Source organism: Streptomyces sp. NPDC046727, assembly GCF_040645635.1.
Classification (GTDB): Bacteria; Actinomycetota; Actinomycetes; order Streptomycetales; family Streptomycetaceae; genus Streptomyces.
Map to the genome: position 1 here is coordinate 1 of NZ_JBEYYR010000012.1, position 57,671 is coordinate 57,671.

Genomic DNA, 57,671 nt, shown 5'->3' on the forward strand with positions numbered 1-57,671 from the left:
CGTCGGCGACCCGGCCCTCGCGGGAGACGTCCTTGATGGCCCGACCGTACGGTCGGGGCCTCGCTGCGTATCGATATTCAGTGTCCGAGGGGGGACTTGAACCCCCACGCCCGATAAAGGGCACTAGCACCTCAAGCTAGCGCGTCTGCCATTCCGCCACCCGGACAAGGTGTCTGTCGTGCGAGCTCTGCCTTTCGGCGGGGTTTCCCTCGCGGCGACGAAGGAAACATTACCAGGCTTTCGGGGGTGGCTGATCACCCCGGCCCCGGGCCGCCGCACGTGAACGGCGTGTGACGGGCCAGGACCGGTCTTGGGCCCCGGGCGGGGCCGGAGAGAGGATGAGGGGGACCACCAGCAGTGACAGCGGGAGGAAGCAGCGTGAGCGAGACGGACACGGCCAGGAGCGTCACCGGTGAGGACGAGGTCGTGGACCTCTGCCGCGAGCTGATCCGGTTCGACACCAGCAACTACGGCGACCACTCCGGCCCGGGCGAGCGCAGGGCCGCCGAGTGGGTCGCCGAGAAGCTCGCCGAGGTCGGACTGGAGCCGAAGATCTACGAGTCGCACCCCGGCCGCGCCTCCACGGTGGCCCGCATCGAGGGCGAGGACCCGTCCCGGCCCGCGCTGCTCATCCACGGCCACCTGGACGTCGTACCGGCCAACGCGGTCGACTGGACCCACGACCCGTTCTCCGGCGAGATCGCCGACGGGTGCGTGTGGGGCCGCGGTGCCGTCGACATGAAGGACATGGACGCGATGACCCTCGCGGTGATCCGCGACCGGCTGCGCAGCGGACGCCGGCCCCCGCGGGACATCGTGGTCGCCTTCCTCGCCGACGAGGAGGCGGGCGGCACGTACGGCGCCCGCCACCTGGTCGACCGCCACCCCGAGCTGTTCGAGGGCGTCACCGAGGCGATCAGCGAGGTCGGCGGCTTCTCCTTCACCGTGAACGAGCAGCGGCGGCTCTATCTGATCCAGACGGCCGAGAAGGGCATGCACTGGATGAAGCTCACCGTGGCCGGGACCGCCGGGCACGGGTCGATGATCCACCGCGACAACGCGATCACCGAGCTGTCCGAGGCCGTCGCCCGGGTCGGCCGCCACAAGTTCCCCGTGCGGGTCACCAAGACCACCCGGGCCTTCCTCGACGAACTGGGCGACGCGCTCGGCACCGAGCTGGACCCGGAGGACATGGAGTCCACCCTCGCCAAGCTCGGCGGCATCGCCAAGCTGATCGGCGCGACCCTGAGCAACACCGCCAACCCCACACAGCTGAACGCCGGCTACAAGGTCAACGTCATCCCGGGCGAGGCCACCGCCCACATCGACGGACGCTTCCTGCCGGGGCACGAGGAGGAGTTCCTCGGCGACCTCGACCGCCTGCTCGGGCCGAACGTCCGGCGCGAGGACGTGCACGCCGACAAGGCGGTCGAGACCACCTTCGACGGCGCGCTGGTCGAGGCCATGCAGTCCGCGCTGCTCGCCGAGGACCCGACCGCCAAGGCCATCCCCTACATGCTCTCCGGCGGCACCGACGCCAAGTCCTTCGACGACCTCGGCATCCGCGGCTTCGGCTTCGCCCCGCTGAAGCTGCCGCCGGAGCTGGACTTCGCCGGCATGTTCCACGGCGTGGACGAGCGAGTCCCGGTGGACGGGCTGCAGTTCGGTGTCCGCGTGCTCGACCGGTTCATCGACGCGTCGTGAGACCGCGGCCCGACCGGGGGCGCGCACCGCGGCAATCGGGCAGTCGTACGAGAACCGACTGAGAAGGGTGAATGCGACGATAGGTTCGTAGCTTCATTAGTTCCTCCTCGTTGCAGCTGATGTGATCCCGCACCTTGGGGTCGCATTGCCAACAAGGAGGAATAATGATCAAGAAGGTCGTCGCCGCTGCGGCTGCCACCGGCGGTCTCGTTCTCGCGGGCGCGGGCCTCGCTGTCGCCGACTCCGGCGCCCAGGGTGCCGCCGTGCACTCCCCGGGCGTCCTGTCCGGCAACGTCGTCCAGGTGCCCGTGCACGTTCCGGTGAACGTGTGCGGCAACACGATCAACGTGATCGGGCTCCTGAACCCCGCCTTCGGCAACACCTGCATCAACAAGTGACGCCGACTCCCTGAGAGGCGTCCTTTCACGAGCCGTCGGCCTCGGTGCGCGCGCCACGCGCTCCGGGGCCGACCGCTCTTTCGAGAACGAAGGCATGGAAGGCAGGGGGGAATTCAGCATGCGACACAGCACACGCAAGGGTCTGATGACCATGGCCGCCGCGACCGGCGTGATCGCCGCCGCGGGCGGCTACGCACACGCCGACTCGGCCGCGGCCGGCTCCGCCGGGGGCTCACCCGGCGTACTGTCCGGCAACACCGTGCAGGCGCCGGTGCACGTGCCGGTGAACGTCTGCGGCAACACCGTGGACGTCGTCGGGCTCCTCAACCCGGCGGCGGGCAACACATGCGCCAACCACGGCGGCTCGGGGGGTCACCACGGCGGCTCCGGCGGCTCGCACGCGGGCGGCCACACCGGCGGCTCGCCGGGCGTCGGCTCCGGCAACACCGTGCAGGCGCCGGTGCACGTGCCGGTGAACGTCTGCGGCAACAGCGTCGACGTCGTCGGGGTCCTCAACCCGGCGGCGGGCAACACCTGCGTCAACCACGGCGGCTCGGGGGGGCACCACGGCGGCTCCGGCGGCTCGCACGCGGGCGGCCACACCGGCGGCTCGCCGGGCGTCGGCTCCGGCAACACCGTTCAGGTGCCGGTCGACGTGCCGGTGAACGTCTGCGGCAACAGCGTCGACGTCGTCGGGGTCGGCAACCCCGCCACGGGCAACGACTGCGCCAACGACGGCGGGTACGGCAACCGGCCGCCGGGTGACGGCGGCGACCACGGCAACCCGCCCGGGAAGCCGGGGCACCCCGGCAAGCCCGGACATCCGGGGAAGCCCGGACACCCGGGCAAGCCGGGCGAACCCGGGAAGCCGGGCCACCCCGGGACGCCTGGTCACCCCGGTAACCCCGGCCACCCGGGCAACCCCGGCCACCCGGGCCACTCCGGTACGGGCGACCAGGGCGGCTCCGCCGGCCACGGCGCCTCCCAGGCCGGGACGCAGACGGGCCGCTCCGACCAGTCCCTGAGCACGGCCCAGCTCGCGCACACGGGCAGTGACCTGCCGCTCGGCATCACGCTGCCGGCCGGCGCGGGTGCGCTGCTCGCGGGCGCGGTGCTGTACCGCAAGGCCCGGGCCACGGCGTAACGACAGCGCCGGTACGACGGCGTACGGCCCGGCAACACGGCCGTACGCCCCGGAAGAAGGCCGTACGCCCCGGGGGCGGAGCGGGCCCCGCCATGCCGGCGGGGCCCGCTCCGCTCATCTGTCCGGACTCACCATGTGGCACGCACCTGGCGGATGATCCGCCGTCGCAACCGCACCCTGCGGCTGCCGTCGCGCAGCAGGCTCAGTCGGTCCAACTCCCAGTGTCCGTACTCGGCATGGTCCGTCAGCAGACGTGTGGCCTCCTTGCGGGAGACCCCGCGAGGTACGTACACGTCGACAAATTCGTATTCCGGCATCGCATCTATTGTGCGGGCTGGTGCCCGGTACGGATAGCGTCTGCACTATGTCTGATGCTGCGCAGCCCACCGCTGCCGAGGTACGCGCCGCCGCCGAGGCGGTCAAGACCGCGCTCGACCGTCATCTGGCTGCGATCGAACGCAGGTCCGGAGAGGACGACCCGGCCGTCTCCGAGGCGTTCAACCAGCTGGCCGCTGCCGCCGAGGTGTACGACGAACTGCTCTACGACCGCTTCGACGAGGTCACCCCCTTCGAGATCCCCGGTGCGGAGGAGGCGCTGCCGCCGTACGCGGGCCCCGAGGAGCCGAACGCGATCAGCGTGCTGATCCGCCGCGACTACATCGTGGCGGAACCCCAGCGGCTGCTGGCGCAGGCCCAGCGGGTCGAGGCGGCGGAGTACGACGACGGCGCGGACGACGACGATGCCGCCGGGACCGTCCCGGGGGCGCTGGGCATTCTCTTCGGCGAGTTCGAACCGGACGAGATCGCCTCCCGGCACAAGGAGTTCGGCCTGGAGGAGGGCGACTCCACGCTCTGGGTCACCGCGGCCGAGGAGCCGCCCGAGGCCGGGGAGTGGCTGGAGGCGCCGTTCGAGCACGTCGATCCGCAGCAGGTGGTGTGCCGGTTCGATGTCAGCGCGGTGTTCGACGAAGAGTCCGACGGCGAGGAGGACGACGAGCTGGACTTCGTCGACGAGGACGACGAGGAGCTGGAGCCGCTCGACGCCGAGAAGTGACGCGGGCGGCGGTGCCGTAGGGCCAGAGGCCGGTACGGCACCGCCGGATTCCGCCGCCGTGGCTGTCGCCGGCACGGCGGGAAGAGCCGGAGATCAGCTCGTCGGCGCCTGCGTGCGCAGCAGCGTCTGCAGACGGGTCGTGCGCGGCTTGGCCGGGATCTCGGCGACCGCCTTCGGCAGGGCCTGCTCCACGCCGTGCACCACGGACAGATGCCGCTGCGCCCGGCCGAACGCCGTGTACACCCAGGGTCGGCTGAGCGCCTGCGCGGCGTCTCCGGGCAGGACCACGACCGCCGCCGGCCAGCGGGCGCCCACCGCCTGGTGCGCGGTCAGCGCCCAGCCGTGCCGGACACTGCCCTCCACCCGCTCACGCGGTACGACGACGGGGGCGCCGGCGCAGGTCAGGTGCAGCCCGTCGGCGTCGGCCTTCACCACCACACCCGGCACCGTGCGCCCCGGCGCGGGGGAGTGGACGATCCGGTCACCGGGGTCGAAGCCGCCGAACCGGCCGGGGCCGGGGTTGAGACGCTCCTTCAGAGCGGAGTTGAGGGCGCGGGTGCCGGCGGCGCCGCCGTGGCCCGGGGTGATCACCACCGTCTGGTCGGCCGGGACGCCGATCGCCCGCGGCACCGAGTCCGCGACCAGCTGCACCGTCCGGTGCACGGCCTCGCCCGCGTCCCGCACCGGCACGATCACGACCTCCTTGCCGGGGGCGGCGACCTGGTTCAGCTCGCCGATGCCGATGCCGGAGACCAGCTCGCCGAGGGGACCGGGATCCGGGACCCGGGAGGCGGTCGCCGGGCAGACCCGGGCCGCGAGCAGGTCGGCGAAGACCCGGCCCGGACCGGCCGACCACAGCACCCCCGGGTCGCCGCTGAGGACCAGCCGGGCCCCGTCGGGCAGCGACTCCACCAGCATCGCGGCGTTCTCCACGTCGAGCTGGGGGGCGTCCAGCACGATCAGCAGGTCGAGTGCGAGGGCGCCGTCCGCGTCGCGGCCCGGGCCCTCGGCACCGGACAGCAGCCCGGCGACCGTGCCCACGCCCTGCTCCGCGGGCTCCCCGCCCAGCCGCTCCGCCAGGCGACGGCGCCCGTCCGGCGTGTGGCAGGCGGCGCAGGCCCGCAGGCCCGCGGCGCGGGCGGCACCGAGCAGCGCGGCCGGTTCGGCGCGGGCCGCCTCCCCGCCGGTGTGCAGCACCAGGCCGTGCCCGGCGACCGCGCGGGCCAGCTCGGCCGCACCGCCGGACAGCTCGGCGGCGGCCGCCTCCCAGCTCCGGTCGGCCTCCTTGGACAGCGAGTTGACCAGCCGGGCCAGGCCGTCGGCGAGACTCTCCTCGGCCAGCGCGTACCGCTCCAGGCCCACGAGGACCCGGACCGGGCGCTCCTGCTCCTCGTCCTCCTCGTCGGTGCCCTGGGGCGCGGGCGCGCCGGGCTCCTCCAGGGCGTCCTGGAACACCAGCGCCTCGCCCTCGGCGAGCGTGCCCTGCACCGCCGCGTCCGGGTCCGGCACGCCCTGCCGGCCCAGCGCCGCGGTGAGCGTGGGCAGCTCCAGGGCGGTGTGCCCGGCCACGGCGGCCTGCTCCAGCAGCCAGACGGTCAGCGCGCGGCCCCGCCGCTCGTCGTCCGGGCCGCAGTCGGCGCCGAGCAGCGCCCGCGCGAAGCCGTCGGCCTGCTCCGGCCGTACACCGCCGACCCGGAGCAGCTGCCAGGGGTCCTCCCGGAGCGCGCTGTCGGCGCCCTCGCCGAGGGCCGCGGCGGCCTGCGGGGCCAGGCTGTCGGGCGCGCCGCCCTCGGCCAGCACCCGGCGCACGGCATCGACGGTCTCCGGGGCGGGACCGCTCGGCGCGACCGGGGCGGCGGGCGCGGGCTGGGGCCTGCGCACCGGCTCCGGAGCGGGGCGGCGCGGCGCCGGTGCGGGCTCGGCGAACACCGTGGCCGCCGGCTTCTCGCCGCTCTCCACGGCCCGGACCGCGGCGAGCAGGTCGGCCGCCTTGCCGCTGAGCTTGGCGCCGCTGTCGATCGGGCCCTGCCGTTCGGCCTTGCGCCGCTCGATGCGCTCCCGCTCGATCCGCTGCGCGGCCAGCTCGGCCTCCGCCTCGGACATCTCGCCGGCGCCGGCACCCTCTTCGGAAGCGGCAGCCTCTTCGGAGGCTGCACCCTCCGCGGCTTCCGTGCCGTCGGTCTTCTCCGTGCCCTCGGCCGCGACGCCCTCGTCGGGGCCCCGGTCCGGGGCCTCACGGGTGTCCGGCGTCCCCGGCCCGGCTTCCTCCGTGGTCTCCGGCTCCGTGCTCACAGCGTGCTCCAGTCGTGATCGGGATAGCGGTGCACGGGCGCCGACACATCGTCCAGCGCCCGGCAGATCTCGTCAGGAAGACTAAGGGCCTCCACTGACAATGCCGCCGTGAGCTGCTGCGCGTTGCGTGCGCCGACGATCGGCGCGGCCACCCCGGGCCGGTCCCGCACCCAGGCGAGGGCCACCTGGAGCGGGGTGACCGCGAGCCCGTCGGCGGCGGTCGTCACCGCGTCCACGATGCGGCTCGCCGTGTCGTCCAGGTACGGCTCGACGAACGGCGCGAGATGCTCGGAGGCGCCACGCGAGTCCGGGGGAGTGGCATGCCGGTACTTGCCGGTCAGCACGCCCCGGCCGAGCGGGGACGAGGGCAGCAGGCCCACGCCGAGGTCGAGCGCGGCCGGCAGCACCTCGCGCTCCACGCCCCGCTGCAACAGCGAGTACTCCATCTGCGTGCTGGCCAGCCGGGTGCGCGCGCCCGGCGCGGCGAGCTGCCAGGTGGCCGCCTTGGCCAGCTGCCAGCCGCAGAAGTTGGAGACGCCCGCGTACCGCGCCCGGCCGCTGCTCACCGCGAGGTCCAGGGCCTGGAGCGTCTCCTCCAGCGGGGTTTCGGGGTCGTAGGCGTGGATGTGCCACAGGTCGACGTACTCCGTGCCCAGGCGGGCCAGCGAGGCGTCGAGGGCGGCGAGCAGATGGCCGCGGGAGCCGTCGAAGCGGCGGTCGGGGTCCGGGACGCTGCCCGCCTTGGTGGAGACGACCAGGTCCCGGCGCGGCACCAGGCCGTCCATGAGCTGCCCGAGCAGATACTCCGCCTCCCCGTCGCCGTACACGTCCGCCGTGTCGACGAGGGTGCCGCCGGCCTCCCAGAACGCCTTCAGCATGTCCGCGGCGTCGTGCTGGTCGGTGTCCCGGCCCCAGGTCAGGGTGCCGAGTCCGATCCGGGACACGCGCAGGCCGGTCCGGCCGAGATGCCTCTGCTCCATGCCCGCGAGATTACTGGCCAGAACCGGTGCGGTGGGTTGCCTGTGGATAACTTGATCGGGCCCCACCAGGCCCACGCCCTGCCCCGGCGCCCGCCCCCGCGCTAAGGTCTGCGCCACAGGGACGTTACTCATGGGTAAGGGGATTCGCCATGCAGCTCGGGATCAACCTCGGCTACTGGGGTGCCGGAATGGACGGCGACAACCTGGCCGTGGCACAGGAGGCCGACAGGCTGGGCTACGCGGTGTGCTGGGCCGCCGAGGCGTACGGCTCCGACGCGGCCACCGTGCTCAGCTGGGTCGCCGCGCAGACCGAGCGCATCGACGTCGGCTCGGCCATCTTCCAGATCCCGGCCCGGCAGCCCGCGATGACCGCGATGACCGCGGCCACGCTCGACTCGCTCTCCGGCGGCCGGTTCCGGCTCGGCCTCGGCGTCTCGGGCCCGCAGGTCTCCGAGGGCTGGTACGGAGTCAAGTTCGACAAGCCGCTGGCCCGCACCCGCGAGTACGTGGAGATCGTCCGCAGGGCGATGACCCGCGAGCGGCTGACGTACGAGGGCGAGCACTGGACGCTGCCGCTGCCCGGCGGCCCCGGCAAGCCGATCAGGCTGACCGTGCACCCCGAGCGCGAGCACATCCCGCTCTACATCGCCGCGATCGGCCCGAAGAACCTGGAGCAGACCGGCGAGATCGCCGACGGCGCGCTGCTCATCTTCCCCTCCGCCGAGCACCTGGAGGAGACCACGGTCAAGTACCTGCGCGCGGGCCGGGAGAAGGCGGGCCTGACGCTCGACGGGTTCGACGTGTGCCCGACCCTGCCGATCGCCCTCGGCGACGACAAGGACGTGGCCCGGCTCGCCGACACCTTCCGCCCCTACACCGCGCTGTACGTCGGCGGCATGGGCAGCGCCAAGCAGAACTTCTACAACCAGCTCGCCCAGCGCATGGGGTACGAGAAGGAGGCCGCCGAGATCCAGCGGATGTACCTGTCCGGGGACAAGCAGGGCGCCGCCGCCGCGATCCCGCAGGACCTCATCGACCGGACGACCCTGCTGGGCTCCGTCGACCGGATCGCCGACCGGATGAAGGCCTACGCCGCCGCCGGGGTCACCACCCTCAGCCTGGCCCCCGCCGGCTTCACGCTGGAGGAGCGGCTCGCCTCCCTGCGGGCCGGCACCGAGGCGCTGGAGCGCGCCGGGCTCGCGTAAGGGGGTTTCAGCGGCCGTGGTGGGGGCTCGGGGGTCTTCCCCGCCACGGCCGTCACGGGGAACAACGCGCCCGGCGCCGCACGGTTACGACCCCCGTGGCGCTTCTTTCGCGGCCTCCGCGGTCCTTCGTTCGGCCGAGTCGCCCCGCACCCCTGTTGCGGCTCCCCTCTGTCCGCATTTGACTCGTTTTTTAACTCCTTCTTTGCGGACCGCGGAGCTGGGGAGAGGTGGCTGCCATGCTTTCGGCCAGGAGTCTGTTCCAGGAGATCCTCGACAACGACGAGTCGTTCCGGCTGTTCTGCTCCATCGCCGCCAGCGGGGAGTCCCAGGGCGGCTGGGAGAACGGCCGGATCGCCGCGCTGGTACCGCGGAGCGAACGCGCGCTGGCCCGGAAGATCACCCGGCACGGCGCCGACGAGGACAAGCACGGGCGCATCTTCCACGCCCTGCTGAAGAAGCGCGGCCTCACCCCCGTCCCCGTCCCGCCCGAGACCGACTACACGATGCTCCTGGAACGGCACGGCATCGGCCTCGCCCACGACAAGCTCCGCCGGGACGAGCCGCTCACCGTGCGGGACATCATCGTCTACCTCGTGCACAGCCGGGTCACCGAACAGCGCGCCGCGGACCAGATGGTGATGCTCCGCAGGCACTTCGGCGACCACCCGGAGGTGGGCAGGGCCGTCCGCATGATCTCCGGCGACGAGGACAACCACCTCGCCTACACCCACGAGGAACTGCTGCGCTTCGCCGCCGCCGGGCACGGCCGGCTGATCCAGCGCATCCTGCGCGAGTGCGCGCTCGCCGAGATCCGCGTCTACCGGGACGTCAGCCTCGCCGTCATGGCCCACATGGGCCGCATCCTCGGCTGGCCGAAGGCCAAGTCGGCCCTGCTCGCGGCCGGCATCCACGCCCTGTACGGCTACGAGCGCCTCGCCGGCTGGCACCGCATGGTCAGCCTCCGCATGCCCGAGCGCCGCGACGCCCTCGGCGGACCGGCGACACCCGCCCCCGAGCCGGCCTGAGCCCCGCTCACAGCCAGCCGCGCCCCTTGAACAGCCGGTACAGCAGCATCTCCAGCGCGGCCATCAGCAGGATCACCGCCGGGTACCCCCACACCCAGTGCAGCTCGGGCATGTGCTGGAAGTTCATCCCGTAGATCCCCGCGATCATCGTCGGGACCGCGGCCATCGCCGCCCACGAGGAGATCTTCCGCATGTCGTCGTTCTGCCGCACGCTCATCTGCGCCAGGTGGGCCGACAGGATGTCCGACACCAGCCGGTCCAGGCCCTCCACGGACTCGTTCACGCGCGTGAGGTGGTCGCCCACGTCCCGGAAGAACGGCCGGGCCTTGTCGTGCACGAACGGGACCGTGGCGCCCAGCGGCCCGGTGCCGGCCAGCCGGGTCAGCGGCAGCGTCAGCGGCCCGGTGGCCCGGCGGAACTCCATGACCTGCCGCTTGAAGGTGTAGATCCGGGCCGCGGTGTTGCGGGAGCCGCCGCTCTCCGGCTGGAACACCTCGGCCTCCAGCTCGTCCAGGTCGGTCTGCAGCTCCGTCGCCACCTCCAGGTAGTGGTCGACGATGGCGTCGGAGATCGCGTACAGCACGGCGGTCGGGCCCTTGTCGAGCATCTCCGGCTCCTCCTCCAGCCGGTGCCGCACGGCCGCCAGCGGCGAGGCCACCCCGTGGCGGACGGTCACCACGAAACAGTCGCCGACGAAGACCATCACCTCGCCGGCCGAGACGGCGTCGCTCGCGGGCTCGTACACGACCGGTTTCAGCACCATGAAGAGCGAGTCGTCGTACACCTCCAGCTTGGGCCGCTGATGCGCCTTGAGCGCGTCCTCCACGGCCAGCGGATGCAGCCCGAACTCCTCCGTGACCAGGTCGAACTCCCGCTCGGAGGGCTCGTACAGGCCGATCCACACGAAGCCGCCCGCCGCCCGCGCCTCGTCGAGCGCGTCGGACAGGTCCTCCGGCCCCTCGGTGCGGTGCCCGTGCCGGTAGATGGCGCAGTCCACGATCACCTTGCGCATTCTCCCTTCGCCTGCCCGCCGCCGCACGGTGATGTACGCCTACCCTTGCGGCATGCCCACGCTGATCCTCGTAAGGCACGGACGTTCCACCGCCAACACCGCGGGTGTGCTCGCCGGCCGGACGCCCGGCGTCGCCCTGGACGAGCGCGGCGCCGCGCAGGCCGCCGCGCTGCCCGCCAGGCTCGCCGGACTGCCGATCTCGGAGGTCGTCACCAGCCCGCTCCAGCGCTGCCAGGAGACCGTACGGCCGCTGCTGGAGGCCCGCCCCGGCCTGCGCTCGCGCACCGAGGACCGGATCGGGGAGTGCGACTACGGCGACTGGTCCGGCCGCAAGCTCGCCGAGCTGACGGACGAGCCGCTGATGCAGGTCGTGCAGGCCCACCCGTCCGCCGCCGCCTTCCCGGGCGGCGAGTCCATGCGGGCCATGCAGACCCGCGCCGCCGAGGCCGTACGCGAGTGGAACGAGCGCGTGGAGCGTGAGCACGGCTCCGACGCCGTCTACCTGATGTGCTCGCACGGCGACATCATCAAGTCCCTCGTCGCCGACGCCCTCGGACTCCATCTCGACCTCTTCCAGCGGATCTCCGTGGAGCCGTGTTCCATCACCGCGATCCGCTACACCCGGCTCAGGCCGTTCCTCGTCCGCCTCGGCGACACCGGGGATTTCGCTTCGCTCGCCCCGCGCGAGGAACCTGGTGAGAGCGACGCACCGGTCGGAGGTGGTGCGGGCGCACCGTGATCGTCGGCCGCAGTAGGGTGAAGCGACCACTCGGTCGCTCGTCCGTGTGGCCAGCACCGCTGAAACCCTCGAAATCACGACATCAATGGAGACAGGACGTGTCCCGTCAGGTGTTCCTCTACGACCAGCCGGACCGCTTCGTGGCCGGCACGGTCGGACTGCCCGGGCGCCGTACGTTCTTCCTCCAGGCCATCGCAGGCCCCCGGGTGACCAGCGTGATCCTGGAGAAGACCCAGGTCGCCGCGCTCGCCGAGCGCATGGACGAACTGCTGGACGAGGTCGTACGGCGTAGTGGCGGCAGCGCCGCCGTCCCCGCCGTGGCGCCCACCGAGATCGCCGACACCGCTCCGCTCGACACCCCCATCGAGGAGGAGTTCCGGGTCGGCACCATGGCTCTGGCCTGGGACGGCGAGGACCAGCGCATGATCGTGGAGGCGCAGGCGCTGGTCGAGCTGGACGCCGACACCGAGGAGGACCTCGCCGAGGCCGAGGAGCGGTTGCTCCAGGACGAGGAGAACGGACCCCCGATGCTGCGGGTCCGGCTGACCGGCGCGCAGGCCCGGGCCTTCGCCAAGCGCGCTCTCGACGTCGTCAACGCCGGGCGGCCACCGTGTCCGCTGTGCAGCCTCCCGCTCGATCCGGAAGGACATGTATGTCCGCGCCAGAACGGATACCGCCGCGGGGCGTGACCGCCACCGACACGGACCTCGTGGACCTGGTCGCGCGGGGTGAGCTGACCGTGCGCGGCCGGATCCGCGAGGCGTCCAACGCGGCGCTGTTCTGCACGGTCTCCCTCGACGGCCGCACGGCGTCCTGTGTGTACAAGCCGGTGGCCGGGGAGCGCCCCCTGTGGGACTTCCCCGACGGCACCCTCGCAGGCCGCGAGGTGGCCGCCTACGAGGTCTCCGAGGCCACCGGCTGGGGGCTCGTGCCGCCCACCGTGCTGCGCGACGGCCCGTACGGCGAGGGCATGTGCCAGCTGTGGATCGACGTCCACGCCGAGGCCGAGCTGCTCGCCCTGGTCGACGGCGAGGAGCCCGAGCCGGGCTGGAAGGCGATCGGGTTCGCCGAGGTCGGCGAGGGCCGCACCGCGCTGCTCGTGCACGCCGACGACGAGCGGCTGCGCCGGCTCGCCGTCCTGGACGCGGTGATCAACAACGCCGACCGCAAGGGCGGCCATCTGCTGCCCACCGCCGACGGCCGGCTCTACGGCATCGACCACGGCGTCACCTTCAACGTCGAGAACAAACTGCGCACCCTGCTGTGGGGCTGGGCCGGGGAACCGCTCACCCCGGAGGCCGTCGACGTCCTCAAGGGGCTGCGGGACGGGCTGGCCGGGCCGCTGGGCGAGCGGCTGGCCGCGCTGATCACGGCGGCCGAGATAGACGCCACACGCGCGCGTGTCGACGCGCTGCTCAGCTCCGGAAGCCACCCGGAGCCGAGCGGGGAGTGGCCCGCCATCCCCTGGCCACCGGTGTAGCCGCATCCGGCGACAAGCACATCCGGCGCCGAGGTACAAGAGCGCGTATCCGGTCATCCGGCCTGATCCCGTTCGTATCCGCAGCTCGGCGCCGGTTAGGCTCATGTACATGCATGCCTGGCCCGCTTCCGAGGTCCCCGCCCTGCCTGGTCAGGGCCGCGACCTGAGGATCCACGACACCGCGACCGGCGGTCTGGTCACCCTCCAGCCCGGTCCCGTCGCCCGCATCTACGTCTGCGGCATCACCCCGTACGACGCGACCCACCTGGGTCATGCGGCGACCTACAACGCGTTCGACCTGGTCCAGCGCGTGTGGCTCGACACCAAGCGGCAGGTCCACTACGTCCAGAACGTCACCGACGTCGACGATCCGCTGCTGGAGCGCGCGGACCGGGACGGCGTCGACTGGGTCGCCCTCGCCGAGAAGGAGACGGCCCTCTTCCGCGAGGACATGACCGCCCTGCGGATGCTTCCCCCGCAGCACTACATAGGCGCCGTCGAGGCCATACCCGGCATCGTCCCGCTCGTCGAGCGGCTGCGCGAACTCGGCGCGGCCTACGAGCTGGAAGGCGACATCTACTTCTCCGTCGAGTCCGACCCGAACTTCGGCAAGGTGTCGAACCTGGACGCCGCCGCCATGCGGCTGCTGTCCGCCGAGCGCGGCGGCGACCCGGACCGCCCGGGCAAGAAGAACCCGCTGGACCCGATGCTGTGGATGGCGGCCCGCCCGGGCGAGCCCAGCTGGGACGGCGCCTCGCTCGGCCGGGGCCGCCCCGGCTGGCACATCGAGTGCGTGGCCATCGCCCTCGACCACCTCGGTATGGGCTTCGACGTCCAGGGCGGCGGCTCCGACCTCGCCTTCCCGCACCACGAGATGGGCGCCTCGCACGCCCAGGTGCTCACCGGCGAGTTCCCCATGGCCACGGCGTACGTGCACGCCGGCATGGTCGCCCTGCACGGCGAGAAGATGTCCAAGTCCAAGGGCAACCTCGTCTTCGTCTCGACGCTGCGCCGCGACGGCGTCGACCCCGCCGCCATCCGCCTGGCCCTGCTCGCCCACCACTACCGGGCCGACTGGGAGTGGACCGACGAGGTCCTCCAGGAGGCCGTGGCCCGCCTCGGCCGCTGGCGCGCGGCCGTCTCGCGCCCCGACGGCCCGTCCGCCGACGCGCTGGTGGACGAGATCCGCGAGGCCCTGTCCAACGACCTGGACGCCCCCGCCGCGCTCGCCGCGGTCGACCGCTGGGCGGCCCGCCAGGAGACGGAGGGCGGCACGGACACGAGCGCCCCCGGCGTGGTGAGCCGGGCGGTGGACGCACTGCTGGGCGTGGCGCTCTGACCCAAGCCGAAGGGGCGGTTCCCACCGGGGAACCGCCCCTTCCGTGTGCCGTGCGCGCTCAGTCCTCCGAGCTGTCCTCGTCCTCGCCCTCGGCCGCATCCGGCTTCTGGGGCTTCGACGGCCTGCTCTTCCCGCCCGGGTTGTCCCGCAGGTACGAGCCGCCCTCCCCGCCGTCCGCCGTGGCGTGCCCGCCCGGCGGGCTCACGTCCCGACGCCGCAGGTACCGCTCGAACTCGCGGGCGATCGCCTCCCCGGACGCCTCCGGCAGCTCGGCGGTGTCCCGGGCCTCCTCCAGCGTCTGGACGTACTCGGCGACCTCGCTGTCCTCGGCGGCCAGCTGGTCCACGCCCACCTGCCAGGCACGCGCGTCCTCGGGCAGCTCGCCCTGCGGGATCCGCAGGTCCAGCAGGTCCTCCAGACGGTTCAGCAGCGCCAGCGTGGCCTTCGGGTTGGGCGGCTGGGAGACGTAGTGCGGTACGGCCGCCCACAGCGACACCGCCGGGACGCCCGCGTGCGTGCACGCCTCCTGCAGGACGCCGACGATGCCCGTCGGGCCCTCGTACTTGGTCTCCTCCAGGTCCATCCGCTGGGCCAGGTCCGGGTCGGACGTGACCCCGCTGACCGGGACCGGACGCGTGTGCGGGGTGTCCCCGAGCAGGGCGCCCAGGATGACCACCAGCTCCACGCCCAGCTCGTGCGCGAAGCCGAGCAGCTCGTTGCAGAACGAGCGCCAGCGCATGGACGGTTCGATGCCGCGGACCAGCACCAGGTCACGCGGCTTCTCGCCGCCGACGCGGACCACCGACAGCCGGGTCGTCGGCCAGGTGATCTTGCGCACACCGCCGTCCATGAACACCGTGGGCCGGTTCACCTGGAAGTCGTAGTAGTCCTCGGCGTCCAGCGCCGCGAAGACCTCGCCCTTCCACTCGCGTTCCAGATGCGCGACCGCCGTGGAGGCGGCGTCGCCGGCATCGTTCCAGCCCTCGAACGCGGCCACCATGACTGGGTCGATCAGCTCGGGAACCCCCTCCAGCTCGATCACCCAGTGCCTCCTTCCGACGTGCCCTCGCTTGACTCACCAACCTTACGGCGTCCGGCGGGGGCGCCCGCAGCCCCCTTGCGTGGGGGAGTGAACGGATCACTGCCCCGTTCCCGGGTCCGGAACACCCGCGGCCGTCGGGGAGGCCCGGCGGCCCGGCCTGGGGTCCTCACAGCGTGCTGCGCAACCACTGCTCCACGCTCGCCACATGCACGGTCGCCCAGGACCGCGCCGCCTCCGCGTCCCGGTCGCGCAGCGCGGCGAGGATCGCCCGGTGCTCGCGCAGGGTGCGGCCGACCGCGTCCTCCTGGGTGAGCCCCCGCCAGATCCGCGCCCGGGTGGTGGGTCCTGACAGCCCGTCCAGAAGAGAGCACAGCACCGAGTTGCCGGCGCTCTGTACGATGCTCCGGTGGAACTCCAGGTCGGCCGCGACCAGTTGCTCCACCGACGGCTCCGCGCCCAGCGCGTCCAACTGGGCGTCCAGCAAGTCCAGTTGCTCCGCCCCGATCCGCGAGGCCGCCAGCGCGGTCGCGGCCGGCTCCAGGATCCGGCGCACCGCCAGGAACTCCAGCACCGTGTCGTCGCGGTGGAAGTCCACGACGAAGCTCATCGCCTCCAGCAGCAGCTGCGGATCGAGGCTGGTGACATAGGTGCCGTCGCCCTGCCGTACGTCGAGGATCCGGATCAGCGACAGCGCCCGTACGGCCTCCCGCAGGGAGTTGCGGGACAGGCCGAGGCCGGCGGCCAGCTCGCTCTCCTTGGGGAGCCGGTCGCCGGGGCGCAGCGCACCGGAGACGATCATGCCCTTGATCTTCTCGATCGCCTCGTCGGTGACTGCCATGACCGGCCTCCTGTCGCCCGCCCCACACCTCGGACCTCGGATGTCTCAGCGCACATTATGCGGCGTGGGCCCGGGCCGCGCGGGATCCACGGGGACGGCGCCCCGAAGGGCACTCGGCCCCACCGGAGACGAACCGGTGGGGCCGAGTGCGGGTTCCCGCGCCGCCGGCCCGGTCGGGGAGGGCCGGCCGCGGGACTACTTCTTGTCCAGCAGGTCCTGGACCTTCGCGCGGACCTCGTCCGTGGCCAGGCCGCGGATGGTCAGCGTGGTGCGGCGGCGCAGCACGTCGTCCGGCGTCTCGGCCCACTCGTGGTCACGGGCCCAGGCGACCTGCGCCCAGATCTCGGGCGCGTCGGGGTGGACGCGCTCGGCCAGCTCCGGGTTCTCGTTCGCCAGGCGGGCGATGTCGAAGGCCAGCGAGCCGTAGTGGGTGGCCAGGTGCTTGGCGGTGTCGGCGGCCATGCGCGGGCCGGGCGCCGGACCGTCCACCAGGAGGCGGTGGGCGACCGCGCGCGGGTTGGCGACGCCGGGCAGCGGGAGCTTCTTCGGCAGCGAGGAGATCGGCTCGAAGTCGTCGCCGAGCGGGTGGCCCGGCAGCGCCTCCAGCTTCTGCATCACCGTGCGGCCGATGTGCCGGAAGGTGGTCCACTTGCCGCCCGCGACGGACAGCATGCCGCCCTTGCCCTCGGTCACCACGGTCTCGCGCTTGGCCTTGGCGGTGTCGCCGGGGCCGCCCGGCAGCACCCGCAGGCCGGCGAAGGCGTAGGTGATCAGGTCGCGCTGGAGCTGCTGGTCCCGGACGGAGAACGCGGCCTCGTCCAGGATCTGGGCTATGTCCTTCTCGGTGACGGCGACGTCCGCCGGGTCGCCCTCGAACTCCTCGTCGGTGGTGCCCAGCAGCAGCATGTCCTCCCAGGGGAGGGCGAAGGTGATGCGGTACTTGTCGATGGGGGTGGCGAGCGCGGCCTTCCAGGGGGAGGTGCGCTTCAGGACCAGGTGCGCGCCCTTGGACAGGCGGATGGACGGCGCCGCGTTCGGGTCCTCCATCTTGCGCAGGTGGTCGACCCAGGGGCCGGTCGCGTTCAGCACGAGACGGGCGTTCACGCCGAACTCGTCGCCGGACGTGCGGTCCTTCAGCTCGGCACCCGTCACCCGGCCCTTGGTGAAGCGCAGCCCGGTGACCTCGGCGTGGTTGAGGACCACCGCGCCCGCCTCGACGGCCGCGCGGACCGTCATCAGCGCCATGCGCGCGTCGTTCATCTGGTCGTCGCCGTACACGGCCACGGCCTTGAGGTTCTCGGTGCGCAGCTCGGGCACGTCCTGCGCCGCCTTGGCGGGGGAGAGCAGGTGGCCGACGCCGTCGCCGAACGCGGAGAGCGCGGAGTAGGCGAAGACGCCCGCGCCGAGCTTCGCCGCGCCGTGCGGCCCGCCCTTGTACACGGGGAGGTAGAAGGTGAGCGGGTTCGCCAGGTGGGGGGCCACCTGGCGGGAGACCGCACGGCGCTCGAAGTGGTTCTCCGCCACCAGCTTCACCGCGCCGGTCTGCAGGTAGCGCAGACCGCCGTGGAGCAGCTTGGAGGAGGCGGAGGAGGTGGCGCCGGCGAAGTCGCCGGCGTCGACCAGCGCCACCCTGAGCCCGGACTGCGCGGCGTGCCAGGCGGTGGAGATGCCCAGGATGCCGCCGCCGATCACAAGAAGGTCGTACGACGCCTTGGCGAGCTGCTCCCTGGTCTCGGCCCGGCTCGGGTTGGAGCCGGAGGCCGGGTGCGTCCCCAGGGCAGGTACGGACTGCAGGGTGGACTGACTGGTCATGTCGGGTACTTACTCCTCGTCAGAGATGTCTGAGCCGTCTGGGGGCGCTCAGCTCTCGTCCTCGATCCAGCCCATGGTCCGGTCGACGGCCTTGAGCCAGTTCTTGTACTCACGGTCGCGGGTGTCCGCGTCCATCCGGGGGGTCCACTCGGCGGCCCGGCGCCAGTTGGCGCGCAGTTCGTCCGTGCTGGACCAGAAGCCGACGGCGAGGCCGGCGGCGTAAGCGGCGCCGAGGCAGGTGGTCTCGGCGACCATCGGGCGCACCACCGGCGCGTCGAGGACGTCGGCGAGCGTCTGCATCAGCAGGTTGTTGGCCGTCATGCCACCGTCGACCTTCAGGGCCACCAGCTCGTCGCCGGAGTCCTTGACCATGGCGTCGGCGATCTCCCGCGTCTGCCAGGCGGTGGCTTCGAGGACGGCGCGCGCGAGGTGCGCCTTCGTGACGTACCGGGTCAGACCGGCGATCACACCGCGGGCGTCGGAGCGCCAGTGCGGGGCGAACAGGCCCGAGAAGGCCGGCACGAAGTAGGCGCCGCCGTTGTCCTCGACCGAGAGCGCGAGCGTCTCGATCTCGGCGGCGGTGGAGATCAGGCCCATCTGGTCGCGCATCCACTGCACCAGCGAGCCGGTGACGGCGATCGAGCCCTCCAGCGCGTAGACCGTCGGCTGCTCGCCGATCTTGTAGCCGACCGTGGTCAGCAGGCCCGCGTAGGAGTTGATGATCTTGTCACCGGTGTTCATCACCATGAAGGTGCCGGTGCCGTAGGTCGACTTGGTCTCGCCCTCGGCGAAGCAGCACTGGCCGAACAGGGCCGCCTGCTGGTCGCCGAGCGCGGAGGCGACCGGGATGCCGCCGAGCAGCTCGCCGAGCTTGCCGCCGGTGATCTCGCCGTAGACCTCGGCGGAGGAGCGGATCTCCGGCAGGATCGCCAGCGGGACGCCGATGGACTCGGCGATCTTCTCGTCCCACTGCATGGTGTGCAGGTTCATGAGAAGGGTGCGGGAGGCGTTGGTGACGTCGGTGACGTGCTTGCCGCCGTTGACACCGCCGGTCAGGTTCCAGATGACCCAGGTGTCCATGGTGCCGAAGAGGATGTCGCCCGCCTCGGCGCGCTCGCGCAGGCCGTCGACGTGGTCGAGCAGCCAGCGGGCCTTCGGACCGGAGAAGTACGAGGCCAGCGGGAGGCCGGTCTCGCGGCGGAAGCGGTCCTGGCCGACGTTGCGGCCCAGCTCCTTGCAGAGGGAGTCGGTGCGGGTGTCCTGCCAGACGATGGCGTTGTGGACGGGCTCACCGGTGTTCTTGTCCCACAGCACGGTGGTCTCGCGCTGGTTGGTGATACCGATGGCCTTGATGTCGTCACGGGTGATGCCGGCCTTGGCGACGGCGCCGGCGACGACCTCCTGGACGTTGGTCCAGATCTCGTTGGCGTTGTGCTCGACCCAGCCCGGCTTCGGGAAGATCTGCTCGTGCTCCTTCTGGTCGACGGAGACGATACGGCCGTCCCGGTCGAAGACGATGCAGCGCGAGGAGGTCGTGCCCTGGTCGATCGCCGCGATGAAGGGGCCTGCGGTGTGGGCGTCGGTCACTGTGTGCTCCTGAAAGGTCCGTGGTGATGGGGCTGTACGGCGCGTGCTTGAAGATTCGGTGCCTGAGCGCGGCTTCTTTAAGCGAAGGCGACGTTGTAGATGCCTGCCGCGATGGCGCCGCCGATCAGCGGACCGACCACCGGGATCCAGGCGTAGCTCCAGTCGGAACCACCCTTGTTGGGCAGCGGCAGCAGGGCGTGCACGATGCGCGGACCCAGGTCACGGGCCGGGTTGATCGCGTAGCCCGTCGGGCCGCCGAGCGACAGACCGATCGACACGACCACCAGCGCGGTGATCAGACCGCCGAGGATGCCGAGGCCGTTGCCCTTGTCGTTCAGGCCCTGGGTGAGGACCGCGAGGATCAGCACCACGGTGCCGATGATCTCCGTGGCCAGGTTCTGCGCCACGTTCCGGATCTCCGGACCGGTGGAGAAGATGCCGAGGACCGGACCGGCCCCCTTCTCCTGGGCCTCGACCGCCTTGGCCGTGGTGGCCTGGGCGCCCGGACCGCCGACGATCTCCTTGTCGGTCAGGTGCGCCTGGAACTGGCCGTAGTAGGCGACCCACACCAGCGCCGCACCGATCATCGCGCCGAGCAGCTGGCCGGCGAGGTAGGTCGGAACGTTGCTCCAGTCGCCGTCCTTGATGGCCAGGGCGACGGTGACGGCCGGGTTGAGATGGGCACCGGACAGCGGTCCGGAGATGTACACAGCCGTCAGAACGGCGAAGCCCCACCCGAAGGTGATGGCGAGCCAACCGGCGTTACGGGCCTTGGAGGCCTTCAGCGTGACGGCGGCACAGACGCCGCCGCCGAGCAGGATGAGTATGGCGGTACCGATGGTCTCGCCGATGAAGATGTCGGAGCTGGACACCCGCGACTCCTTTGTCCTTCGTCCAGGGGTAGCCGAACCCCGGGTCCCTCCGGGGAACTGGCGCCCTCGGGGGTGAGAGCGATGTGCTGGCCCTTGGCGTTGTCACACTCTAGCGCGTATTGCCGGTAGGTGTTCGACAATGCCGACCGATGGACGGGAGTCTTGCTTCGGCGTTACGCGTGCGTCAAGAGTTCTGTTATCGAAAACAGGATCGTTATTGATCGCTGCGGGTTATCGACCTTCATGCGCGGACGTACGGTATAGCCCTGTTTGTCCATTTCAGGGTAGGGCGACGACCGGAACGCCGCCTGGCGTTCCGGTCGTTCCGGTCGTTCCGGGTGTGCGGCCGCAGCCGCTCAGAACCGCCCGGCGCCCAGGTCGCGGGAGACCGCGCGGGCGCAGTCCCGCACCGCCGCGATCAGCTCGGGGCGCAGCTCGCCCTCCCGGCACAGCCGTTCCACGGCGCCGGTGATGCCGACCGCGCCCACGGGCATGCGGCGCCGGTCGTGGATGGGCGCGGCGATCGACGCCACGCCCTCCCAGGTCTCCTCCACGTCGGCCGCGTACCCACGCGCGCGCGTGACGTCGAGGAGCCGGTCGAAGTCGCCGGGGTCGCACACCGTGCGGTCGGTGAAGGGCTTCCGGTCGGCCTCCAGCGCCTCGCTGTGCGCCACCGGGTCGTACGCCGACAGCACCTTGCCCAGCGCCGTGGAGTGCAGCGGCTGCATGGCCCCGATCTCCAGCACCTGCCGGCTGTCGTCGGGCCGGAAGACGTGGTGCACGATCAGCACGCCCTGCTGGTGCAGGACGCCCAGGTACACGCTCTCCCCGCTGGAGCGGGCCAGGTCGTCGGTCCACACCAGCGCCCGCGCCCGCAGTTCGTGCACGTCGAGATAGGTGGTGCCGAGGCGCAGCAGCTCCGCGCCCAGCTGGTAGCGGCCGGAGGCGTCGTCCTGCTCCACGAACCCCTCCTGCTGGAGGGTGCGCAGGATGCCGTGGGCCGTGCCCTTGGCGAGGCCCAGTGACGAGGCGATGTCCGAGAGGCCGAGCCTCCGCTCGCCGCCCGCGAGCAGCCGCAGCATCGCCGCCGCCCGTTCGAGCGACTGGATGTTCCGTGCCATCGCCGTCCTGCCTCCGTCCCCTATGACTGCCCTCGGTTATGACTGCCTCGGTACAGCCGACAACACCGTTCGGCAATGTCGAACACTACCGGTCCATGCCGACCCACCGCTAATGGTCGGACGGCACCTGTTACATCACACGTGACCTGAGCGTGGCATCCGGGCCACCCGCGTCCGTCACGTGGACGCCGGTGCCCATCCAAGCCGACTCCCGGTTACTCTGGCGCCGTGCGGCCACCCCCGCCCGTCAGGGAAACCGCATAGCCGACAGCCGTCGCATCCCAGGGAGCCCCTACATGGCCTCGTCGCCAACGTCCCCTTCCGCCGACAGCCGGACCCGTGTGTCCGCGCTCCGCGAGGCGCTCGCCACCCGTGTGGTGGTCGCCGACGGAGCCATGGGCACCATGCTCCAGGCCCAGGAGCCCACCCTTGAGGACTTCGAGCACCTTGAGGGCTGCAACGAGATCCTCAACCTCACCCGCCCCGACATCGTCCGCTCCGTCCACGAGGCGTACTTCGCCGTGGGCGTCGACTGCGTCGAGACCAACACCTTCGGGGCCAACCACTCCGCCCTCGGCGAGTACGACATCTCCGACCGCGTCCACGAGCTGTCCGAGGCCGGCGCCCGCGTGGCCCGCGAGGTCGCCGACGAGTTCACCGCCAAGGACGGCCGGCCCCGCTGGGTCCTCGGCTCCATGGGCCCCGGCACCAAGCTGCCCACCCTCGGCCACGCCCCGTACACCACCCTGCGCGACGCCTACCAGCGCAACGCCGAGGGCCTGATCGCCGGCGGCGCCGACGCGCTGCTCGTGGAGACCACCCAGGACCTCCTCCAGACCAAGGCCGCCGTCCTCGGCGCCCGCCGGGGCCTTGCCGCCCTCGGTCTGGACGCCCCGGTCATCGTGTCCGTCACCGTCGAGACCACCGGCACCATGCTGCTCGGCTCCGAGATCGGCGCGGCTCTCACGGCGCTGGAGCCGCTCGGCATCGACATGATCGGCCTGAACTGCGCCACCGGCCCGGCCGAGATGAGCGAGCACCTGCGCCACCTCGCCCGCAACGCCCGGATCCCGCTGTCCTGCATGCCCAACGCGGGCCTGCCGGTCCTCGGCAAGGACGGCGCCCACTACCCGCTGACCGCGCCGGAGCTGGCCGACGCCCAGGAGACCTTCGTCCACGAGTACGGCCTCTCCCTCGTCGGCGGCTGCTGCGGCACCACCCCCGAGCACCTGCGCCAGGTCGTGGAGCGGGTCCAGGGCCTCACCCCGCCCGCGCGCACCCCGCGCCCCGAGCCGGGCGCCGCCTCCCTCTACCAGGCGGTGCCGTTCCGCCAGGACACCTCCTACCTGGCCATCGGCGAGCGCACCAACGCCAACGGCTCCAAGAAGTTCCGCGAGGCCATGCTGGACGCCCGCTGGGACGACTGCGTCGAGATGGCACGCGAGCAGATCCGCGAGGGCGCGCACATGCTCGACCTGTGCGTGGACTACGTCGGCCGGGACGGCGTCGCCGACATGGAGGAGCTGGCCGGCCGCTTCGCCACCGCCTCCACCCTGCCGATCGTCCTGGACTCCACCGAGGTCGACGTCATCCGGGCGGGCCTGGAGAAGCTCGGCGGCCGCGCCGTGATCAACTCCGTCAACTACGAGGACGGCGACGGACCCGAGTCCCGGTTCGCGAAGGTCACGAAGCTCGCGCAGGAGCACGGCGCCGCCCTCATCGCGCTCACCATCGACGAGGAGGGCCAGGCCCGCACCCCCGAGAAGAAGGTCGAGATCGCCGAACGGCTCATCGACGACCTCACCGGGAACTGGGGCATCCGCGAGGACGACATCCTCATCGACACCCTGACCTTCACCATCTGCACCGGTCAGGAGGAGTCCCGCAAGGACGGCATCGCCACCATCGAGGCGATCCGCGAGCTGAAGAAGCGGCACCCGGCCGTGCAGACCACGCTGGGCCTGTCGAACATCTCCTTCGGCCTCAACCCGGCCGCCCGCATCCTGCTGAACTCCGTCTTCCTGGACGAGTGCGTCAAGGCGGGCCTGGACTCCGCGATCGTCCACGCGAGCAAGATCCTGCCCATCGCCCGCTTCAGCGAGGAAGAGGTCCAGACGGCCCTGGACCTGATCCACGACCGCCGCAGCGAGGGCTACGACCCGCTGCAGAAGCTCATGCAGCTCTTCGAGGGCGCCACGGCGAAGTCCCTGAAGGCAGGCAAGGCCGAGGAGCTGGCCGCGCTGCCCCTGGAGGAGCGCCTCAAGCGCCGCATCATCGACGGCGAGCGCAACGGCCTGGAGGCCGACCTCGACGAGGCCCTGACGACCCGCCCCGCCCTGGACATCGTCAACGAGACCCTCCTGGACGGCATGAAGGTCGTCGGCGACCTGTTCGGCTCCGGCCAGATGCAGCTGCCGTTCGTCCTCCAGTCCGCCGAGGTCATGAAGGCCGCCGTCGCCCACCTCGAACCGCACATGGAGAAGTCGGACGCCGAGGGCAAGGGCACGATCGTGCTGGCGACCGTGCGCGGCGACGTGCACGACATCGGCAAGAACCTGGTCGACATCATCCTGTCCAACAACGGCTACAACGTCGTCAACCTGGGCATCAAGCAGCCGGTCTCCGCGATCCTGGAGGCGGCCGAGGAGCACCGGGCGGACGTCATCGGCATGTCCGGGCTCCTGGTCAAGTCCACGGTGATCATGAAGGAGAACCTGGAGGAGCTGAACCAGCGCGGCCTCGCCGCCCGCTTCCCGGTCATCCTCGGCGGCGCCGCCCTGACCCGCGCCTACGTCGAACAGGACCTCCACGAGATCTACGAGGGCGAGGTCCGCTACGCCCGCGACGCCTTCGAGGGCCTGCGCCTCATGGACGCGCTGATCGGCGTCAAGCGCGGCCTGCCCGGCGCGCAGCTGCCCGAGCTGAAGCAGCGCCGGGTGCGCGCCACGGCCGCCGCCCGGATCGAGGAGCGGCCCGAGGAGGGGCACGTCCGCTCCGACGTCGCCACCGACAACCCCGTGCCCACCCCGCCGTTCTGGGACACCCGGGTGATCAAGGGCATCCAGCTCAAGGAGTACGCGAGCTGGCTGGACGAGGGCGCGCTCTTCAAGGGCCAGTGGGGGCTCAAGCAGGCCCGCACCGGCGAGGGACCGACCTACGAGGAACTGGTCGAGACCGAGGGCCGGCCCCGGCTGCGCGGCCTGCTCGACCGCCTCCAGACCGAGAACCTCCTCGAAGCGGCCGTCGTCTACGGCTACTTCCCCTGCGTGTCCAAGGACGACGACCTGATCATCCTGGACGAGCAGGGCAACGAGCGCACCCGCTTCACCTTCCCGCGCCAGCGCCGCGGCCGGCGGCTGTGCCTGGCCGACTTCTTCCGCCCGGAGGAGTCGGGCGAGACGGACGTGGTCGGCCTCCAGGTCGTCACCGTCGGCTCCCGCATCGGCGAGGAGACGGCCAAGCTGTTCGAGTCGAACTCCTACCGCGACTACCTCGAACTGCACGGCCTGTCCGTCCAGTTGGCCGAGGCGCTCGCCGAGTACTGGCACGCCCGCGTCCGCGCCGAACTCGGCTTCGGCGGCGAGGACCCCGCCGACATCGAGGACATGTTCGCCCTGAAGTACCGGGGAGCCCGCTTCTCCCTCGGCTACGGCGCCTGCCCCGACCTGGAGGACCGCGCCAAGATCGCCGGCCTCCTGCGGCCCGAGCGGATCGGCGTCCACCTGTCCGAGGAGTTCCAGCTGCACCCCGAGCAGTCCACGGACGCCATCGTGATCCACCACCCGGAGGCGAAGTACTTCAACGCGCGGTGACGGACGTCTCCCGCCACACCGACCGTGTCGCAACCGGCACACTGATCGGATAAGTCGTACACTGGTCGGTCCACCGCAGGCCGGTTCCCTGTCCGGGAACCGGCCTGGTCGTCCCTCAAGGAGGTGCGCCAGGATGACCAGCACGGTCCCCGCGCTCGGAACCCGTACGGCCGAAGGCTCCGCCCTGCAGGCGGTACTCCTCGACATGGACGGCACCCTGGTGGACACCGAGGGCTTCTGGTGGGACGTCGAGGTGGAGGTCTTCGCCTCCCTCGGCCACACCCTGGACGAGACCTGGCGCCATGTCGTGGTCGGCGGTCCCATGACCCGCAGCGCCGGGTTCCTGATCGAGGCCACCGGCGCCGACATCACCCTCGCCGAACTGACGATCCTGCTCAACGAAGGGTTCGAGGACCGCATCGGCCGCACCCTGCCGCTGATGCCGGGCGCCGCCCGGCTGCTCGCCGAGCTGTACGAGTACGAGATCCCGACCGCCCTGGTCTCCGCCTCCCACCGGCGCATCATCGACCGCGTGCTGTCCGTGCTGGGCCCGCACCACTTCGCCCTCTCCATCGCCGGCGACGAGGTCTCCCGCACCAAGCCCTACCCGGACCCGTATCTGCTCGCCGCCGCGGGACTGGGGGCGGATCCGGCCAGATGCGCCGTGGTCGAGGACACCGCGACCGGCGTCGCCGCCGCCGAGGCCGCGGGCTGCCGGGTGGTCGCCGTACCCTCCGTCGCCCCCATCGGCCCGGCCCTCGGACGTACGGTCGTGACCTCCCTGGAAGAGGTCGACCTGGCATTTCTGCGGGGCCTGATGACGGAAATGCGCTAGCCGTTCACTGGGGGTGCTGGACACATTTCCGGGGAAGTACACCCGAGTGGAATTCCGGCCAGGCCGCGCGGCCGAATTCTGCTGACCGGCGGCACAGTTGGGAGTGTGACGTTCCCCACGCCGACGGGGCTCGACAACGTTGGCCAAGTGTGCTGACCGATCCTGATCGCGGAGATTCGGCGGGACCTTGTGTCCCGATTGATGGGATGCTGCACTAATCATGCCGCTGTCGGGTTTTCGGTGTGTCCGCGACCGGTTCCCCTGCGTGATGGGGGGTCAACTCACGCGGCCGTGAGCCCCGCTGCGGGCGCGGACTAATCTCATCGCGAGAACATCGCCGAGAACCCCTGTGATCCGCCGCACCACCCATGCATGCCGGATACACGGACCCGAACAGCTCTGGAGAAACTCCCGCATGAACCGCAAGACTTTGGTGCTGCCGGCGGTCGCCGGCCTGCTCACCCCGGTTCTCGCCGCGTGCGGCGGAGCCGACAGCGGGAGCAAGAGCGGTGACGCCATCGTCGTCGGTACCACGGACCAGTTCACGGCCACCAAGGAAGCCCCGGCGCCCCTGGACCCGGCCTACGCCTACGACGTCGGCACCTGGAACATCCTGCGCCAGACCGTGCAGACCCTGATGGCGCAGCCCAAGGGTGAGGGCGAGCCCGTGCCGGACGCCGCCGAGAGCTGCTCCTTCACCGACAGCGGCAGCGAGCGCTACGCCTGCAAGCTGCGCGAGGGCCTGAAGTTCGCGAGCGGCGACCCGGTGACCGCCGCTGACGTCAAGTACTCGATCGAGCGTGTGCTGCGCATCAACGCCGAGGGCGGTCCCTCGGCCCTGCTGAACACCATCGACACCATCGAGACGCAGGGCGACCGCGAGGTCGTCTTCCACCTGAAGACGGCCGACGCCACCTTCCCGTACAAGCTGTCCACCCCGGTCGCGGGCATCGTCAACCCGAAGGACTACGAGAAGGACAAGCTCCGGGACGGCTTCGAGGTCGACGGCTCCGGCCCGTACACCTTCCAGGCCGACGTCAAGAACGACGCGATCGCCAGCGCCACCTTCGCCAGGAACGCCTCCTACCAGGGCGCCGTGAAGGTGAACAACGACAAGGTCGAACTGCGCGCCTTCGCCGACGCCGACGCCATGGGCGACGCGATCAACAAGGGCGACATCGACGTGATGACCCGCACCATGTCGCCCGCGCAGATCCAGAAGCTGGACGCCGGCGGCGACGGCAAGGTCGACCTGGTCGACATGCCGGGCCTGGAGATCCGCTACCTGGCCTTCAACACCGACGCGGCCACGGTCAAGTCCAAGGCCGTACGCCAGGCCATGGCCCAGCTCATCAACCGCGGCGAGCTGGTCTCCAAGGTCTACGGCACCCAGGCCGAACCGCTGTACTCGCTGGTGCCCGCCACGGTCACCGGCCACTCCAACTCGTTCTTCAACAAGTACGGCAACCCCAGCGTCGACAAGGCCAAGTCCCTGCTGACCAAGGCCGGCATCACCACCCCGGTCAAGCTGACCCTGCACTACACCACCGACCACTACGGCTCGGCCACCAAGCAGGAGTTCGAGGTGCTGCAGAAGCAGCTCAACGACAGCGGCCTGTTCGACGCCTCCATCCAGGGCCACACCTGGGAAACCTTCCGGCCCGCCGAGCGCAAGGGCGAGTACGACGTCTACGGCATGGGTTGGTTCCCGGACTTCCCGGACGCCGACAACTTCCTCGCGCCGTTCCTCGACAAGGACAACTTCCTCGGCTCGCCGTACGCCAACAGCGCCATCCAGCGTTCGCTGATCCCGCAGTCGCGCCGCGAGGCCGACCGGCTCGGCGCCTCCAAGAGCCTGACCGAGATCCAGGACACCGTCGCCGAGGACGTCCCGATCCTGCCGCTGTGGCAGGGCAAGCAGTACGTCGCCGCACGGGACGACATCACGGGCGTGGCCTACGCCCTCAACTCCTCCTCGACGCTTCAGCTGTGGGAGCTGAGCCGCGGTGTGAGCGGCTGACGGCTCTCCCAACGCGGGGCCGGCACGACGCGGCCCCGTGGCCCGGGACCAGGGACGGCGGTCCCGGGCTGACGAACCGACGACAAGGCACTTCAAGTGAACATGCGCAACCAGTGGCCAGTTCTGCCCATCGTGGCGGGGCTGGCCTCCGGCCTGTTGACCGGATGCGGCTCGGAGACCGGTGATTCCGGGGGTACCGGCTCCTCCGTGGTGATGGGGATGTCCGACGACGTCCTCGCCACGGACCCGGCATCCGGCTACGACCCCGGCTCCTGGCTGTTGTTCAACAACGTCTTCCAGTCGCTGCTCAGCTTCCCCAAGGGCGGGACCGAACCCCAGCCCGAACTGGCGAAGCAGTGCGGCTTCACCGACAACCGGGCCATGGTCTACAAGTGCGAGCTGAAGGACGGCCTGAAGTTCAGCAACGGTGACGCCCTCACCTCCGAGGACGTGAAGTTCTCCTTCGACCGCATGCTGAAGATCGACGACCCCGCCGGTCCCGCGATCATGTTCCCGATGCTCGACAAGGTCGAGACACCGGACGCGAAGACGGCCGTCTTCCACCTGAAGGTGCCCGACGCCACCTTCCCCAGCAAGATCGCCTCCGGCGCCGGTTCCATCGTGGACCACCGCCAGTACGACGCGAACGGCCTGCGCACCGACCACAAGGCCGTCGGCTCCGGCCCGTACACGCTGGACTCCTTCGACGACGACCAGGCGGTCTTCTCCGTCAACGGCAACTACCAGGGCACCGCCAAGGTCAAGAACTCCGGCGTCACCCTGAAGTTCTTCCACGGCGACCGCACCGCCCTGAAGACGTCCCTCCTCGACGGCGGCATCGACATCGCCTACCGAGGCCTGACCGCCACCGACATCGCCGCCCTCGACCAGCAGAGCGACAGCAAGGGCGTCGACGTCATCGAGGGCAGCAGCGCCGAGGTCCAGCACCTGGTCTTCAACATGAAGGACCCGGTGGCCGGCAAGCTCGGCGTCCGCAAGGCCATGGCCTACCTCATCGACCGCGACGCCCTGATGAAGGACGTCTACCAGGGCACCGCCACCCCGCTGTACTCGATCATCCCGGCGGGCATCGCGGGCCACAACACGGCCTTCTTCGACACCTACGGCGCCCGCCCCTCCCGGGACAAGGCCGCCGCCGCGCTGCGCGCCGACGGCGTCTCCGGCAAGGTCAAGCTCACCCTGTGGTCCACGCCGTCCCGCTACGGCCCCGCCACCGACGAGGAGCTGAAGGCCATCGCCGGCCAGCTCAACGCCAGCGGCCTGTTCGACGCCGACGTCAAGTCCGTCGACTTCGACAAGTACGAGAAGGACATCGCCGCCGGCAAGTACGGCGTGTACGTCAAGGGCTGGGTGCCCGACTACCCGGACGCCGACAACTTCACCGCGCCCTTCTTCGGCAAGGGCAACGTGCTGGACAACAACTACAGCAACCGCACCATCACCGGATCCCTGATCCCCGGCACCGCCGCACAGAGCGACCGCGCGGCGACCGACAAGGACTTCGGCAGGCTGCAGAACATCGTCGCCGCCGAACTGCCCGTCCTGCCGGTCTGGCAGGCCAAGCAGTACGCGGTCGTCCGCGACGGCGTGTACGGCCTGGAGTACTGCCTGGACGCCTCCACGGTGTTCCGCTTCTGGGAACTCAGCAAGAGCTGAGCCGCACAGACGCACAGGGCGCTGCCTCCCCCCGGGGAAGCAGCGCCCTCTGCCGTGTACGACGTCCTACTGCGCGCCGGGGCGCACCAGCCCGCTCTCGTACGCGTACACCGCCGCCTGCACCCGGTCCCGGAGCCCCAGCTTGGTCAGCACATGCCCGACGTGCGTCTTCACCGTCGTCTCGCTGACGAACAGATCGGCCGCGATCTCCGCGTTGGACAGCCCGCGCGCCACGAGCTTCAGCACCTCCACCTCGCGGTCGGTGAGGGTGTGCAGGGTGTCCGGCACCGGCTCCTCGCCGGACGGCAGATGCGTGGCGTACTTGTCCAGCAGCCGCCGTGTGATGCTCGGCGCGAGCATGGCCTCGCCGGCCGCCACCACCCGGATCGCCTGCACCAGCTCGTTGGCCGGCGCGTCCTTGAGCAGAAAGCCGCTGGCCCCGGCGCGCAGCGCCTCCACCACGTACTCGTCGAGGTCGAAGGTGGTCAGCACCAGCACCTTGGCCGGGCCGTCCCGCCCGGGCCCGGTGATCTGCCGGGTCGCCTCGACGCCGTCCATCCGCGGCATCCGGATGTCCATCAGCACGACGTCCGGTTGCAGTGCTCGCACCTGGTCGAGGGCCTGCAGACCGTCACCGGCCTCGCCCACGACCGCGAGATCCTGCTCGGCCTCCAGGATCATCCGGAAACCCGTACGCAGCAGAGGCTGGTCGTCGACCAGTAGGACGCGGATGGCCACGTGACACTCCTTCGCTAGTCCGGCCCCATTCTGCCCTGCGCGCGTCTCCCGCTTCACACCGTCCCTGACTCGGGGGCGCTGACCGGCAGCGGGTAGGGCGGGGGAGTGCCGCCGAACTCCGGGCAGTGCGTCTGGTGGTCGCACCAGCCGCACAGCTTCGTCGGCCGGGGCCGCCACTCCCCGGTCTCCGTGGCCTGCCGGATGGCCTCCCACAGCGCGTGCAGCTTGCGCTCCACCCGCTCCAGGTCGGCGGGGACCGGGTCGTACGTCAGCACGTCCCCGCTGCCCAGGTACACGAGCTGCAGCCGGCGCGGGATCACCCGCTTCAGCCGCCACACCACCAGGGCGTAGAACTTCATCTGGAACAGCGCGCCCTCGGCGTACTCCGGCCGCGGCGCCTTGCCCGTCTTGTAGTCGACGATCCGCACCTCGCCCGTGGGCGCCACATCGACCCGGTCGATGATCCCGCGCAGCCGCAGCCCCGAGTCCAGCTCGGCCTCCACGAACAGCTCCCGCTCGGCCGGCTCCAGCCGGGTCGGGTCCTCCAGCGTGAACCAGCGCTCCACGAGCCGCTCGGCCTCGGCGAGCCAGCCGGCCAGCCGCTCCCCGTCCGGATCGTCGGCGAACAGCTCGCTCACCTCGGGCCTGCTCTCCCTGAGCCGGTCCCACTGCCCCGGGATCAGCGCCTTGGCCCGCGGCGCGGTCCGCTCCCCGGCGGGCGCGTCGAACAGCCGCTCCAGCACGGCATGCACCAGCGTGCCCCGCGTCGCCGCCGCACTCGGCTTCTCCGGCAGCCGGTCGATCACCCGGAACCGGTACAGCAGCGGGCACTGCATGAAGTCACTGGCGCGGGAGGGCGACAGGGAGGTGGGCGCGACGGCGCTCCGCTCACCTCTGCCGGCCGCGGGCTCCGGCGCCGGTTGCGTCTGCTCGGCGCCGCCCGGCGGGGCCGCCTCCTCCTCGATGCTGCTGTCCATGTCCACAGACCTTACGGCCCACCACTGACAGTGACCCAGTCGCCGGCCGCGTGGCCTGTGCGACCCCGGGGCAAACACAAGGGGTGCCGGGGCGGAACGTGCCATCAAGGACGCATACCATCGACCAGAGACCCTTCCGTCCGGCAGGTGCGGAAGACGCTTCGAACGAGGGGAAACCGTGGACGTGAGCGGCGGGAGCGGGCAGCCGCGGTCCGGCAGCGAAGAGCCGGCCGAGCACTCGGCGGACCCAACGGCCCGACCGACCGACACCCAGCCCGACTCTCCGCCGGAGGCCGACAGGGACGGCGCCGAGGAACCCACCCCGACGCCGGCCCCGCACACTGCCGCGAACGGCGAGCCGGACACGGACAGCGCGACCGACAGCGAAACCCCGGCCGAGGGCACCGCGACGACCGCCAGGCCCGCCACGCCCCCCACGCCCGGCACGGAGGCCGAGCCCCACGCCCCGGCCCCGGCGCCGGGGCCCGCCGGGTCCGACGCGGTGGACGCACCCCGGCCCGGCAAGGCCGCCGTGGCGGACGCACCCCTCGACCCCGCCCCGGCCCCCAAGCCCGCTGCGGACAGCGCGCCCGGCCCGGCCGAGCCGGATCATCGCGGCCCTGACGGTGTTCACGACCACCGTTCCCTCGCCCACTCCGGCATCGCCAAGGGGCAGCCGCCCGAGCCGCGGCCCAAGGAGCCGGGCGGTGGGATCCTCATGGGGCGTCCCTTCGGCGTGCCCGTCTACGTCGCGCCCAGCTGGTTCCTCGTCGCCGCCCTGATCACCTGGGTCTTCGGCGGGCAGCTCGACCGCGTCCTGCCCGAGCTGGGCGCCGCCCGCTACCTGGTCTCCCTCTTCTTCGCGGTCGCCTTCTACGCCTCCGTCCTGGTCCACGAGCTGGCCCACACGGTCGCCGCGATCCGCTTCAAGCTCCCGGTCCGCCGCATCCAGCTGCAGTTCTTCGGCGGTGTCTCGGAGATCGAGAAGGAGGCCGAGACCCCGGGCCGGGAGTTCGTGCTGGCCTTCGTCGGCCCGCTCCTCTCCCTCGTGCTGGCCGGCCTCTTCTACCTCGCCATGAAGCCCGTCGAGCCCGGCACGGTTCCCGGCGTGCTGCTGGCCGGCCTGATGGTCTCCAACCTGATCGTTGCGATCTTCAACCTCCTCCCCGGCCTCCCCCTCGACGGCGGTCGCATGCTCCGCGCCGTCGTCTGGAAGCTCACCGGCAAGCCGATGAGCGGCACGGTGGCCGCCGCCTGGGTCGGCCGCGCCCTCGCCGTCTCCGTCCTGATCGGCCTGCCGCTGCTCAACCAGTCCGGCGCCCTCGGCGGCAGCAGCGAGGACGTGGGCGGCATGGACACCGTCACCGACGCCCTGCTCGCCGCCATCCTCGCTGCGATCATCTGGACCGGCGCCGGCAACAGCCTGCGCATGGCCCGGCTGCGCGAACACCTCCCCGAGCTGCGCGCCCGTACCCTCACCCGGCGGGCCGTCCCGGTCGAGAACGACACCCCGCTCTCCGAGGCGCTGCGCCGCGCCAACGCGGCCGGCGCCCGCGCCCTCGTCGTGGTGGACGCCGACGGCAACCCGCTCTCGCTCGTCCGCGAGGCCGCCATCGTCGGCGTACCGGAGCACCGCCGCCCCTGGGTGGCCGTCAGCGGCCTCGCCCAGGAGCTGACCGACGGCATGCGGGTCTCCGCCGAGCTGGCCGGCGAGGAACTCCTGGACGTCCTGCGGGCCACCCCCGCCACCGAGTACCTGGTCGTGGAAGAGACCGGCGAGATCTACGGCGTCCTGTCCGCGGCGGACGTCGAGCGCGCCTTCGTGAAGGCCATGGCCAGGCCCACCGCATAGCCATGGTCGGCGGCCCCCGGAAACGCCGGTAGTCTGTTCACATGTCCGAACCGACCGGTGCCGCCCGCAGGCGCGGGCCCTTCAAGGTCGGGGACCAGGTACAGCTGACCGACCCCAAGGGCCGCCACTACACGTTCACGCTCGAAGCCGGGAAGAACTTCCACACCCACAAGGGTTCCTTCCCGCACGACGAACTGATCGGCGCTCCCGAGGGCAGCGTTGTCCGCACCACCGGCAACGTCGCCTACCTCGCGCTGCGCCCCCTGCTCCCCGACTACGTCCTGTCCATGCCCCGCGGGGCAGCCGTCGTCTACCCCAAGGACGCGGGGCAGATCCTCGCCTTCGCCGACATCTTCCCCGGCGCCCGCGTCGTGGAGGCCGGCGTCGGCTCCGGCTCGCTCAGCAGCTTCCTGCTGCGGGCCATCGGCGACCAGGGCATGCTGCACTCCTACGAGCGCCGCGAGGACTTCGCCGAGATCGCCCAGCAGAACGTGGAGCGCTACTTCGGCGGCCCGCACCCCGCCTGGCAGCTCACCGTCGGCGACCTCCAGGACAACCTGTCCGACACCGACGTCGACCGCGTCATCCTCGACATGCTCGCCCCCTGGGAGTGCCTGGAGGCCGTCTCCAAGGCCCTCGTCCCCGGCGGCATCCTGTGCTGCTACGTGGCCACCACCACCCAGCTCGCCCGGACCGTGGAGTCCATCCGGGAGATCGGCTGCTTCAACGAGCCGACCGCCTGGGAGACCATGATCCGCAACTGGCACATCGAGGGCCTGGCCGTCCGCCCGGACCACCGGATGATCGGCCACACCGGCTTCCTGCTCACCGCCCGCCGCCTCGCGGACGGCGTCGAGCCGCCCATGCGCCGCCGCCGCCCCGCCAAGGGCGCCTACGGCGAGGACTACGCCGGACCGAACGCCGACGGCGGCGCCGCCCGCTGACCGGCCGCACCGGCACGCCACGCGCGCGGACAACGCAAGGGCGCCGTGACCGAGTTCCCCACCGACCCGCGGGAAATCGGCCACGGCGCCCGTTCGTTGACCAGCCACCGGCACCGGTGCCCCCGCGCGCGGGCGTACCCCCGGCGGGAATCCCGGACCCCCGCCGTTCCCCCGCACTGTGACGTGTGGCACCATGCAGGCCACCCCACCGGCACAGCCCTCACAGGAGACACTCCGCGTGCAGCAGTCCGCCGTTCCGGAGCTCGCCCACACCCAGACCCGGCCCATCCACTGGGTCGCCACCGCCACAGCCGTCGCAGGCGTCGTGGCCCTCTCCTCCGTCGTCCAGCCCGGATCGGCCACAGCCGCCCAGCCCGCCCCCGGCACGAAGGGCACATCCGCCCCCGCCGCCGTGGCGCCGCCGAGCACAGCCGGTGTCGACTTCCCCCTGGAATGCGGTCCCGTGAAGGCGGTGGTCGCCAAGAAGGCCACCGGAGACCTGGACGGCGACGGCAGGCCGGAAACCGTCGCGGTGGTGCACTGCGACGCCCCCATGGGCACCCCGCCCGACGGGGTCTACGTCCTCACCCGCTCCGCCGGCGGCGGCAAGGCCCGCGTGGTCGCCACGCTCATCGAGCCCAAGGAACGGCTCACCGTCACCGACTTCACCATCCGCGCGCGTGCCGTCTCCGCCACGCTCCTCGGCTACTCCTCGGACTCCGTGCCCAGTTGCTGCCCCGACACGAAGACCCCGGCCACCTGGCAGTGGAACGGCAGCGCCTTCCTGCGCTCCACGCCGGCCGGGGCCCACAGCGTCTGAACCGGACTCACTCCGCCCCGGGCCCGTACACCTCGACCCTGTCCGAAACCCGGCGCACATGGATGCACTCGCCGGGACACTCCCTCGCCGAGTCCACCACGTCCGTCAGCAGCGGCAGCGGCACCGGCGTGGTCGCCCCCGGGGCCTGGAGCAGCTCGTCGTCCGCGCCCTTCACATAGGCCAGCCCGTCGATGTCCAGCTCGAACACCTCCGGCGCGTACTGGGCACAGATCCCGTCGCCGGTACACAGGTCCTGGTCGATCCAGACCTCCAGCGCCTCGCCGTCCGGGGCCTCCTGCTGCACGGTCATCTCTCCTGCCGTCGGTTCGCCGGGCGGTCCCGGCACGGCGCAGGCCAGCCGGGTCCGCTCCAGCGGCTGTTGAACACCCTCGACCCTACCTCCGCCCGGATCGCGCCCCGGTTCGACCGCATCGGGTTTCCGGCCCCGCCCGCTCGGGTACCAGCGCCGGACCGGGACGAGGAGTGCCCGGCGGCCGGGTCGACCACTTCAGGCCGCCGCGACCGTGACACCGACCGACTGCGCCGTCGCTCTGCGTGATGATCGTACGAGCGCCCTGCGTGCTGCCCGCATACGGGCCGATCGGTCCGCAGCGGACAACTCCGGCCACTCCTGGCGGGTTTTGACCATGCGATGCATGGAACAAGCTGCTTCCCCCTCACGTTGAGTGGGTATCCCCTCCGTGCGAGGGAGTGTGCAACGGGTGACCGACGACACACCTTGACAGTCTTTGTGATCTAGGGGTTTCAATCGACACCCACCCAGGTAGGGTCTGGAAGCGTCCAGCTCCCCTTGGAGGAGGTGAGGACCGTGGCAGCCCACGACGACGACATGAACCGCGGCATCCGCCCGGGACGCGGGTCCGACGACCCGGCCGGGCAGATCGCCTACCTTGAGCAGGAGATCGCCGTCCTGCGCCGCAAGCTCGCCGACTCTCCGCGCCACACGAGGATTCTCGAAGAGCGGATCGTCGAGCTGCAGACCAATCTGGCCGGCGTGTCCGCCCAGAACGAGCGACTGGCCAACACACTCCGCGAGGCCCGCGACCAGATCGTGGCCCTCAAGGAGGAGGTCGACCGGCTCGCCCAGCCGCCGGCCGGCTTCGGTGTCTTCCTGCAGGCCAACGAGGACGGCACCGCCGACATCTTCACCGGCGGCCGCAAGCTCCGGGTGAACGTCAGCCCCAGCGTCGAACTCGACGACCTGCGGCGCGGCCAGGAAGTCATGCTCAACGAGGCGCTCAACGTGGTCGAGGCCATGGAGTTCGAGAGCGTCGGCGACATCGTCACCCTCAAGGAGATCCTCGAGGACGGCGAGCGCGCCCTCGTGCTGGGGCACACCGACGAGGAGCGGGTGGTGCGGCTCGCCGAGCCGCTGCTGGACGTCACCATCCGCCCCGGCGACGCGCTCCTGCTCGAACCCCGCTCCGGCTACGTCTACGAGGTCGTACCCAAGAGCGAGGTCGAGGAACTCGTCCTCGAAGAGGTCCCCGACATCGGCTACGAGGCCATCGGCGGCCTCGGCAACCAGATCGAGGCGATCCGCGACGCGGTAGAGCTGCCCTATCTCTACCCCGACCTCTTCAAGGAGCACGAGCTGCGCCCGCCCAAGGGCGTCCTGCTCTACGGCCCGCCCGGCTGCGGCAAGACACTCATCGCCAAGGCCGTCGCGAACTCGCTCGCCAAGAAGGTCGCCGAGGTCACCGGCCAGGCCGCCGGCAAGAGCTTCTTCCTCAACATCAAGGGCCCCGAGCTCCTCAACAAGTACGTCGGCGAGACCGAGCGGCAGATCCGCCTGGTCTTCCAGCGTGCACGTGAGAAGGCCAGCGAGGGCACCCCCGTGATCGTCTTCTTCGACGAGATGGAGTCCCTCTTCCGCACCCGCGGCTCCGGCGTCAGCTCCGACGTGGAGAACACCATCGTCCCGCAGCTGCTCGCCGAGATCGACGGCGTCGAGGGCCTGCAGAACGTGGTCGTGATCGGCGCCTCCAACCGCGAGGACATGATCGACCCCGCCATCCTGCGCCCCGGCCGGCTCGACGTGAAGATCAAGATCGAGCGTCCGGACGCCGAGGCGGCGAAGGACATCTTCGGCAAGTACCTCACCGAGCGCCTGCCGCTGCACGCGGACGACCTCGACGAGCACGGCGGCGACAAGACCACCACCGTCCAGAGCATGATCCAGACGGCGGTCGAGCACATGTACGCCGAATCCGAGGAGAACCGCTTCCTGGAGGTCACCTACGCCAACGGCGACAAGGAAGTCCTCTACTTCAAGGACTTCAACTCCGGCGCCATGATCGAGAACATCGTGGGCCGCGCCAAGAAAATGGCGATCAAGGACTTCCTGGAGAAGACCCAGAAGGGCCTCCGCGTCTCCCACCTGCTCCAGGCATGCGTCGACGAGTTCAAGGAGAACGAGGACCTCCCCAACACCACGAACCCGGACGACTGGGCCCGGATCTCCGGAAAGAAGGGCGAGCGGATCGTGTACATCCGTACCCTCATCACCGGAAAGCAGGGTGCGGACACCGGACGCTCCATCGACACGGTGGCGAACACCGGTCAGTACCTGTAACAGCAGGGCGGCTGCGGGTGCCCTCGACGGGTACCCGCAGCCGACTGTTTTTCGGGCCACGACCGGAGCAGCGAATGACGCAAATGATCTCCCCACCAGCGCAAAGGCGTTCTAGGCTCGTTCCTACCGCCGAGTCGCGCAGTGCGGGGACGGGCACCGCACACGCACCGGAGCGCCAGCGGTACTTGAGCGGCGCCCACGACCGAGGGTGCCGCCGGGCAAGGAGGGCCGCATGACCGTACGGCGAGTAATGGGCATCGAGACGGAGTACGGGATCTCCGTCCCCGGCCACCCCAATGCCAATGCCATGCTCACCTCGTCCCAGATCGTCAACGCCTACGCGGCGGCGATGCACCGGGCCCGCCGCGCCCGCTGGGACTTCGAGGAGGAGAACCCGCTGCGGGACGCACGAGGCTTCGACCTCGCCCGGGAGGCCGCCGACGCCAGCCAGCTCACCGACGAGGACATCGGCCTGGCCAACGTGATCCTCACCAACGGTGCGCGCCTCTACGTCGACCACGCCCACCCCGAGTACAGCGCCCCCGAGGTCACCAACCCCCGCGACGCCGTCCTCTGGGACAAGGCCGGCGAGCGGATCATGGCCGAGGCCGCCGAACGGGCCGCACAGCTGCCCGGCGCCCAGCCGATCCACCTCTACAAGAACAACACCGACAACAAGGGCGCCTCCTACGGCACGCACGAGAACTACCTGATGAAGCGGGAGACCCCCTTCTCGGACATCGTGCGCCACCTGACGCCCTTCTTCGTCTCCCGCCAGGTCTTCGCCGGAGCGGGCCGCGTCGGCATCGGCCAGGACGGGCACGAGCACGGCTTCCAGATCAGTCAGCGAGCGGACTACTTCGAGGTCGAGGTCGGCCTGGAGACCACACTCAAGCGCCCGATCATCAACACCCGCGACGAGCCGCACGCCGACGCCGAGAAGTACCGCCGGTTGCACGTGATCATCGGCGACGCCAACCTCTCGGAGATCTCGACCTACCTCAAGCTGGGCACGACCGCCCTGGTCCTGTCCATGATCGAGGACGGCTTCATCGCCGTGGACCTGGCCGTCGACCAGCCGGTCCGCACCCTGCACCAGGTCTCGCACGACCCGTCCCTCAAGCGCCTGGTCACCCTGCGCAGCGGCCGCACACTCACCGCGGTCCAGCTGCAGATGGAGTACTTCGAGCTGGCCCGCAAGTACGTCGAGGAACGCTTCGGCGCCGACGCCGACGACCAGACCAAGGACGTCCTCGGCCGCTGGGAGGACACCCTCACCCGGCTGGAGAACGACCCGATGAGCCTGGCCGGCGAGCTGGACTGGCTGGCCAAGCGGGAGCTGATGGAGGGCTACCGCCGCCGTGACAGCCTGGACTGGGACGCCGCCCGGCTGCACCTCGTCGACCTCCAGTACGCCGACGTACGCGCCGAGAAGGGCCTGTACAACCGCCTGGTGGCCCGCGGGCGCATGAAGCGGCTGCTGGACGAGGCCGAGGTCGACAAGGCCCGGACGAAGCCGCCGGAGGACACGCGCGCGTACTTCCGCGGCCGGTGCCTGGAGCAGTACGCGGACGACGTCGCCGCGGCGAGCTGGGACTCGGTCATCTTCGACCTCCCCGGCCGTGACTCCCTCCAGCGCGTTCCAACCCTGGAACCGCTACGCGGAACGCGAAATCACGTCAAGGAGCTGCTGGACCGCTGCCGCACCGCGGAAGACCTGGTCAGGGTCCTGTCAGGCGGCTGAGCGGGCCAGGGGGGTACTCGATGCGACCCCGGGCGGCCAGGGTGGAAACCCCATCGCCCGGGAATCATCGGGGTGGCCCCCGTACGTTGGAGAAACTGCGGGGCCGATGTCGGACCCGGCTTGTAGGGTCTGATCATCACCGATCGGCAGGCGAACTGAGCGGGGTGAGGGTTATGGCAACCAAGGACACCGGCGGCGGTCAGCAGAAGGCCACACGCTCCACCGAGGAGGTCGAGGAGCAGGCGCAGGACGCGCAGGCTTCGGAAGACCTCAAGGAGCGGCACGAGAAGCTGAGCGATGACGTGGACTCCGTGCTGGACGAAATCGATGACGTACTCGAGGAGAACGCCGAGGATTTCGTGCGCTCCTTCGTGCAGAAAGGCGGGGAGTAAAGGCCCAATGGCGGTCTTGTCTTCGAATTGAAGGTCGCGGGGGAGTCGGGTGGCTGAGGAACCGAACGCGAAGGAGTGCAGGAAATGCGGGCGGGATCTGCCTCTCGCGGCCTTCGCACGGGACAGGAATCGGCGTGACGGCCTCCAGGTGCACTGCCGGGAGTGCGTGGCGGAGTACAGCGCCGCGCACTACCGGCGCCGCCGGGAGGCATTGGGGAAGCCGGTCCGGGAGAAGGTGGATGTCCCGGTCGGGCACAAGCTCTGTCGGGCATGCGGCCAGGTCAGGCCGCACAGCGAGTGGCACCGCAACGCGACCGCTTCCGACGGGCTGTCGACGCGCTGCAAGGCGTGCCGGGCCGCGCTCGGGCGAGAGGACCATCTGAGGCGCAAGTACGGCCTCACCCAAGCCGAGCGTGACGAGTTGATCGCCTCCCAAGGGGGCGTCTGCCGTATATGCCTGACCGCCGTGCCGGCGCATGTGGATCACTGCCGCAAGACGGGTAGGGTCCGAGGCGTACTGTGCTTCAGCTGCAACGCGGCGCTGGGGCAGTTCAAGGACCAGCCCGAGGCCATAAGGCGGGCTGCTGCTTACGTGGAAGGAAACTCGTGGAAGCCAACTCTCGTGGCACCGGGCGTCTACCAGCTGCCTTCCTGACGCCAGGATCCTCCTCCTTCATGGACTTCCTCTCCGAGCACCAGCCCGAGCTGCTGCCCGGCAACCGGCAGCTGCCGCCCACCCAGGGCGTGCTCGAGGCGCCGCACGGCACGACGATCGTCGCCGTGACCTTCCCGGGGGGCGTGGTGCTCGCCGGTGACCGCCGGGCCACGATGGGCAATGTCATCGCCCAGCGGGACATCGAGAAGGTCTTCCCGGCCGACGAGTACTCGGCCGTGGGTATCGCCGGCACCGCCGGTCTCGCCGTCGAGATGGTCAAGCTCTTCCAGCTGGAGCTGGAGCACTTCGAGAAGGTCGAGGGCGCCCAGCTGTCCCTGGAGGGCAAGGCGAACCGGTTGTCGACCATGATCCGTTCCAACCTCGGCATGGCCATGCAGGGCCTGGCCGTGGTTCCCCTCTTCGCGGGGTACGACGTGGATCGCGAGAAGGGGCGCATCTTCTCGTACGACGTCACGGGCGGCCGTTCCGAGGAGCACAACTTCGCGGCGACGGGTTCCGGCTCGATCTTCGCGCGTGGTGCGATGAAGAAGCTGTTCCGTGCCGATCTGACCGAGGAGCAGGCCACCACGCTCGTGGTGCAGGCCCTCTATGACGCGGCAGACGACGACTCGGCGACCGGTGGTCCCGATGTCGCCCGCCGGATCTACCCGATCATCACCGTGATCACCGAGGACGGCTTCCGCCGGCTCACCGAGGACGAGTCGTCGCAGCTGGCCCGCGCGGTGCTCCAGAAGCGCCTGGAGGAGCCCGACGGCCCCAAGGCCGCCCTGCTCTGAGCGCGGGCCCGGTTCTTATCAAGGTGATCCAGTGACCATGACAGAAAGGGACGGATAACCGGTGTCGACGCCGTTCTATGTCTCACCCCAGCAGGCCATGGCCGACCGGGCGGAGTACGCCCGCAAGGGCATCGCCCGTGGCCGCAGCCTGGTCGTGCTGCAGTACGCCGACGGCATCGTCTTCGTCGGCGAGAACCCGTCCCGCGCGCTGCACAAGTTCAGCGAGATCTACGACCGCATCGGCTTCGCGGCGGCCGGCAAGTACAACGAGTACGAGAATCTGCGCATCGGTGGTGTCCGGTACGCCGACCTGCGCGGCTACACGTACGACCGCGATGACGTCACGGCCCGCGGCCTCGCCAACGTCTACGCCCAGACGCTGGGCACGATCTTCTCCTCCGCGGCCGAGAAGCCGTACGAGGTGGAGCTGGTGGTGGCCGAGGTCGGGGAGACCCCCGAGGGCGACCAGATCTACCGGCTGCCGCACGACGGCTCCATCGTGGACGAGCACGGCTCGGTCGCGGTCGGCGGCAACGCGGAGCAGATCAGCAGCTTCCTGGACCAGCGTCACCGTGACGGCATGACGCTCGCGGAGGCGCTCAAGCTGGCCGTGCAGGCCCTGTCCCGGGACACCAACGGCAGCGAGCGGGAGATCCCCGCCGAGCGCCTGGAGGTCGCGGTACTGGACCGTACGCGTCCGCAGAAGCGCAAGTTCAAGCGCATCGTCGGCCGCCAGCTCGGCCGTCTGCTGTCGGCGGACGGCGCGAGCACGGAGGCGGAGAGCGCGGACGGTGCGGACGGCTCCGACGAGGAGTGATCCACCCCGCTCAGCGGTGCCCCGGCCGGTTCTCCGGTCGGGGCACCGGTCGTTCTAGGACGTGCTTGGCGGCGCCGTGGAGCCCCGTACGACCAGTTCGACGGGAATGTCCCCGCTCTCCGGCTCCCGGCCCTCCAGGACCGCCAGGAGGGCCCGCATGCCGCGCTCGCCGAACAGCTCGGCGTCCAGCCGTACCGTCGTCAGCTCGGGGTCGATCGCGGTGGCCAGGGCGAGGTCGTCGAGGCCGGTGACCGAGACGTCGTCCGGGACGCGCAGGCCGAGGCGGCGCAGCGCCTTGTAGGCACCGGCGGCGAGTTTGTCGTCGTCGCAGACCACCGCGGTCGGCCGGGGGCCGGGCGCGGTGAACGCGGCCTCGGTGGCGGCGCGTGCGCCCTCGATGGAGATCGGGGCCCGGGCCGTGCGGACCTGGGTGCCGGGGACGGCGGCCATGCGGGCCGCCAGTTCCCTCGCGCGTACCTCGAAGGTCCAGGACGGGACGTCCGCGGCCAGGTGCAGCACTCTGCGGTGGCCGAGGTCCAGCAGGTGTTCGGCGGCCTGGCGGACGCCGTCGGCGATGTCCAGGTTCACGGTGGCGGCGCCGAGGCTGCCGGCGGGGTCGCTGTCCAGCATGACCAGGGGCAGCTGGTCGCCGCGGATCGCGGTGAGGGCGTCGGCGGCCATGGAGGAGGCGATGACGCCGTCCAGGGCGGCCTGCGCCGAGGCGAACGGGTCGCGGGCGGGGCCGATGCCCTCGGGGGAGGGGTAGAGGACCACGCCGAAGCCGTGCGCGGCGGCCACGCGGGCGGCGCCGGTGTAGACGCCGGCGAAGAATTCCGTCGTCAGGGCGGGTACCACGAGCAGGACGGTGCGGGTGCGGCCGAGGCGGAGGTTGCGGGCGGCGAGGTTGGGGCGGTAGCCCAGCTCGCGCGCGGCTTCCCGGACGCGCTCGGCCGTGGCCGCCGAGACCCGGCCGCGCCATTTGTCGCCCAGGACGAGGGAGACGGCGGCCTGGGAGACGCCGGCTGCCAGGGCGACGTCCCGGCTGGTCGGGCGCGTGCTGCTGCGTGCCACCGTGGGACCGCTCCTTCACCTGGACGTTCGAACAGCGCACATGGTACGTATGGAGAGGGACGTTATACGTAACACTTCCGGTCGTCGAGGCGGCCGGGCAAGCCACGGAGGGCAGGACATGGCCACGGGATACCTGGAGATCCTGAAGGCGAGGCACGCGCTCCGGCTGCTCACGGGCACCCTGGTGGGGCGGCTTCCCAACGCCACCGCGGCCATCGCCCTGGTGCTCTTCGTCCGCGCCGAGGGCGGCACCTACAGCCTCGCCGGGGCCCTCGCGGCCGTGTACGGCGTCGCCAACGCGCTCGGCCAGCCCGTGCTGGGCCGGCTCGTGGACCTCTACGGGCAGCCGCGCGTGCAGCTGCCCGCGGCTGTCCTCGCGGCCCTCGCCATGTCCCTGTTCGCGCTCTCCGGCACCGATCCGCTGCCGCTCGCCTACGCGGCCGTCGCGGCGTCCGGCCTGTTCACCCCGCCCCTGGAGGGCGGCCTGCGTGCCCTGTGGCCGTCCGTGCTGCGCCGCGAGGAGCAGGTGCACACCGCGTACGCCATGGACGCGATCGCCCAGGAGGTCATGTTCACCGTCGGCCCGCTGCTGGTGACCCTGTGCGTGTCCCTGTGGGACGAGCGGGCCGCCCTGCTGGTGCTGAGCCTGCTGGGCGTGCTCGGCGCCCTCTCCGTGGTGCTCTCGCCGCCCTCGCGCGCGTGGCGCTCGGCTCCGCGCGAGGCCCACTGGCTGGGGGCCCTGCGCTCGCCCGGCCTGCTCGCCCTGCTCGCGGCCTTCCTGTTCATCGGCATCGCGCTGGGCTCCATCACGGTCGCCGCGGTGTCGTACGCCGACGGCCACGGCGGCGACGTGGTCTACGGCTGGCTGATGGCCGGGATCGGCCTGGGGGCGCTGGCCGGCGGCACCGTCTACGGCGCCCGTCAGTGGGCCGGCGCGCCCGAACGGCGACTGCGGGTCCTGGTGGCCCTTCTGGCGGTGTGTTACCTGCCGCTGACGCTGACGCCCGGCGCGGTCGCCATGGTGCTGCTCAGCGTGGTCTCGGGCGTGTTCCTGGCGCCCTGCATCGCCTGCGCGTTCATCATCGTCGACCGGCACGCGCCGAGCGGGACCGTCACCGAGGCGTTCTCCTGGCTTGTGACGACGTTCACCGTGGGTGCCTCGGTCGGAACGGGCCTGGCAGGCCCGGTGGTCCAGGCGGGTGGCAGCCTGTGGGGCTTCGCGCTGCCGAGCGCGGCCGGGGCCGTGTCGCTGCTGGTCCTGCTCGCCACCGGACGGGTCCTCGCAGCTCCCGCGCGGGGCGGGGTCGTTGCGGCTTCATCGGAAAATGATCCAAATCGTGCTGTCGAACCCCGTTTCAGCTCGGGGGATCGGGCGTAATGTTCCCTCATGGACCGCCGCATTTTCGGGCTGGAGAACGAGTACGGCGTCACGTGCACGTTCAGGGGACAGCGGCGCCTGTCTCCTGACGAGGTGGCGCGGTACCTCTTCCGCCGTGTCGTGTCATGGGGCCGCAGCAGCAATGTCTTTCTGCGAAACGGCGCCCGGCTCTATCTCGACGTGGGCTCACATCCGGAATACGCGACACCCGAATGTGACAACGTGACCGAACTGGTCACCCACGACAAGGCCGGCGAGCGCATTCTCGAAGGACTCCTGGTGGACGCGGAACGACGCCTGCACGAGGAGGGAATCGCAGGCGACGTCTACCTCTTCAAGAACAACACCGACTCGGCGGGCAACTCCTACGGTTGCCACGAGAACTACCTGGTGGCGCGGCACGGGGAGTTCTCCCGGCTCGCGGACATCCTCATCCCCTTCCTGGTCACCCGGCAGCTGCTGTGCGGCGCCGGCAAGGTGCTGCAGACCCCGCGCGGTGCCGTCTACTGCGTCAGCCAGCGCGCGGAGCACATCTGGGAGGGCGTCTCCTCGGCGACGACCCGCTCCCGTCCCATCATCAACACGCGCGACGAACCCCACGCGGACGCCGAGCGCTACCGCCGGCTGCATGTCATCGTCGGCGACTCGAACATGTCCGAGACGACGATGCTGCTCAAGGTCGGCGCCACCGACCTGGTGCTGCGCATGATCGAGGCCGGCACGGTGATGCGCGACCTCACCCTGGAGAACCCGATCCGGGCGATCCGCGAGGTCAGCCATGACATCACCGGCCGGCGCAAGGTGCGGCTGGCCAGCGGCCGGGAGGCCTCCGCGCTGGAGGTGCAGCGCGAGTACTTCGACAAGGCCCTGGACTTCTGTGACCGCCGGGGCATCCGCACCGGCACGGTCGCGCAGGTCCTGGACCTGTGGGGCCGCACTCTCGACGCGATCGAGAACGAGGAACTGGACCGCATCGAGACCGAGATCGACTGGGTCATGAAGTACAAGCTCATCGAGCGGTACCGGGCCAAGCACAACATGACGATGTCGCACCCGCGGGTCGCCCAGATAGACCTCGCCTACCACGACATCCACCGCCGTCGTGGCCTGTACTACCTGCTGGAGAGGAAGGGCCAAGCCGCCCGGATCTGCAACGACTTGAAGATCTTCGAGGGGAAGTCGGTTCCGCCGCAGACCACTCGGGCCCGGCTGCGCGGCGACTTCATCCGGCGGGCACAGGAACAGCGCAGGGACTTCACGGTCGACTGGGTGCACCTCAAGCTCAACGACCAGGCGCAGCGCACCGTCCTGTGCAAGGACCCGTTCCGTTCGGTGGACGACCGGGTGGAGAAGCTGATCGCCGGAATGTAGCGAAAGGCGGGTGAGTCAAGCGTTGCGGCAGGGAAATGCCGGAACGCCACACGGGCGCCGTACGTTTCCCGTACGGCGCCCTGCTCGAGTCGTAGAGTTGCGCGCACGCCATCCACAAGATCGACCGATTACGAGGCTCTTCCGTGCGCCGACGCTCACTCCTCCTCGCCGCCGTACCCGCAGGACTGGTCACGCTCGCCGGATGCGGTGACGACAAGTCCGACTCCAGCAAGAGCGCCTCGCCGTCGCCCTCGGCGTCCTCCTCGCCGCCGCCCAAGATCGTGGACGGGCCGCTGCCGGCGATCACGGCGGGCACGAAGTTCGGCGAGAAGCCGACCATCGCCAAGGGGTCGGGCGAGCCGTCCAAGAACCTCACGGTGAAGACGGTGATCGCGGGCAGTGGCCGGACGGTCGCGGAGAACGACTTCATCCGGGCCGACTACCTCGGCCAGATCTGGGACACGGGCAAGGTCTTCGACAACTCCTTCGACCGCAAGCGCCCGCTGGTCATGCAGCTCGCCCAGGGCAGCATCATCGACGGCTGGCGGTACGCCCTGCAGGGCAAGAAGACCGGCAGCCGCATCGAGATCGCCGTGCCGCCCGCCCTGGGCTACGGCACGGGGGGCAACGAGCAGGCGGGCATCCGGGGCACCGACACCCTGGTGTTCGTCATCGACCTGATCGAGTCGTTCAACTCGAAGAGCTCCGCCAAGGGCACGCCGGTGCCGCAGACCGACGCCGCCCTGCCGAAGGTGGGCACCAACACCGACGGCCAGGTGCCCAAGGTCACGGTTCCCAAGACGGACCCGCCGAAGAAGCTCGTGTCGGAGTACGTGCTGGAGGGCGACGGCGCCGAGCTGAAGGCCGACCAGACGGTCCTGTGCCAGTTCCAGGGCCTGGTGTGGGACAGCGGCAAAACCTTCCAGCGGACGTACGGCTCCGGCCGGCTCAGCCAGTTCTCGCTGGAGCAGATGCAGCAGGCGGTCAAGGGTCTCGCCCAGGGCCTGACCGGCAAGAAGGTGGGCAGCAGGGTCCTGATCGTCGTCCCGCCGGAGCTGGGCTACGGCGACAACCCGCCGAGCGGCGGGGCCGTCAAGAAGGGCGACACCCTCGTCTTCACCGTGGACATCCTCGCGGCGATGTAGCCGGGGGCGCCCGCCGGGGCGTGCGGGTGCCGAAGATGAAAGACTGTCCATGTTTCGTGTCGTACACAAGCAGGAGCTTTTGACGTGAGCATCGAGAAGCCCGAGATCGACTTCCCGGAGGGCAACCCCCCGGCCGACCTTGAGATCAAGGACATCTGGGAGGGCGACGGGCCGGTCGCGCAGGCGGGCCAGACCGTCACCGTGCACTACGTGGGCGTCTCCTTCAGCACCGGCGAGGAGTTCGACGCCAGCTGGAACCGCGGCACTCCGTTCCGCTTCCCGCTGGGCGGCGGCCGGGTCATCGCGGGCTGGGACCGGGGCGTGCAGGGCATGAAGGTCGGTGGCCGCCGCCAGCTGACCATCCCCCCGCACCTCGCCTACGGCGACCAGAGCCCGACCCCGGCGATCAAGCCCGGCGAGACCCTCATCTTCGTGGTGGACCTCGTCGCCGTCTGATCCACGGCCCGGGTCCGACCGGATCCGATCACCTGGGGCCCATGCCTGCTCGGGCATGGGCCCTCGGCTTTTGTGACCGCGCCGTGGAGCGGTACGGTCATCGGTCGGAAGCACCATAGGGAAGGCGAAGGGCGTCGATGGCCATTGCCAAGGCCGAGCGGCTGATGAACCTCGCGCTGTGTCTGCTCGGCGCACGCCGGCCGCTCAGCAAGCGCGAGCTGCGCGATTCCATTGAGGCCTACGTCGAGGCGGCCAGGCCGGAAGGCGGTGCGGCGGGGAGCGACGACTCCTTCAACCGCATGTTCGAGCGGGACAAGGACGACCTGCGCGAGCTGGGCCTGGTCATCGACACCGTGGAGAATCTCGACGGCGAGGTCGGCTACCTGGCCCGCCGCGACAGCAACCGCCTGCCCCCCATCACCCTGGACGCCGAGGAGGCCGCCGCCCTCGGCCTGGCCGCCAAGGTCTGGCAGCAGGCCCGCCTGGCCGGGGCCGCCAGCGGAGCCCTGCAGAAGCTGCGCGCCGCGGGCCTGCCCGAGGACGTCGACCCGTACGAGGCGCACGGCGCGCTGGAGCCCCGCATCCCGGTGCACGAGGCGGCCTTCGAACCGCTGATGCTGGCCTGCCGCGACCGCCGCCCGGTCCTTTTCGAATACCGCAAGGCATCCGCCGCCCGTCCCGAGCCGCGGCACGTCGAGCCCTGGGCGCTGGAGTGCTGGCGCGGCCACTGGTACCTGGCCGGCTACGACCGCGACCGGGGCGCCGAGCGCGTCTTCCGGCTCTCCCGGATCACCGGCAGGGTCCGCTCCCGGGGTACGGGCTTCACCGCGCCCGTGCCGGACGTCGTCACCGTGCGGGAGACCGTCGCGGGCTGGGCCGGCGAGATAGCCGACCGCTCGGCGCTGATCCGGCTGCGTTCCGGCGCCGGTTACCCCCTTCGGGCGAAGGCCACCGCGGTCCGGGAACTCGGTGACGGCTGGGACGAGTTGGAGATTCCGTACGGGCACGGCCTGGACGCCTGGCTGGTCGAGTTCGGGCCGGACGTGGTGGTCCTGGAGCCGGCCGAGCTGCGGGCCGACGTGGTGGACCGGCTGCGCGCCGTGGCCAAGGGCTGAGGGGGAGCAGGACTGTGGCAGGCAAACCGGCCAGGACCGTCAACGCCATCGACCAGACCCGGCGGATGCTCTCCCTGGTGACCTATCTCCGGGAGCGCCCCGGCGCCCGGATCGCCGATGTCGCGCGCGCCTTCGGCATCACCGAGGACGAGCTGGTCGCCGACCTCGATCTGCTGCCCATGTGCGGCACCAGCTTCCGCGGCGGTGACCTGCTGGACATCGACACCGACGGCGAGCGCATCTGGTGGCACAACCCGGCCGCGCTCGGCGAGGAGGCGGCCGAACCGCTCCGGCTCGCCGCCGACGAGGCCACCGCCCTGCTGGTCGCCGCCCGTGCGGTGTCGACCCTGCCCGGTCTCCGGGAGGGCGACCGCCAGGCCCTGCTGCGGGCCACCGCCAAGGTGGAGGCCGCGGCCGGCGAGGCCGCCGGCGCGAGCTCCCGCCTGTCGGTGACCTTCGAGTCCGAGGGCGGCGTCTTCGCCGACGTCGACCGGGCGATCTCCGAGCGCCGCCGGCTGTGGATCCGGTACTACTCCCCGGCCCGCGACGAGGTCACCGAGCGCGAGATCGACCCCATCCGGCTGGTCAGCGTCGGCCACACCTATGTGGAGGCCTGGTGCCGCCGCTCCGAGGCCCGGCGCACCTTCCGGCTCGACCGGGTCGCCGAGATCAGGATTCTCGACGCGCCGGCGGCCCCGCCGGAGATAGAGCTGCGCGACCTCTCCGAGGGCCTGGTACAGCCGGCCGCCGAGGACCCGGAGGTCGTGGTCGAGGTCGGCCCCGGCGGTCGCTGGGTCGCCGAGTACTACCCGCACGACAGCGCCGATGAGCTTTCCGACGGCGGGCTGCGTATCACTCTGCGCACCCCTGATCCGGCCTCCCTGCGCCGGCTCGCGCTGCGGCTCGGCCGCGACGGCCGGATCGTCTCGCCGCCGGAGCTGGCCGAGAGCGCCCGCCGGGCCGCCCGCGAGGCCCTGGCGGCGTACGACACCACGCCGGGCGCCGCCGCCGGCCGGGACGAGCGCCCCGCGTGAGCCGAGGCCGTGGCGGCCCCGAAGGCGGACGCCCGGCTGCGACCAGAGGAAGAGGAGCGAGAGCTGTGAGCGAGTCTCCGGAGTCCGGTGCGGGTGAGATGACGGTGGCGGCCGCCTTCGCCGGGATGAGAAGAGTGGTCCCCGTGGTGTTCAAGGCCGGCTGCCCGGACTGCCGGGGCCGCTTCGAACTCGCCGCGAGCGCGCTGCGCCTCGCCATCGGCGCCAGCAGCCGGACGACGTTCTACTCCTTCACCTGCCCCGACTGCGGTGTCTCGGTCCGCAAGCCCGCGGGGGAGCGGATCATCGAACTGCTCACCGGCGGCGGGGTCAGAACCCTGCGGCTGCACTCCACGGTGTAGCCCCGCACTCCGTGACCGCGGGCCGCGGTGCGCCCGGCTGCGGGCCGCGACGGCGGACGGTCTAGTCTCGACGTCATGTTCTGGCCGATGTTCGCGGTAGCCATGGGTTTCCTGGGTCTCGCCGTCCTGGGGGTGCTCGCCGTCCGGGTGTTCCTGGAGGCGCGGCGCCTCGGGCAGCAGGTGGCGGACTCCGCCCGCCGTATCAACCGGGCCGCCGAGGACCTGGAGCGGGCGACCGTGAGCGCGGCCCGCGCTGTGGAGACGCTGTGAGCAGCGCCGTGAGGTGCCGGTGAGTCCGGTGGTGCGAGCGCTTTGCGTCACTTCGCCCTGTCACCTTGCCCGTGCGGCCAGGTACGCTGCTGGTCGCGGCCCGGGAACGAGGCGCGGTCCGCAGAGCAGGAGTACGTCCGGGGGTTGGTCCGCGTTCACCCCCAGGCGTTACGATCGCAGCCAGCATGACGTTCGGACGAGTGTCCGACCTGTCGGACATGCCCGCCTCGGTGAGAAGGTGAAGATTTATGTTCCGCAACGGACTTGAGCCGTGGCACCTGCTGATCCTCGTGGTAGTGATCCTCCTCGTGTTCGGCTCCAAGAAGTTGCCGGACATGGCGCGCTCGCTCGGCAAGTCCGCCCGCATCCTGAAGAGCGAGGCGAAGGCGATGAAGGAGGACGGCAAGCAGTCTGCCGACACCGCCCAGTCCGCCGAGGAGCCCACTCCCGCTCAGCGTACGATCCAGGCCGCGCCCGGCGACGTGACCAGCTCCCGTCCGGTCAACGAGCCGACGGACACGACCCAGCGCTGACGCGAGGACCGGGGTCATCCGGTCCGCTGCACGAGATGAGGATGTGGGTTGCTCAAGTCTGCCCGCAAAAAGGAGAGGGATCCCGAGGGGCGGATGCCGCTCGCGGATCACTTGCGTGAGCTGCGCAACCGGCTCGCGAAGGGTGTCCTGGCGATCCTCGCCGTCACGATCGTCGCGGCCTTCTTCTACAGGGACATCATCGATGTCATCACGCAGCCGATGCTCGACGAGATCGGCTGCCACCAGTCCTTCGGCGAGCTGGCCCAGGCCAAGAACGTCCACTGCGCGCACATCACCGTCAGCGGTCTGCTGGCGCCGTTCACCCTGGCCCTGAAGGTCGCCCTGATGGCCGGTGTCGTGCTGGCGTCGCCGGTCTGGCTCTACCAGCTGTGGGCGTTCGTCGCGCCGGGCCTGCACCGCAACGAGAAGAAGTACGCCTACGCCTTCGTCGGTTTCGGCTTCCCCCTCTTCCTCGGCGGCGGCTACCTCGCGTTCAACGTGCTGCCCACGACGGCGCGGGTGATGATCGACCTCACGCCGTCCGGTGCCGAGAACCTGCTGCCGCTGGACGACCTGCTGGACCTGGTCACCCGCATGATCGTCGTCTTCGGCCTCGCCTTCGAGATGCCGTTGCTGCTGGTGATGCTCAACCTCACCGGCGTCCTGTCCGGGCGGCGCATGCTGGGCTGGTGGCGTGGCATGGTCATCGGCATCACCGTGTTCGCGGCCGTGGCCACGCCCAGCCCGGACCCGATGACGATGCTGGCGCTGGCGGCACCGATCTGGGCGCTCTACTTCGTCGCCGTGGCCATCGCGCTGCTCAACGACCGGCGCCGAGCCCGCCGCGAGGCCGCGGGCCCCGCCGACGACGAGGCATCCGAGCTGGACCTCACGCCCGAGGACATCGGCGACGTCGAGCCCGTCCCGGCCGCCCGCGCGCTGCCCGAGCAGACACGTACCGACCGGGTCAACGGCTACGACGACGTGACCTGAGCCTTCACCGAGCCACCGCGCGATGCCCCCGCCCTGCGAGGACGGGGGCATCGTCGTTCACGGGCCCCTGCCAGGCCGTTTCCGCCGGTCCGTCCGCTGTCGCCGGCCTGCGATCCGGATAATGATCGTCCTGTTGTCAGTGGGGCCCGGTACGCTCGAAAGCACGATGACAGAGGACCTCTCACCGGCCGAGCGGTACGCGGCAGCCCGCAGGCGGGCAGCCGAGCAGGCCACCGCGCTCGCCTCCTTCCGCGAGATGTACGACTTCGGCCTCGACCCCTTCCAGATCGAGGCCTGCCAGGCGCTCGAAGCGGGGAAGGGCGTGCTGGTGGCCGCCCCCACCGGCTCGGGCAAGACGATCGTGGGCGAGTTCGCCGTCCACCTCGCCCTCCAGCAGGGCAAGAAGTGCTTCTACACGACCCCCATCAAGGCACTGTCGAACCAGAAGTACGCCGACCTGTGCCGCCGCTACGGCACGGCGAAGGTCGGCCTGCTCACCGGCGACAACAGCGTGAACTCCGACGCCCCGGTGGTCGTGATGACCACCGAGGTGCTGCGGAACATGCTGTACGCGGGCTCGCAGACCCTGCTGGGCCTCGGCCACGTGGTCATGGACGAGGTGCACTACCTCTCCGACCGCTTCCGCGGTGCCGTCTGGGAGGAGGTGATCATCCACCTGCCCGAGTCGGTGACCCTGGTCTCGCTCTCCGCCACCGTGTCCAACGCGGAGGAGTTCGGTGACTGGCTGGACACCGTCCGCGGCGACACCGAGGTGATCGTCTCCGAGCACCGGCCCGTGCCGCTGTTCCAGCACGTGCTCGCCGGGCGCCGGATGTACGACCTGTTCGAGGAGGGCGAGGGTCACAAGAAGGCCGTCAACCCCGACCTGGCCCGCCTGGCCCGCATGGAGGCCACCCGGCCGTCGTACCAGGACCGCAGGCGCGGCCGGTCGATGCGCGAGGCCGACCGGGAGCGCGAGCGCAGACAGCGCTCGCGCGTGTGGACGCCGGGCCGCCCCGAGGTCATCGAGCGTCTCGACGCCGAGGGCCTGCTCCCGGCCATCACCTTCATCTTCAGCCGCGCCGCCTGTGAGGCCGCCGTCCAGCAGTGTCTGTACGCCGGTCTCCGGCTCAACGACGAGGAGGCTCGGGAGCAGGTCCGCGCCCTGGTCGAGGAGCGCACGGCCTCCATCCCGACGGAGGACCTGCACGTCCTCGGCTACTACGAATGGCTGGAGGGCCTGGAGCGCGGCATCGCCGCCCACCACGCCGGCATGCTGCCGACCTTCAAGGAGGTCGTCGAGGAACTCTTCGTGCGCGGCCTGGTCAAGGCCGTGTTCGCCACCGAGACCCTCGCGCTCGGCATCAACATGCCCGCCCGCTCGGTGGTGCTGGAGAAGCTCGTCAAGTGGAACGGCGAGCAGCATGCCGACATCACGCCCGGCGAGTACACCCAGCTGACCGGCCGGGCCGGCCGCCGGGGCATCGACGTCGAGGGCCACGCCGTGGTGCTGTGGCAGCGCGGTATGAGCCCCGAGCACCTCGCCGGTCTCGCGGGCACGCGCACGTACCCGCTGCGCTCCAGCTTCAAGCCGTCGTACAACATGGCGGTCAACCTGGTCGAGCAGTTCGGCCGGCATCGCTCGCGCGAGCTGCTGGAGACCTCCTTCGCGCAGTTCCAGGCCGACAAGTCGGTCGTCGGGATCTCCCGTCAGGTGCAGCGCAACGAGGAGGGGCTGGCCGGCTACAAGGCCTCCATGACCTGTCACCTCGGCGACTTCGACGAGTACGCGCGGCTGCGCCGCGAGCTGAAGGACCGGGAGACCGAGCTGGCCCGGCAGGGCGCGAACCAGCGGCGGGCCGAGGCCGCCGTCGCCCTGGAGAAGCTGAAGCCGGGCGACGTCATCCATGTCCCCACGGGCAAGTACGCGGGCCTGGCCCTGGTCCTGGACCCGGGCCTGCCCGCGGCCCGCTCCAACGGCCACCGCGGCTTCGACCACCATGACGGGCCGCGCCCGCTGGTGCTGACCGCCGAGCGGCAGGTCAAGCGGCTGGCGTCGATGGACTTCCCGGTGCCGGTCGAGCCGCTGGACCGGATGCGGATCCCGAAGTCGTTCAACCCGCGCTCGCCGCAGTCCCGCCGGGACCTCGCCTCCGCGCTGCGCAGCAAGGCCGGGCACATCCCGCCGGAGCGGGCGCGCAAGAAGCGGTCCCAGGCCGCCGACGACCGCGAGATCGCGCGGCTGCGGACGGCGATCCGGGCACACCCCTGCCACGGCTGCGACGACCGCGAGGACCACGCCCGTTGGGCCGAGCGCTACCACCGGCTGCTGCGCGACACCTCGCAGCTGGAGCGGCGCATCGAGGGCCGTACGAACACGATCGCGCGCACCTTCGACCGGATCGTGGCCCTGCTGACAGAGCTGGACTACCTCCGCGCTGACGAGGTCACCGAGCACGGCAAGCGGCTCGCGCGGCTCTACGGCGAACTGGACCTGCTGGCCAGCGAGTGCCTGCGCGAGGGGGTCTGGGAGGGGCTCGCCCCCGCGGAACTCGCCGCCTGCGTCTCGGCGTTGGTGTACGAGGCGCGGGTCAGCGACGACGCGATGGCGCCGAAGCTTCCCTCCGGCAAGGCCAAGGCCGCCCTCGGTGAGATGGTCCGGATCTGGGGCCGCCTCGACGGTCTGGAGGAGGAGTTCCGGATCAACCAGACCGAGGGCGTCGGCCAGCGGGAGCCGGATCTCGGCTTCGCCTGGGCCGCGTACATGTGGGCGTCCGGCAAGGGCCTCGACGAGGTGCTGCGCGAGGCGGAGATGCCGGCCGGTGACTTCGTGCGCTGGTGCAAGCAGGTCATCGATGTGCTCGGGCAGATCTCCGCGGCGGCTCCCGGTGAGGGCTCGACCGTGGCGAAGGCCGCGCGCAAGGCCGTCGACCAGTTGCTGCGGGGGGTTGTCGCCTACTCGTCGGTGGGCTGACGCGCCGGCACCGGCGGTGTCGTGAGGCGAACGGCCGCTGTGGGCGCCGAGGTGTGGCCTCGGCGCCCTTTTCACTCTTCACGGTGAGTGACTTTCGCATGCCCGCATGCCATTACTGCATGTGTTCGAACGGAAGCCCAGCGTGTAAAAGAAGCTGAGCGTACTCCGGTTGCCGGGGCGATTTCAGGTGCTTGCCGAATATGACACGGCGATGATCCGGTCGGACTAAGCTCGCCCGCGGCGCACCGAGTTGAGGTAATTCGTGCGCCTGTTCCCAAACATGAGATAGATCCCGATCCTTCATGAACCTTCCCCCCGCAAGCTCCCCTGACACCCAGCCGATTCGTCTCAGAAGGCATCCATGGTGAGTGTTCGAAAGCCCCCCCGTGGCCGTGAACGTCCCTATGCGCGAGTGCTGTTGCCGCCGGCCATAGTGATGGCCGCCGCGGCCGGGGCCGCCGTGGCCCTGGTACCGCCCACGGCCCGGCTCGCCGTGGGCGTGTGCGGGGCGGTGGCCGTACTGCTGGTCCTGGCCACGGCCGGGGAGGCGGCCCGGCGCGGTCGCCGGCTCCGCGAGGCGCAGGCCGAACACGCCCGTCACATCGCGCAGTTGGAACAGCGGATCGCCGCGCACGGCGAGCTGATGGAGGTCTTCGCCAAGGACGTCCTGCCCACCGGCTTCCTCCGGCTGCGCCGCGGCGAGGCGCTCCGGGACGTCATCCGCAACGTCTACGACGTGGATCCCGCACTGCGCGGCCTGCCCGACGGCTACCGCGAACTGGTGCGGGTCGGGCTGAGCGGCGCCGACCGCGAGATCTCGATGCGCGACGCCACCGAGCGCTCCTTCGTGAGCGTCGCGCGCCGCGTCCAGGCCATCGTCCACCAACAGGCCAAGGAACTCCGCGAGATGGAGGAGGACCACGGCCGCAACCCCGAGGTCTTCGACGACCTGCTCCGGCTCGACCACGGCACCTCGCTGATCGGCCGGCTCGCCGACACCATCTCCGTCCTCGGCGGCGGCCGGCCGGGCCGGCAGTGGCCCCTGCCCGTCTCCCTCTACAGCGTGCTGCGCGGCGCCATGTCCCGGATCCTGGAGTACCGCCGCATCAACCTCGCCTCCATCGTCAACATCAACATCAAGGGCACCTCGGTCGAGCCGATCATCCACGCCGCCGCCGAGCTGCTCGACAACGCCACCCGCTACTCGCCGCCGACGACCAAGGTGCATGTCACGGCCACCGAGGTGCAGGCCGGCATCGTCATCGAGATAGAGGACGCGGGCGTCAGCCTCAGCGAGGAGTCCCGCCGTCGTATCGAGCAGGCGATCGACGACGCCAGGAACCTGGACGACGCGCACAACCTCGGCGAGAACCCGCGCCTCGGCCTCGCCGTCGTCGGCCGGCTCTGCAAGCAGTTCGACATGGAGGTCTCGCTGCGCTCCTCCGCCTACGGCGGTGTCCGCGCGATCCTCATCGTGCCGCGCGTGATGACGACCACCGAGCCCGGTGTCGGCGCCGCGCACGGCATCGGCGCCACCGGTATCCCGAAGCCCGAACTCGGTGCCGTGGAGGGCCCCAAGCGCCCGCCCAAGAAGCGCCGCCCCACCAGCCCCAAGATCCCGGCCGGCATCTCCATGGAGGACGACGTCCCGGAGGTCACCGAGTGGACCGCGGGCGGTCTGCCGCAGCGCCGCAGCCGGGTGAAGACCCCGCTCAGCCAGCGGATCCGCGAACAGGCCGAGATCGAGCGCGCCGAGCGTGAGGGCAGGCCCACCATCTGGTCCCGGACCAGGCCCGAACCGGAACCCGAGCCCGAGATCGACCCCGAGCGCAAGAAGCTCATGGACCGCCCGCCGGGCCTGGGGATCGAGGAGTTCTGGAACGGCCTGCGCAAGGGCATGCCCGAGGACGCCACCGGGCCCGAGCTGACCGACTTCACGCTCCACCCGACCAAGTACCTGCACCTGCTCAACGATTCGGGCGACCCCGCAGAGGGCGGCGCCCCCGAGGCCGAAGAAGACGAGAGGGACCTCAAGTGATCCAGCAGCGAGGCAACCTGGACTGGATGCTCAAGCAGCTGAACGACGGTGTGCCGGGCATCGAGATGATCGTGGTTCTCTCCGCCGACGGACTGCGTATCGCCCGCTACGGCGGCGACCCCGACGCGGCCGACCGGGTGGCCGCCGCCTGCGCGGGCGTACAGAGCCTGGCCGGCGCCATCATCCAGGAGATCCCCGGCGCGGGTGACATGAAGGTCGTCGTCTTCGAGATCGAGGGCGGCTACTTCTACCTCATGAACGCCGGCGACAACGCCTTCCTCGCGGTCCTCGCCGACGTCACCTGTGAACCGGGCCGGATGAGCGGCATGATGCGCGACCTCGTCGTCCGGATCGGGGAACATCTCACCAGTCCGCCCCGGCGGAACGGGCAGACCGTATGACCCCTCCACGACGCAAACGGCGCCGGCCGCAGCCGGTGGCGCTCCCGCCCCCGCCCCTGCCGTCGCAGTCCCCGCAACCGGCGGACGGCGAGGAGAAGCCCCGGAACCCCGAACGGCTGTACACCATCGCGGGATCCGACGGCGCCCGCGCCGAACTCGACCTGGTGACCTTAATCGTGGCGCGCTCCGCACCACGGCCGACGGCCTCGCCCG

Annotated in this window: 51 protein-coding genes and 1 tRNA gene (1 of these 52 running past the window's edge); 37 read left to right on the forward strand and 15 right to left on the reverse strand. The window is 71.0% G+C overall.

Translation table 11 applies throughout. From position 1 onward, the window contains the following. Window positions 1–81: 81 nt before the first annotated feature. Window positions 82–166: transfer RNA gene (locus ABZ937_RS16925), tRNA-Leu, on the reverse strand. Window positions 167–378: 212 nt separating this feature from the next. Between ABZ937_RS16925 and ABZ937_RS16930 the strand changes: the two genes are divergently transcribed. The 3 genes from ABZ937_RS16930 to ABZ937_RS16940 all read left to right on the forward strand — a co-directional run bounded on the left by ABZ937_RS16930 (window position 379) and on the right by ABZ937_RS16940 (window position 3,246). After that, on the forward strand, window positions 379–1,704 hold the full coding sequence (locus ABZ937_RS16930) for a M20/M25/M40 family metallo-hydrolase (RefSeq protein WP_361692331.1): 1,326 nt from the start codon (window positions 379–381) through the stop codon (window positions 1,702–1,704). 164 nt (window positions 1,705–1,868) lie between these two features. After that, window positions 1,869–2,102, forward strand: coding sequence for a chaplin ChpH (chpH, locus tag ABZ937_RS16935; RefSeq protein ID WP_310774891.1), 234 nt, complete (start codon window positions 1,869–1,871; stop codon window positions 2,100–2,102). A 118-nt stretch (window positions 2,103–2,220) separates the two neighbouring features. Beyond that, complete coding sequence (locus ABZ937_RS16940) at window positions 2,221–3,246, forward strand: chaplin family protein (protein WP_361692335.1); 1,026 nt, start codon at window positions 2,221–2,223, stop codon at window positions 3,244–3,246. A 128-nt stretch (window positions 3,247–3,374) separates the two neighbouring features. Here ABZ937_RS16940 and ABZ937_RS16945 read toward each other — a convergent pair whose 3' ends face one another. Then, window positions 3,375–3,563: a DUF5703 family protein gene (locus tag ABZ937_RS16945; RefSeq protein WP_014671721.1), complete on the reverse strand. Its 189-nt coding sequence runs from the start codon at window positions 3,561–3,563 to the stop codon at window positions 3,375–3,377. 47 nt (window positions 3,564–3,610) lie between these two features. Between ABZ937_RS16945 and ABZ937_RS16950 the strand changes: the two genes are divergently transcribed. Continuing rightward, a complete protein-coding gene (locus ABZ937_RS16950) occupies window positions 3,611–4,300 on the forward strand; it encodes a hypothetical protein (RefSeq protein ID WP_361692339.1) in 690 nt (229 codons plus the stop codon). 93 nt (window positions 4,301–4,393) lie between these two features. Here ABZ937_RS16950 and ABZ937_RS16955 read toward each other — a convergent pair whose 3' ends face one another. Together ABZ937_RS16955 and ABZ937_RS16960 are read right to left on the reverse strand one after the other, a co-directional pair. Next, window positions 4,394–6,592, reverse strand: coding sequence for a helix-hairpin-helix domain-containing protein (locus ABZ937_RS16955; protein WP_361692342.1), 2,199 nt, complete (start codon window positions 6,590–6,592; stop codon window positions 4,394–4,396). Continuing rightward, window positions 6,589–7,572, reverse strand: coding sequence for an aldo/keto reductase (locus tag ABZ937_RS16960; protein ID WP_361692345.1), 984 nt, complete (start codon window positions 7,570–7,572; stop codon window positions 6,589–6,591). Before ABZ937_RS16960 ends, ABZ937_RS16955 begins: the two co-directional genes overlap by 4 nt. Before the next feature lie 149 nt (window positions 7,573–7,721). On the opposite strand from ABZ937_RS16960, the gene ABZ937_RS16965 reads away from it, so the two are divergent. Then, on the forward strand, window positions 7,722–8,777 hold the full coding sequence (locus ABZ937_RS16965) for an LLM class F420-dependent oxidoreductase (protein ID WP_361692348.1): 1,056 nt from the start codon (window positions 7,722–7,724) through the stop codon (window positions 8,775–8,777). Window positions 8,778–9,013: 236 nt separating this feature from the next. After that, window positions 9,014–9,802 carry a ferritin-like domain-containing protein gene (locus ABZ937_RS16970; RefSeq protein ID WP_361692351.1) on the forward strand — a complete coding sequence of 263 codons (789 nt, stop codon included), beginning with the start codon at window positions 9,014–9,016 and terminating at the stop codon, window positions 9,800–9,802. Between the two features lie 7 nt (window positions 9,803–9,809). Here ABZ937_RS16970 and corA read toward each other — a convergent pair whose 3' ends face one another. Further along, window positions 9,810–10,805, reverse strand: coding sequence for a magnesium/cobalt transporter CorA (gene corA / locus ABZ937_RS16975; RefSeq protein ID WP_361692875.1), 996 nt, complete (start codon window positions 10,803–10,805; stop codon window positions 9,810–9,812). Between the two features lie 61 nt (window positions 10,806–10,866). On the opposite strand from corA, the gene ABZ937_RS16980 reads away from it, so the two are divergent. The 4 genes from ABZ937_RS16980 (at window position 10,867) to mshC (ending at window position 14,372) form a co-directional block, all read left to right on the forward strand. After that, window positions 10,867–11,553 carry a histidine phosphatase family protein gene (locus ABZ937_RS16980; protein ID WP_361692354.1) on the forward strand — a complete coding sequence of 229 codons (687 nt, stop codon included), beginning with the start codon at window positions 10,867–10,869 and terminating at the stop codon, window positions 11,551–11,553. Window positions 11,554–11,651: 98 nt separating this feature from the next. After that, window positions 11,652–12,242 (forward strand): DUF3090 domain-containing protein, encoded by a 591-nt coding sequence (locus tag ABZ937_RS16985; RefSeq protein ID WP_361692357.1) that lies wholly within the window; start codon window positions 11,652–11,654, stop codon window positions 12,240–12,242. After that, a complete protein-coding gene (locus ABZ937_RS16990; RefSeq protein WP_361692360.1) occupies window positions 12,206–13,033 on the forward strand; it encodes an SCO1664 family protein in 828 nt (275 codons plus the stop codon). The genes ABZ937_RS16985 and ABZ937_RS16990 overlap by 37 nt, the downstream gene beginning before the upstream one ends. Before the next feature lie 109 nt (window positions 13,034–13,142). Then, window positions 13,143–14,372 (forward strand): cysteine--1-D-myo-inosityl 2-amino-2-deoxy-alpha-D-glucopyranoside ligase, encoded by a 1,230-nt coding sequence (gene mshC / locus ABZ937_RS16995; RefSeq protein WP_361692363.1) that lies wholly within the window; start codon window positions 13,143–13,145, stop codon window positions 14,370–14,372. A 58-nt stretch (window positions 14,373–14,430) separates the two neighbouring features. On the opposite strand, the gene ABZ937_RS17000 is transcribed toward mshC, so the two are convergent. The 6 genes from ABZ937_RS17000 to ABZ937_RS17025 form a co-directional block, all read right to left on the reverse strand. Then, a complete protein-coding gene (locus ABZ937_RS17000; protein WP_361692366.1) occupies window positions 14,431–15,414 on the reverse strand; it encodes a PAC2 family protein in 984 nt (327 codons plus the stop codon). A gap of 166 nt (window positions 15,415–15,580) precedes the next feature. Then, complete coding sequence (locus ABZ937_RS17005) at window positions 15,581–16,252, reverse strand: FadR/GntR family transcriptional regulator (RefSeq protein WP_361692369.1); 672 nt, start codon at window positions 16,250–16,252, stop codon at window positions 15,581–15,583. A 195-nt stretch (window positions 16,253–16,447) separates the two neighbouring features. Beyond that, complete coding sequence (locus ABZ937_RS17010) at window positions 16,448–18,064, reverse strand: glycerol-3-phosphate dehydrogenase/oxidase (RefSeq protein ID WP_361692372.1); 1,617 nt, start codon at window positions 18,062–18,064, stop codon at window positions 16,448–16,450. Window positions 18,065–18,112: 48 nt separating this feature from the next. Beyond that, on the reverse strand, window positions 18,113–19,651 hold the full coding sequence (glpK, locus tag ABZ937_RS17015; RefSeq protein ID WP_361692375.1) for a glycerol kinase GlpK: 1,539 nt from the start codon (window positions 19,649–19,651) through the stop codon (window positions 18,113–18,115). A gap of 77 nt (window positions 19,652–19,728) precedes the next feature. Then, the gene (locus tag ABZ937_RS17020) at window positions 19,729–20,523 is read right to left on the reverse strand and encodes an MIP/aquaporin family protein (protein ID WP_361692378.1); all 795 of its coding nucleotides are present in this window, start codon (window positions 20,521–20,523) and stop codon (window positions 19,729–19,731) included. A gap of 356 nt (window positions 20,524–20,879) precedes the next feature. After that, the gene (locus ABZ937_RS17025) at window positions 20,880–21,644 is read right to left on the reverse strand and encodes an IclR family transcriptional regulator (protein ID WP_361692381.1); all 765 of its coding nucleotides are present in this window, start codon (window positions 21,642–21,644) and stop codon (window positions 20,880–20,882) included. Between the two features lie 296 nt (window positions 21,645–21,940). Here ABZ937_RS17025 and metH point away from each other — a divergent pair, with 296 nt between their 5' ends. From metH to ABZ937_RS17045, 4 genes are all read left to right on the forward strand, one after another. Further along, on the forward strand, window positions 21,941–25,456 hold the full coding sequence (metH, locus tag ABZ937_RS17030; RefSeq protein ID WP_361692384.1) for a methionine synthase: 3,516 nt from the start codon (window positions 21,941–21,943) through the stop codon (window positions 25,454–25,456). Window positions 25,457–25,589: 133 nt separating this feature from the next. Further along, a complete protein-coding gene (locus ABZ937_RS17035) occupies window positions 25,590–26,291 on the forward strand; it encodes an HAD family phosphatase (protein ID WP_361692387.1) in 702 nt (233 codons plus the stop codon). A 415-nt stretch (window positions 26,292–26,706) separates the two neighbouring features. Beyond that, the gene (locus tag ABZ937_RS17040) at window positions 26,707–28,311 is read left to right on the forward strand and encodes an ABC transporter substrate-binding protein (RefSeq protein WP_361692390.1); all 1,605 of its coding nucleotides are present in this window, start codon (window positions 26,707–26,709) and stop codon (window positions 28,309–28,311) included. A gap of 96 nt (window positions 28,312–28,407) precedes the next feature. Further along, window positions 28,408–29,988 (forward strand): ABC transporter substrate-binding protein, encoded by a 1,581-nt coding sequence (locus tag ABZ937_RS17045; RefSeq protein WP_361692393.1) that lies wholly within the window; start codon window positions 28,408–28,410, stop codon window positions 29,986–29,988. 66 nt (window positions 29,989–30,054) lie between these two features. Here ABZ937_RS17045 and ABZ937_RS17050 read toward each other — a convergent pair whose 3' ends face one another. Next, window positions 30,055–30,726 carry a response regulator transcription factor gene (locus ABZ937_RS17050; protein ID WP_010045368.1) on the reverse strand — a complete coding sequence of 224 codons (672 nt, stop codon included), beginning with the start codon at window positions 30,724–30,726 and terminating at the stop codon, window positions 30,055–30,057. A 53-nt stretch (window positions 30,727–30,779) separates the two neighbouring features. Then, window positions 30,780–31,703 (reverse strand): RecB family exonuclease, encoded by a 924-nt coding sequence (locus tag ABZ937_RS17055; protein WP_361692396.1) that lies wholly within the window; start codon window positions 31,701–31,703, stop codon window positions 30,780–30,782. A 178-nt stretch (window positions 31,704–31,881) separates the two neighbouring features. Here ABZ937_RS17055 and ABZ937_RS17060 point away from each other — a divergent pair, with 178 nt between their 5' ends. The 3 genes from ABZ937_RS17060 to ABZ937_RS17070 all read left to right on the forward strand — a co-directional run bounded on the left by ABZ937_RS17060 (window position 31,882) and on the right by ABZ937_RS17070 (window position 35,319). After that, window positions 31,882–33,555 carry a site-2 protease family protein gene (locus ABZ937_RS17060; RefSeq protein ID WP_361692399.1) on the forward strand — a complete coding sequence of 558 codons (1,674 nt, stop codon included), beginning with the start codon at window positions 31,882–31,884 and terminating at the stop codon, window positions 33,553–33,555. 41 nt (window positions 33,556–33,596) lie between these two features. Further along, window positions 33,597–34,499 carry a tRNA (adenine-N1)-methyltransferase gene (locus tag ABZ937_RS17065; RefSeq protein WP_361692402.1) on the forward strand — a complete coding sequence of 301 codons (903 nt, stop codon included), beginning with the start codon at window positions 33,597–33,599 and terminating at the stop codon, window positions 34,497–34,499. A 238-nt stretch (window positions 34,500–34,737) separates the two neighbouring features. Then, window positions 34,738–35,319, forward strand: coding sequence for a hypothetical protein (locus ABZ937_RS17070; protein WP_361692405.1), 582 nt, complete (start codon window positions 34,738–34,740; stop codon window positions 35,317–35,319). Window positions 35,320–35,326: 7 nt separating this feature from the next. On the opposite strand, the gene ABZ937_RS17075 is transcribed toward ABZ937_RS17070, so the two are convergent. Next, window positions 35,327–35,629, reverse strand: a complete 303-nt coding sequence (locus tag ABZ937_RS17075; protein ID WP_361692408.1) for a ferredoxin — start codon at window positions 35,627–35,629, stop codon at window positions 35,327–35,329. Window positions 35,630–36,148: 519 nt separating this feature from the next. On the opposite strand from ABZ937_RS17075, the gene arc reads away from it, so the two are divergent. The 6 genes from arc to prcA all read left to right on the forward strand — a co-directional run bounded on the left by arc (window position 36,149) and on the right by prcA (window position 42,320). Beyond that, complete coding sequence (gene arc / locus ABZ937_RS17080) at window positions 36,149–37,915, forward strand: proteasome ATPase (protein ID WP_361692411.1); 1,767 nt, start codon at window positions 36,149–36,151, stop codon at window positions 37,913–37,915. Window positions 37,916–38,147: 232 nt separating this feature from the next. After that, complete coding sequence (gene dop / locus ABZ937_RS17085; RefSeq protein ID WP_361692414.1) at window positions 38,148–39,659, forward strand: depupylase/deamidase Dop; 1,512 nt, start codon at window positions 38,148–38,150, stop codon at window positions 39,657–39,659. 173 nt (window positions 39,660–39,832) lie between these two features. Continuing rightward, a complete protein-coding gene (locus ABZ937_RS17090) occupies window positions 39,833–40,051 on the forward strand; it encodes a ubiquitin-like protein Pup (RefSeq protein WP_020939002.1) in 219 nt (72 codons plus the stop codon). A gap of 49 nt (window positions 40,052–40,100) precedes the next feature. After that, the gene (locus ABZ937_RS17095; protein ID WP_361692417.1) at window positions 40,101–40,706 is read left to right on the forward strand and encodes an endonuclease VII domain-containing protein; all 606 of its coding nucleotides are present in this window, start codon (window positions 40,101–40,103) and stop codon (window positions 40,704–40,706) included. Further along, window positions 40,658–41,503 (forward strand): proteasome subunit beta, encoded by an 846-nt coding sequence (gene prcB / locus ABZ937_RS17100; RefSeq protein WP_361692420.1) that lies wholly within the window; start codon window positions 40,658–40,660, stop codon window positions 41,501–41,503. Before ABZ937_RS17095 ends, prcB begins: the two co-directional genes overlap by 49 nt. Before the next feature lie 61 nt (window positions 41,504–41,564). Then, complete coding sequence (gene prcA / locus ABZ937_RS17105; protein ID WP_361692422.1) at window positions 41,565–42,320, forward strand: proteasome subunit alpha; 756 nt, start codon at window positions 41,565–41,567, stop codon at window positions 42,318–42,320. A 54-nt stretch (window positions 42,321–42,374) separates the two neighbouring features. Here prcA and ABZ937_RS17110 read toward each other — a convergent pair whose 3' ends face one another. Continuing rightward, on the reverse strand, window positions 42,375–43,391 hold the full coding sequence (locus tag ABZ937_RS17110; protein ID WP_361692425.1) for a LacI family DNA-binding transcriptional regulator: 1,017 nt from the start codon (window positions 43,389–43,391) through the stop codon (window positions 42,375–42,377). Between the two features lie 118 nt (window positions 43,392–43,509). Here ABZ937_RS17110 and ABZ937_RS17115 point away from each other — a divergent pair, with 118 nt between their 5' ends. The 14 genes from ABZ937_RS17115 to ABZ937_RS17180 all read left to right on the forward strand — a co-directional run. Further along, window positions 43,510–44,769 carry an MFS transporter gene (locus ABZ937_RS17115; protein ID WP_361692428.1) on the forward strand — a complete coding sequence of 420 codons (1,260 nt, stop codon included), beginning with the start codon at window positions 43,510–43,512 and terminating at the stop codon, window positions 44,767–44,769. Window positions 44,770–44,778: 9 nt separating this feature from the next. Beyond that, window positions 44,779–46,140 (forward strand): Pup--protein ligase, encoded by a 1,362-nt coding sequence (gene pafA, locus ABZ937_RS17120; RefSeq protein ID WP_361692431.1) that lies wholly within the window; start codon window positions 44,779–44,781, stop codon window positions 46,138–46,140. A gap of 143 nt (window positions 46,141–46,283) precedes the next feature. Next, entirely contained in the window at window positions 46,284–47,285 is a 1,002-nt protein-coding gene (locus tag ABZ937_RS17125; RefSeq protein ID WP_361692434.1) for an FKBP-type peptidyl-prolyl cis-trans isomerase, read from the forward strand. An 84-nt stretch (window positions 47,286–47,369) separates the two neighbouring features. After that, on the forward strand, window positions 47,370–47,741 hold the full coding sequence (locus ABZ937_RS17130; RefSeq protein WP_361692437.1) for an FKBP-type peptidyl-prolyl cis-trans isomerase: 372 nt from the start codon (window positions 47,370–47,372) through the stop codon (window positions 47,739–47,741). A 137-nt stretch (window positions 47,742–47,878) separates the two neighbouring features. Next, complete coding sequence (locus ABZ937_RS17135) at window positions 47,879–48,856, forward strand: WYL domain-containing protein (RefSeq protein WP_361692440.1); 978 nt, start codon at window positions 47,879–47,881, stop codon at window positions 48,854–48,856. Window positions 48,857–48,870: 14 nt separating this feature from the next. After that, window positions 48,871–49,890, forward strand: coding sequence for a WYL domain-containing protein (locus ABZ937_RS17140; RefSeq protein WP_361692443.1), 1,020 nt, complete (start codon window positions 48,871–48,873; stop codon window positions 49,888–49,890). A 98-nt stretch (window positions 49,891–49,988) separates the two neighbouring features. Next, window positions 49,989–50,249 (forward strand): hypothetical protein, encoded by a 261-nt coding sequence (locus ABZ937_RS17145; protein WP_361692877.1) that lies wholly within the window; start codon window positions 49,989–49,991, stop codon window positions 50,247–50,249. A gap of 75 nt (window positions 50,250–50,324) precedes the next feature. Next, window positions 50,325–50,519 (forward strand): hypothetical protein, encoded by a 195-nt coding sequence (locus ABZ937_RS17150; protein ID WP_361692446.1) that lies wholly within the window; start codon window positions 50,325–50,327, stop codon window positions 50,517–50,519. A 248-nt stretch (window positions 50,520–50,767) separates the two neighbouring features. Beyond that, entirely contained in the window at window positions 50,768–51,052 is a 285-nt protein-coding gene (gene tatA / locus ABZ937_RS17155) for a Sec-independent protein translocase subunit TatA (protein WP_361692449.1), read from the forward strand. Between the two features lie 48 nt (window positions 51,053–51,100). After that, window positions 51,101–52,045, forward strand: coding sequence for a twin-arginine translocase subunit TatC (gene tatC, locus ABZ937_RS17160; RefSeq protein WP_361692452.1), 945 nt, complete (start codon window positions 51,101–51,103; stop codon window positions 52,043–52,045). Window positions 52,046–52,166: 121 nt separating this feature from the next. Beyond that, the gene (locus ABZ937_RS17165) at window positions 52,167–55,019 is read left to right on the forward strand and encodes a DEAD/DEAH box helicase (RefSeq protein ID WP_361692455.1); all 2,853 of its coding nucleotides are present in this window, start codon (window positions 52,167–52,169) and stop codon (window positions 55,017–55,019) included. 361 nt (window positions 55,020–55,380) lie between these two features. Beyond that, window positions 55,381–57,057 (forward strand): ATP-binding protein, encoded by a 1,677-nt coding sequence (locus ABZ937_RS17170; RefSeq protein ID WP_361692458.1) that lies wholly within the window; start codon window positions 55,381–55,383, stop codon window positions 57,055–57,057. Continuing rightward, on the forward strand, window positions 57,054–57,458 hold the full coding sequence (locus ABZ937_RS17175) for a roadblock/LC7 domain-containing protein (RefSeq protein ID WP_361692461.1): 405 nt from the start codon (window positions 57,054–57,056) through the stop codon (window positions 57,456–57,458). The genes ABZ937_RS17170 and ABZ937_RS17175 overlap by 4 nt, the downstream gene beginning before the upstream one ends. Continuing rightward, window positions 57,455–57,671, forward strand: partial view of a DUF742 domain-containing protein gene (locus ABZ937_RS17180; protein ID WP_361692464.1) — the 5' portion only. It continues 209 nt past the right edge of the window; only the first 217 of its 426 coding nucleotides appear in the window; the start codon lies at window positions 57,455–57,457; the stop codon falls past the right edge of the window. Before ABZ937_RS17175 ends, ABZ937_RS17180 begins: the two co-directional genes overlap by 4 nt.

Bases quoted from the DNA above. Each gene is read 5' to 3' on its own strand.
- ABZ937_RS17150 (WP_361692446.1), top strand. From the start codon at position 50,325: ATGTTCTGGCCGATGTTCGCGGTAGCCATGGGTTTCCTGGGTCTCGCC.
- metH (WP_361692384.1), top strand. From the start codon at position 21,941: ATGGCCTCGTCGCCAACGTCCCCTTCCGCCGACAGCCGGACCCGTGTG.
- ABZ937_RS17055 (WP_361692396.1), bottom strand. From the start codon at position 31,703: ATGGACAGCAGCATCGAGGAGGAGGCGGCCCCGCCGGGCGGCGCCGAG.
- ABZ937_RS16980 (WP_361692354.1), top strand. From the start codon at position 10,867: ATGCCCACGCTGATCCTCGTAAGGCACGGACGTTCCACCGCCAACACC.
- ABZ937_RS16945 (WP_014671721.1), bottom strand. From the start codon at position 3,563: ATGCCGGAATACGAATTTGTCGACGTGTACGTACCTCGCGGGGTCTCC.
- mshC (WP_361692363.1), top strand. From the start codon at position 13,143: ATGCATGCCTGGCCCGCTTCCGAGGTCCCCGCCCTGCCTGGTCAGGGC.
- ABZ937_RS16940 (WP_361692335.1), top strand. From the start codon at position 2,221: ATGCGACACAGCACACGCAAGGGTCTGATGACCATGGCCGCCGCGACC.
- ABZ937_RS16950 (WP_361692339.1), top strand. From the start codon at position 3,611: ATGTCTGATGCTGCGCAGCCCACCGCTGCCGAGGTACGCGCCGCCGCC.
- ABZ937_RS17170 (WP_361692458.1), top strand. From the start codon at position 55,381: ATGGTGAGTGTTCGAAAGCCCCCCCGTGGCCGTGAACGTCCCTATGCG.
- ABZ937_RS17135 (WP_361692440.1), top strand. From the start codon at position 47,879: ATGGCCATTGCCAAGGCCGAGCGGCTGATGAACCTCGCGCTGTGTCTG.
- ABZ937_RS17165 (WP_361692455.1), top strand. From the start codon at position 52,167: ATGATCGTCCTGTTGTCAGTGGGGCCCGGTACGCTCGAAAGCACGATG.
- ABZ937_RS17145 (WP_361692877.1), top strand. From the start codon at position 49,989: ATGACGGTGGCGGCCGCCTTCGCCGGGATGAGAAGAGTGGTCCCCGTG.
- ABZ937_RS17040 (WP_361692390.1), top strand. From the start codon at position 26,707: ATGAACCGCAAGACTTTGGTGCTGCCGGCGGTCGCCGGCCTGCTCACC.
- ABZ937_RS17115 (WP_361692428.1), top strand. From the start codon at position 43,510: ATGGCCACGGGATACCTGGAGATCCTGAAGGCGAGGCACGCGCTCCGG.
- tatA (WP_361692449.1), top strand. From the start codon at position 50,768: ATGTTCCGCAACGGACTTGAGCCGTGGCACCTGCTGATCCTCGTGGTA.
- ABZ937_RS16965 (WP_361692348.1), top strand. From the start codon at position 7,722: ATGCAGCTCGGGATCAACCTCGGCTACTGGGGTGCCGGAATGGACGGC.
- ABZ937_RS17025 (WP_361692381.1), bottom strand. From the start codon at position 21,644: ATGGCACGGAACATCCAGTCGCTCGAACGGGCGGCGGCGATGCTGCGG.
- chpH (WP_310774891.1), top strand. From the start codon at position 1,869: ATGATCAAGAAGGTCGTCGCCGCTGCGGCTGCCACCGGCGGTCTCGTT.
- ABZ937_RS16990 (WP_361692360.1), top strand. From the start codon at position 12,206: ATGTCCGCGCCAGAACGGATACCGCCGCGGGGCGTGACCGCCACCGAC.
- ABZ937_RS16960 (WP_361692345.1), bottom strand. From the start codon at position 7,572: ATGGAGCAGAGGCATCTCGGCCGGACCGGCCTGCGCGTGTCCCGGATC.
- pafA (WP_361692431.1), top strand. From the start codon at position 44,779: ATGGACCGCCGCATTTTCGGGCTGGAGAACGAGTACGGCGTCACGTGC.
- ABZ937_RS17010 (WP_361692372.1), bottom strand. From the start codon at position 18,064: ATGACCAGTCAGTCCACCCTGCAGTCCGTACCTGCCCTGGGGACGCAC.
- ABZ937_RS17090 (WP_020939002.1), top strand. From the start codon at position 39,833: ATGGCAACCAAGGACACCGGCGGCGGTCAGCAGAAGGCCACACGCTCC.
- ABZ937_RS17005 (WP_361692369.1), bottom strand. From the start codon at position 16,252: ATGGCAGTCACCGACGAGGCGATCGAGAAGATCAAGGGCATGATCGTC.
- ABZ937_RS17065 (WP_361692402.1), top strand. From the start codon at position 33,597: ATGTCCGAACCGACCGGTGCCGCCCGCAGGCGCGGGCCCTTCAAGGTC.
- ABZ937_RS17075 (WP_361692408.1), bottom strand. From the start codon at position 35,629: ATGACCGTGCAGCAGGAGGCCCCGGACGGCGAGGCGCTGGAGGTCTGG.
- dop (WP_361692414.1), top strand. From the start codon at position 38,148: ATGACCGTACGGCGAGTAATGGGCATCGAGACGGAGTACGGGATCTCC.
- ABZ937_RS16970 (WP_361692351.1), top strand. From the start codon at position 9,014: ATGCTTTCGGCCAGGAGTCTGTTCCAGGAGATCCTCGACAACGACGAG.
- ABZ937_RS17035 (WP_361692387.1), top strand. From the start codon at position 25,590: ATGACCAGCACGGTCCCCGCGCTCGGAACCCGTACGGCCGAAGGCTCC.